The following is a 56,614-nucleotide window of genomic DNA, read 5'->3' as shown; positions in this document are numbered from 1 at the left end:
CGATGATCGCCATCGTGCCGCTGTACTGCCTGGCGCTGCCGTTGGCCTACATCGCCTGCTCGGTGACCGTGCAACTGATCGGCGGCACCGCGACCGGCACCTTCCAGCACTACTTCTATCAGTTCCTGATCCCGCACGATGTGCTGTGGTCGCTGCTGAAAGTGGTGGTGTTCGTGGCGGTCACGACATTCATCCAGTGCTACTACGGGTTCTTCGCCTCCGGCGGCCCGGAGGGAGTGGGTATGGCGGCGGGCCGGGCGATCAAGGTGTGCATCATCGCGGTCGTCTTCGCCGACCTGGCCCTGACCCTGGCGGTATGGGGTATCAATCCCGGCATCAGGATCTCGGGGTAGGGGGCGCGGACATGATCATCGATCCGAGTGGCCGCGGACCGACGATGCGGCAGTTGCTCATCGCCGGAACCTGTGGGCTGGTGGTGCTCGCACTCCTGCTGACCTTCCTCATGGCCCGCTACAAGGGCGTCATCCTGCATCCGAAGACGGATGTCACCGCGAATATGACCACCACCGGCGACGGCCTGCCCGAGAACGCGGATGTGAAGTTCCGCGGCGTGCTGGTCGGCACGGTCAAGGATGTAGCGGTGGCCGCCAAGGGTGAATTGCAGGAGGTGCATATCGAGATGAAGCCGGATTACGTCGGCGATATCCCGGCCAATGTCACCGCCCGCGTGGTGCCCAGCAACCTGTTCGCCGTCACCTCCGTCGAATTGGTCTACAACGGACCGGATTCGGCGGCCCTGCACGCGGGTTCGCGGATTCCCGAGGACCGCAGCGAGGGCACCATCGCGCTGCAGGACACGCTCACCTCGGTCCGCGGCATCCTGAACAAGATCGACCCGGTGCAGCTGGGCCGGGTACTGAGCACGCTGTCCTACGCGCTCGACGGCAGCGGGCGCGTCCCGGGGTCCACGGTGGAACGGCTGAACAACTGGCTGACCCAGGTGCGCGCCGCGGTGCCGAATGTGGATCAGACCCTGGACAACTTCTCGGCCTCCTTCCACGCGCTCAATGCCTCGGCGCCGGATCTGATGCAGGTGCTCGCCGATTCGGTGAAGACCGCGCAGACCATCTCCGATAAACGCGGCGAGCTGGTCGGGCTGCTCACCGGCACCTCCGACACCGTCGACAAGGTCAACGCGCTGTTCGCCCGCAATCCCGATGTGGGCAAGCAGCTCACCAGTGGGACCAGCGATATGTTCGGCGCGCTCTCGGATAATCCGGACTCGATCCCGCAGGCGATCGCCAGTCTGAATCGATCGCTGCGCGCGCTGAATACGACCTTCCACTGGGGTCCGCAGAAGCAGATGGTCTGGAACCTCGGCCTGACCCTCACGCCGTTCAAGCCCTACGACCGCTCGGATTGCCCGCGCTACGGCGATCTGGCCGCCCCGAGCTGCGCCACCGCGCCGCTGGTGGCGACGCTGCCGCCGCTGCCGGATTCGCTGAGGCCGCACGCGCTGGATTCGGCCCAGGGGCTGCCCCCGGCGATCCCGATGCCGGGCCTGCCGCCGATTCCGGGCTTCACCGCCCCGGACGCCCGCACCGCCGCACCGGTGGATCCGTCCAAGCCGGCCAATCCCTTTGCGGGAACTCCACTCGAGGGTCTGTTCCCGATGCTCGGACTGGCCGTCCCGGGCGCGCCCGCACCGGCCGCCCCGCCGCCCGCACCGGTCGACGGCACGCCGGGGCAGACCGCCGCCAAGCCGATCGCCTACTCCGGTGACGCCGCCATCACGGCGTTGCTCGGCCGCCAGCCCACCACTGCCGAATACCTGCTGTTGAGCTCGATCCTGAGGGGTGGAACCTTGCAAGTCTCCGAAGGCGGTGCAGGCCGATGAGTATTCGCAAACCGCTGATCGGATTCGGCATCTTCGCGCTGGTTTCGATCCTGGTGACCGTCGTGGTGTGGAATACCCTGGCGCGCACGGTCGCCGGCGCCACCAATACCTACAGCGCGGTCTTCACCGATGTGCTCGGCCTGCGCGCGGGCGACGATGTGCGCATGGCCGGTGTGCGGGTGGGCAAGGTCGAGAAGATCGAGAACCAGCGCGCCCCCGATACCAAGAAGAGCGTCGCCAAGGTCACCTTCGTGGTGCAGCGCAATCAGACCCTCTACGGCACCACCAAAGCCCTTGTCCGCTACCAGAATCTGATCGGTCAGCGCTATGTGGCGCTCGCGCCGGGCGGTAAGGGCGACAATATGCCGCTGCGCGACAACGGCTCGATCCCGCTGGATCGGACCGAACCCTCTTTCGATATCTCGGGTCTGCTCAACGGATTCCAGCCGCTGTTCCAGGTGTTGCAGCCCGAACAGGTCAACAACCTGTCCAATACCTTCATCCAGGCGCTGCAGGGCGACGGAGTCTCGTTGAGCGCCTTCATCACCCAGGCCGCGGCGGTGGCCGGGGACTTCCAGCGCCGCGACGCGATCCTGTCCGATGTGATCACCAACCTCTCGGCGGTGATGCAGGGGCTGGCGAAACGAGGTGACCAATTGGAGACGCTGGTGACCCAGACCCGGGCGCTGATCGGCGGCCTGTACGAACAGGGCAAGTCGCTGCAGTCCTCGACGGTCCAGATCGCCACCGCGACAACATCGCTGGTGGATATGATCAGCCAGGTGCGGCCCAAACTCCGGGCCGCACAGGATTCCACCCACGATGCGCTGACCCTGCTGATCGCCAACGGCGACAAACTCGACCGGGCCGCCATCGACCTGCCCAACATCATGTCCGATCTGGGCAAGTTCAATACCGACGGCGCCTACGCCAACGCCTATGTCTGCACGTTGGATGTCTCGCTGTACGGCATCCTGCTGCCGCGTGGTCTGGTCAATCAGATCGGCGGTAAATCCTTCTCGGCGGTGTGCCGGCCATGACGACATTCAAGGAGCGCTTCGGCGCGAATCGCTATTTCTGGTTGGGCATCATCGGTGTGGTGCTGATCGTGATCCTGCTGATCGCGTCGAGCACCTATAAGAAGCTCGGCGTCGGGACCGAGGACATCAAGGCCGAATTCGCGCAGACGGCCGGGATCCGGGTCGGTGACAAGGTCGATGTCGCGGGCGTGCCGGTGGGTACCGTATCGGGTGCGAAGCTCGAGGGTGATCACGTGCTGATCACCTTGCAGATCAACAACGATGTGAAGCTGGGCGCCGACGCGCGGGCGTCGATCAAGATGGCGACCCTGCTCGGTGCCCGTTATGTCGATCTGGATCCGGGCGACGGCTCGGGCCTGAAGGGTCAGCGGATCCCCAAGAGCAATACCGCGGTTCCCTACAACCTGGCCGATGTGGTGCAGATCGGCACGCCGAAGTTCGAGGCGCTCGATACCCGGAAGCTGACCGAATCGCTGAAGGTGCTCGGTGATCAGATCGACGGGTCGCCGCAGCTGACCGCCCAGGCCCTCGACAGCGTCGGCGCGCTGGCCAAGACGATCAACGATCGTAAGCAGCAGGTCGATTCGCTGCTGAAGGATCTGGATCGGGTCACCAAGATCCTCGGCGACAATCGCAACAGCGTATTGCTGGTGATCACCCAGGGCGAGGCCATCGCGAATCGGGTGATGGAGCGGCAGACCCTGTTGCGTCAGTTGCTCGATAACGTTGCCGCGCTGACCAAGCAGCTGCAGCAGATCGGCGCGGAGAACAACAATCAGTTCGGTCCGACCGTCGAGCAGCTCAACACCATTGCCGCGGGTCTGCAGAAGAACAAGGACAATCTGGATCGGTTGCTGTCGGTCATGCCGGTGTCGATGCGCTATCTGAACAGCTCCTTCGGTAACGGCCCCTACGGCGAGGTCTCCCTGCCCTGGCTGTTCCCGGACAACTGGTTGTGCTTCGCCCGAGTGAACGAGGGGTGCCAGGGATGAGACCGACCGTGCGCGAGATCAAGACCGCCGCAAAGGTGTTCGTGGTCGGCCTGGCCACGGTGGCGGCGGGCGGCTGTTCGGTGCTGCCGACCTCGGTACAGGACGCGGTGGGCGACACCACCCACATCACCGCCGACTTCCGCAATATCGCGGGCATGTTCGAGGGCAATCCGATCACCGTGCTCGGCCTCGAGGTCGGCAAGGTGGACAAGATCGTGCCCCAGGGGCAGTTCGCCGAGGTCCATATGACCGTCAAGGGCGATGTGAAGATCCCGAAAGACGTGGTGGCGGCGCTGATTTCGCCCTCGATCGTCACCGATCGGCATATCGAGCTCAGTCCGGCCTACACCGGCGGCCCGGCGCTGGCGGACAACGCGCATCTCACCGTCGAGCAGACCCGCACACCGGTCGAGCTGGACACGATGATCAAGACCATCGATCAGTTCGCCGCCGCGCTGAAGCCCGCGCCGGGTAACAACGTCGGACCGCTGTCGGGCACCCTGCTCTTCGATATGGTCAACGGCCAGGGCGAGAAGATCCGCGACACCCTCAACGCGCTGTCCGGCGCGCTGAAGGTCGGCGTCGACAACAAGGACGCGGTGGCGACGATCATCGTCAAGCTCAACGAGCTGACGACCATGCTGGCCGATAACGACCAGTCCGTGCGCGATTTCAGCAATCGCACCACCCAGCTGACCCAGCTGCTCGCCGACCAGGCCCCCGGCCTGCAGGCCACGCTGGATCAGATCAACGGCTTCCTGGCCAATACCAGCGGCGGGTTCAGCCAGTATCAGGATCAGTTGGCCTCCAGCCTGACCGGTCTGACCGCGGTGACCGATCAGCTGCGCCGCAATGCCGCCAACGTCACCGAGGTCGTGGACGTCGCCCCGCTGCTCCTGCAGAACCTGGACCGCTCGGTCAACCGGCAGAGTGGCTACATTCGGCTGCACGCGCTGCTGGGCGCCACCTTCTCCGGTGAGATCGTGAGCCTGTTCTGTGAACGGATTCAAATGAGATCGGATGGCTGCCGGACCGGCAAGGTCGAGGATTTCGGGCCCGACCTCGGGTTGACCGCAGCGCTGTTGGGACTGACCAAATGACGGGATTACTTGCCGGAGCGCGATTCTCGGCCCGTGCCCGCCGCACGGCCGTGGCGTTGGCGGCCTCGATCGGGGTGCTGGCGGCGTCGGGATGCGGGCTGACCGTGGAGAGCCTCCCGCTACCCAAACCGGGCGTGAGCGGTGATACCTATACCGTGCACGCGGTCTTCGCCAATGCGCTCAATCTGCCCGATCAGGCCAAGGTCAAGATCGGCGGCTCGGATGTCGGCGTGGTCAGCCATATCGAGACCAAGAACTTCCAGGCCGTCGTCGATCTGACCATCCGCAAGGATATCGAGCTGCCCACCGACGCGACCGCCGAACTGCGCCAGGCGACTCCGCTCGGCGATGTGTTCGTGGCGGTGTCCAAGCCCAAGTCCGAACCCGGTGCGCGCCTGCTGAAGACCGGTGACACCATCGGCATCGACAAGACCTCGGCCGGCGCGACGGTCGAGGAGCTGCTGTTGTCGATCTCGATGCTGTTCAACGGCGGCGGCGTCGCGGCGCTGGGCAAGCTCACCTCCGAACTCGATTCGGTGGTCGGCGGCCGGCCCGATCAGCTGGCCGATCTGATCAAGCAGATGACCAGCGTCACCGGGACGCTGCACGCCAACAGCGATCGAATCGACAGCACGCTCACCGGATTCAGCGCGCTCGCCGACACCATCGAGGCTCGGCACAAGGAGCTCGGCGAGGTCGCCGACACGCTGCCGGGCATGATCGGCGCCATCGCCGAGAACAATCAGCGGATCGGCGATCTGCTGACCAAGGTCTCCACCACCAGCGCCGCGCTCGGCGACTACTCCGACAGCACCGGATCGCAGCTGGTCGGCCTGCTCGACAACGTGCACAAGCTGATGGACGCGCTGTCGCGGACGCAGAACGATCTCGGCCCGCTGCTGGATGCGATGCACGATATCCGACCCGGTCTGGACGCCACGACGAAGGGCAATACGCTCGCCGTCGCGGTGACGCTGACCCAGCTCACCAGCGGCCTGATCAGCGATCCGGGCAACAGCAAGTTCTTCGATCTGCGCGATGTGCAGGACTTGAACGGCAGCCTGATCCAGGTGCTGCAGATCGTGTACAACCGAGTGACGGGAGGCCACCGGTGAGCTGGCTGACGCGGCACAAAATGCTGGTGTCGAACCTGGGCCTGGTGCTCGCGTTCGTCGTCGGCGCGACCTATCTCGCGGTGAGCGTGATGCGGGTCAATCCGCTGCGCGAGACCTATACCGTCACGGTGAATCTCGATCGTTCCGGCGGTCTGCAGCCGGGTAACGATGTGACGCTGCGGGGTTATCGCATCGGCAAGGTCAATTCGATCAAGCTGGTCGGTCGCGGCGCCTCGATCGCGGCCGAGGCCCAGATCGACAGTCGCTACCGGATTCCCGCGGCCACCGAGATCGCCGTGCAGGCGCTGTCCGGCGCGGGTGAGCAGTACATCGACTTCCGTCCCGACGTCGACGGCGGTCCGTATCTGGCCAACGGCGCGGTCGTCACCTTCGATCCGCAGAAGGTCCATACGCCGACCCCGGTGTGGTCGGTGCTGGACAATGCGAGCGCGTTCTTCACCCAGATCGATCCGGATCGGTTCAATATCATTCTCACCAATCTGGATACCGCGCTGAGCGGCGGCCCGGATCAGTTGCGCCACATGATCGACGCGCTGAGCCTGGTGACCGCGGGCCTGGACAATCTGCTGCCGCAGACCGCCAATCTGCTGGCCAATCTGCGCACCATCGCCGCGACCACCTCCAACGCGCAGCCGGATCTCGGCACGCTGACTCGCAATTCGGGACTGTTGCTGACGCAGTTCAACAATGCGAACGACGAATTGAACCAGGTGCTCGATCAGGCGCCGGGCCAGCTGCGGCAGCTGGGCGCCGTACTGGACAAGACCGCCGACCCGATCAGCAGCCTGGCCACCAACTTCGTGGCCATGACCAGGGCCGCGCAGTTGCGTATACCCGCACTGCGCGCGCTGTTCCCGGCGCTGGTGGTGGGCAGTTCGGCGGCGGGTGTGCCCGCGCACGACGGTGAGTTCTATACCATCACCGACATCTGGCCCCGGCCGTTCTGTGATTACGCCTCCAAACACAATCCGCCGTACGTGGTTCAGGACGGCACGCTGCCGCGGTGGAACTACTGCACGAATCCGCCGCCGGATCAACAGATCCGTGGCTCGGCCAATGCGCCGCGGCCCGATGTGCCCAATAACGGCGCCCAGATGCCGGCAGGGGTCGATCCGAACGAACGGACCCTGCCCCCGGTGCGGTGAGTTCGTGCATACTCGCCGAGTGAACCCGTCCGGCCCGGACCTTCCGGGTCGATCCGGCTACGCGGTGTGCCACGCGGCGCGCCGGGAAGGTGACAGATCGATTCATGTCCGATGACGACGCTGCCAAGGAACAACCGAATACCGGGACCGAGGCGACCGCGAAAGCCGATCGCCCGCAAGACAGCACCGCCGCGGACGTGACTGCCAAGGTCGATGCCACGCAGCCCGAGGCCACGCCGCCCGAAGCCACACCGCCCGCCGAGAAACGGCGGGGCTCATGGCTGCCCATCGCGGCGGCCTTCTCCGCGGGTGTGCTGCTGGTGGCCGCGGTCACCGCGATCTTCGTGTTCTGGACACAGTCCGACGATCGCGGTAAGGAGCTGGATGCCCGTGATTCGGCCACCCGGGCGGCCTGCGATTTCGGCAAGGCCGTGGGCAGTTACGACGCGAAGAATCTCGACACCTACTTCAAGCAGGTCAACGACCTGTCGACCGGCGAGTGGGCGCAGTTCTTCGGCGGTGCGACCGATGCCCTCAAACAGGCGATGGTCAGCGTGCAGGCCCGCTCCAAGATCGACGAGATCCACTGCGCCTGGGAGTCCGGCAACGACAGCGAGGCGAATGTGGTCGTGATGATCACCCAGGAACAGACCAATGCCGCTGTGCCGCAACCCGATAAGATCACCCTGCCGGGCGTCGCCCATATGCAGAAGAAGGGCGATAAGTGGCTGGTCGCCAAGTTCGACTCGCCGGTGACCAAGAGTATGGGCCCGGCCGGTCCGGCCACCCCGGGCGACGGTCAGCCCGCCCCCGCTCCCGGCGCCGGCGCCCAGGCCAATCAGGCACCGGCCCCGAGCGATACGCCCACACCCCAGCCGGGTCGCTGAGGACTATCGACCGAACGCCTCCGGCTGTGGGCGGGTGACACCACAGCCGGAGACTCTCGGTGCGGATCGGAAACGGCTCAGAACAGGGTGAGCGTCTCGGTGGCCTCGGCCACGGCCGGAACCGTTTCGGCAAGCGGCGCGACCTTCTTCGGCTGCGGTGCCGCGGCGACCACGTCCAGTGCGGGCGGTGCGGCGGCGTCGGTCGCGGGGAGTGCCGACAGATCCGCGATGCCCGTGGACAGTGCGTCCGGATTCGCCGCGGCCTCGCGGGCGGCCTCGCCCGCGAGCTTGTCGGCCTGTTCGTTGAAGTAGTTGCCGACATGACCGCGGACCCAGCGGAAGCGTACGGGGCCGGGGCGGGTGGCGATGGAATGGTCGATGTGCTGGACCAATTCGATATTCTTCACCGGGCCGCCGGTGGAGGTGCGCCAGCCCTTGAGCCGCCAGCCCGACAGCCATTCCGAGGCGCATTTGATCGCATAGAGCGAATCGCTCTCGATGAGCAGCGGTTCGGGCCCGGGATGCGCGACGACCGCCTCGAGCACCGCCCGTAGCTCGGCGACCTGATTGGTGCCCGCCGCGGCGCCGCCGTTCGCCGAGGCGCCTTCATGGTTGACCCACGCCCAGCCGATGGCGCCACCCGGATTCCGGAGGCAGGAACCGTCGGTGCTCACGATGATCATGGTGGCCTACCCTACGCAATCCGACCGACAAGATCGGTCCCGTGGAATTCCTCGATCTCTCTCCGCAATTGCGCCTCGCTCCGCCGTACCGCGGAGGTGATGGCCGCATCGATCATTCTGGTGCACAGTCGAGCCACCAGCCCGCGCGGTGGACGGTAATCGGCCTCGGAGGTGAGCACCGAACGTCCGTAGCCGAGCGGGTCGAACCGCAGTGTGAGCGTGCCGAGCGCCGCGACCTGCCGATCGGACCGCGCAGGCGCCACCTTCCCCGGCCGGCGCCTGCGCAGCGTGTATCCGATCACCGCGTTGCGGCGGTACTCGGAAATCTCACATTCGACCGTGGAACGCCACAGCCCGAGCCGAACGGACGCGGCATACACGGCACCCGGTCCGTGGCTGGCATCGCCGACCGGTTCGAATGCTGTGATGCCGAACATCCAGTCCGGCACGAACAGATGGTTGTCCGTGTACATGAACGCGACCTCCACCGGAGCTCCGACATCGCTCGCGTACCTGATGTGGCCCATAGGCTTACTCCCTGTTCCACGGCTGCGGACAAAAGTACTACAGAAATCCTCTTTATTGAACGGTTACCGGTGAATAACCCGAGGATTCCGGCGTGTCCGGCAGATAACGGGCGAACGGGGCAAATGAGTCAGTTGTCCAGTCGATCGACGATATGTTCGGCGATCGGCAGCGCGGAGGTGGCCGCCGGCGAGGGTGCGTTGAGTACGTGGACCGAGCGGTCGGTGCGCTGGATCAGGAAGTCGTGCACCAGCGTTCCGTCCCGCGCCACGGCCTGCGCACGGATTCCGGCCTCGCGTGGCAGCAGATCGGCGAGCGTCAATTCCGGGCAGTACCTTCGGCATTCGGCCAGATACCCACGCTTGAACAGCGAATTGCGCAGCTCCCGCAGTCCGGTGCGGACATTGGCCGCGGCGACCCGATGAAAACCGCGATAGCCCAGCACCTCCCGGGCATCTCGCAGATCGAGGCTGCCCTTGCGATAACCCTCCCGCGCCAGCCCGAGTACCGCATTGGGGCCGACGGTCAGCTCACCGTCGATGGTCGGGCTCAGATGGACGCCGAGGAATGGCAGCTCCGGATCCGGGATCGGATAGATGAGGGTGTTCACCAAACCTTTGCGGTCGGGCGGCAACTGGTAGTACTCACCGCGAAAGGGGACGATACGCAGCGAAATTCGCAGGCCCGCCAGCCGAGCCATCCGATCGGCCTGCAGTCCGGCGCAGGCCACCAGCCGCCGCGCCCGCCACGACCCCGCGGGCCCGGAGACGGTGATCGCATCGGAGGTCTCGGCGATGGTGGTGATCTCGGCGCCGAGCACGACAGTGCCCCCGGCCGCGCGGACCTCATCGGCCAGTGCGGCGGTGATCCTGGTGTAGTCGACGATGCCGGTGCTCGGCACGAACAGCGCGCCCACGCCGGTGATATGCGGCTCCCGGCGGACCAGTTCGGCCGCGTCGAGCAGCTCCACCTCGACGCCGTTGCTGACCGACCGCTCGTGCAGCGCCAGCATCCGGCGGTGCTCCTCGGCATCGGTGGCCACCAGCAGTTTTCCGCACACCTCGTACGGAATGCCCTGTGCTGCGGCGAATTCCTTGGTCCACTCCGCGCCGCGTCGGCACAGCCGCGCCTTGAGGCTGCCGGGCGCATAGTAGATCCCGGAGTGGATCACCCCGCTGTTGTGTCCGGTCTGATGGCCGGCCAGCCGATCCGCCTTCTCGAGCAGCAGCACGCTCGCCCCGGGCCGGGTCGTCAGGATCCGGTGGGCGGTGGCGACACCCACGATGCCGCCGCCGATCACGCAGTAGTCGTACACCCAGGCAGTGTCACACAGTGCGGCGCAGCAGCTGCACCGATTGCCGCCCGAACATCGGGTCGGAGAAGGCGAGTGTGACCTCGCCGCTGTGGATATCGACGTCGGTGCTGATCCGGGTGACGCCCGCGGGGTCGACGGCGTCCGGCCGATCGCCGAGCTGCCGCGCCAGCGCGGTGGTCACGGCCGCGACCAGATTGGTGTCGACGGTCATGGTCAGCGAATTCGGTTGCGGCCGAGCCACATCCGCGCCGACATAGGTGTCGCCGGGCAGCTGGACCCGCATCGGGGCCGGGACGGTCTCCGGCGTCCCCGTCGCCGACGCGACGGAGGGCGCGGGGTGACCGGCGGGCGCGGGTGGCTTCCGGTCGTAGGGGGTCCCCGGCAGTCGTTCGCTGTCGGCCATCAGATCGATCTCGGCGGAAACCCTTGGGGTGACCGAGGATTCGTATGTTCGGGGCTCGTGCACGGGTCCCTGATCGGTCAATCCCGTGCCGGGTAGCGCGATCTCGGTGCCCGGCATGCGCCCGGTCTCGGCGATCTGGTTCACGACGTAGGTTCCGGCGGCGACGGTCAACGCGATGCTGGCCATACCGGCGGTGACGATGGCGGTGTACTGGAAGATCTGGGCGGGTCGTCGCGACATCACGGTGCGTTCCTTTTCCCTCTCCCCTGGGGTCCCCCTGCCGGCGCCGACTCGCACCGTTGAAAGCCGAACGCATGTCCAGATTACTGTGTCACGAAGTACGGTACCGAAACGCTGCGATCAAGATCACAGGGCGGCCGAGGGTGCGCGCGCTATCGACAACGCAGCTGCGCAGACAATTGTCACAACCAGCCGTACACGAATTTCTTTGTGGTTCAGGTGTTTCCGGCATGGAACGGGTGGGTAAAAGTCTCTTAGCTGGCGAGCGTCGCTTCGACTGCCAGATCCAAACCTCCGGCCAACGGCGTCCGGTCGGCAACAGGCACGGCGCACCCAAAGCTGACGCTCGCCCGCTCTCGTTCTACGGCCGGACGCTGTGGCGAGGCCGTCCCGCGCATGCGTGGGGCGGCCGTCGGCGCTCAGGCGAATTGTCCCGCGCTGCGGCCCGTTCCGGCCGGTCCCGCGAATACCTGTGCGATGGTGAGCCATTCGATCGCATCGGGTCCGTCCGCGACGATCGCGAGGTCGTCGGGATGGCGGCGCTGGGTGACCAACAGGCAGAAGTCCAGCGCGGGTCCGTCGAGTCGTTGCACCGCGTCCTCGGGTCCCCAGGTCCACAGGTCGCCGTCGGGTGCGCGCAACGTGATCCGGAATTCCTCGGCGGGCGATGTGCGCCCGTGCACCTGATACGCGAAGTTCCTGGTCCGGATGCCCAGATGGGCGACGTTGCGCAGCCGCGCGGTCGGTGTCCGGGTCACGCCCAGCGCATCGGCGACGTCCTGACCGTGCGCCCAGTTCTCCATGATCCGTGCGCTGACCATCGAGGCCGGGCTCATCGGCGGTCCGAACCAGGGCAGCTTCGTACCGGTCGGCGCCGCGCGCAGGGCCGAATCCAATGCCGCGCGGCCGCGGCGCCACCGCGCCAGCAGTTCGGGCGCGGGGGTGGCCGCGGCCTGTTCGGCGGCCTCGTCGACGAAGGTCAGCGCCCGCGGCATGGCCTCGGCCATCATCGTCCCGAACGCCTCGGCATCGGTGGCCGATAGCGTCGCGATCTCATCGGTCCAGGCCAGATGGCCGATCTGATGGGCGATCGTCCAGCCCGCCGCGGGCGTGGGACGCGCCCACTCCTCCGGCGGCAGCCCCGCGATCAGCGCGTCCAGATCCGTGCATTCGGCATTGAAGTCGGCGAGCAACGCCTGCAGATCAACCACGCGTTCAGCATTACAGGCGCGGCAGAAAAAAGGCAAGCATGCGTGCTTGTTATTCACCAGCCGAACAGCAGCAGATGTACTCCGCCGACGAACAGGCCGAGCGCCGCGCCGTGCAGATAGAGCAGCCAGGCGTCCTGTTCGACCGAGGCGTAGAACATCTCCATGAACTCCCCCGGGGTGAGCTGGCGGAGCTTACGGGTCGCGAAAACGTCGATCTGCCCGGCCTGTTCGCGCGCGAACTGCTCGTCCTCGGCCAGGCTCGGCGCCAATCCGACGGCCGCCCCGGCCGCCCCGATCGTGAGATTGTCGAATTGGCGGCGGCCGAAGGCCATTCGCACCATCGAGGTGGTCGGTCCGAGCTGGCGATGGATCTCATCGGAGATCAGTCCTTCGATGAGTCGGCGGGTCTTATCGCCGTTGGGGCCCTCGAGCAGCTCGGTCGCGAGATTGGGCAGCGTCAGCACCTGATAGGCCAGGATGTGACCGAGGTCGGCGGCCGCCTGCGGCTGGCGCTTGGCCAGCAGGGCTTGGCGCCACAGATACTTGTAGCGCGGCTGCGGATCGCCCGGCTCGAACACCATCTTGATGGCGATCACGTTCACCATGACGCCGATCGCGGCCGCCGCGGTCAGCACGACCGCCCAGCTCGGAATCCAGCCGAGCACCGGAATGTCGTGGTGCACCTGCATATACAGCGCGAGCAGGAGTCCGAACGGCGCGCCCAGCAGGCCGATGCGGACCATGAAGCGCAGCTCCGGCGCGGCGATGGTGGTGGTCAGATCCTTGAGGATCTCGGGATTGGCACGCAGATACCGGATCACGAAACTCTTGATATCGATGAGCTGATCGACGTTGTCGCCGAGCCGATCGAAGGCCCGCGCGGTCAGCGCGGGCAGCTCGCGTTCGACCCGCTGATAGAGCATCGCGCGCGCCGGGCCCGGTACCGCCCGCCACACCTCCGGATTCTCCCGCATCATGATCTCGTCGACGATCGGCTGCACCCGCACGCGGGCGACCTCGGCGATGTAGTCCGCGACACCCTCGAGATCGAGCTCGTGGATGAAATCCTTCGGACTGCCGATCCGCATGATGGCCATATCGACGCAGATACTGGCCATCTTCTCGGCGCGGGCGGGGATGAAACCCTGGAAGCCGATCCGCCTACCATCCCCGGAGAAGGTCGGCAATACCTGAACCCGTCGGGGTAGGTAGGGGTACAGCACCCGCAGGCCCGGAATCGGGATGCCGCGGAAGTACACCGGCCAGAACAGCATCAGCACGCCGGTCCAGTTGGTCAGCCAACCGGCCAGGGCGCTGAAGAGTGGGAAGGTGATCAGATCGACGACGACTTTCGGCTGGCCGGTGAGGTGTTCCCAGTCGATGAACACCCCGCCGGCGAGTGCTGTCATCGTGGGATTCCCCCTTGCTCCGAACCAGGACCTGAGATGTCGGGTCCCCAACATTCTCACCGGTTCCGATCGAGTGTCAATCGATCGGGTAGTGCCGTTTTCACCGTCCGTTCGCCGGTGCGCAAACAGGATTCGGTGAGCGGCTCGCGTCTCCGAGAATACTGGTCAATCGACCAATCTGATTCGGTGAGAGGGAGCACGGGATGGACGACAGCAGGAATGTGGGCCGCCGGGGATTTCTGGCGGGCGCCGCGGCGGTCGCGGGCGTGGCGGCGGTCGGTGGCGTGGCGGCGGCCGAACCGGCGGGACCGGCGGGACCGGCCAAACTACCCCTCCCGACCGGCGAGAACCTGCGCGTGCTGCTGACCGGCGATGCCGGAACGGGCGCCCGTCCACAGTGGCTGGTCGCCGACGCCATGCGGAATATGCATCGGCGCGAACCGTTTTCGCTCGCGCTCGGCCTCGGCGACAATATCTACGAGAACGGCCCGTGGACCGATGACGACGCCCAGTTCGCCGATAAGTTCGAAAAGCCCAATCACGATCTGGATTTCCCGTGGCTGATGGTGCTCGGCAATCACGACAACACCGCGATCCTGCCCGGTGACGCGGGCTGGCTGCAGCGCGGCGATCACGAGGTGGCCTATCACCGGCGTTCGGCGCGGTGGTATATGCCCGCACGCTATTACTCGGTCCGGATTCCGCAGCAGCGGCCGGTCGTGGAGTTCTTCGTACTCGATCTGAATCCGGCCGCCTCCTATATACCGCAGGTGCTGGATCCGTATTGGGCGCCGGACGGGCCGTTCATGACCGAACAGGCGGCCTGGCTGGATCGTGCGCTCACCGAATCACCGGCGACCTGGAAGGTCGTATGCACGCACCATCCCTATCTCAACAACGGCCCGCACGGTGACGCCGGGAACTACGAGGGCGTGACCGTCGAACCGCTGGACGGGCGGCATGTGAAGGCGTTCCTCGATCGACATGTCCTGGGGCGCTGCCAAATCCTGCTGTCCGGGCACGACCATTCGCTGCAGGTGCTCGAGCCGACCGTGGCGACGAAGAGTACGCGGCAGATCGTCTGCGGCGCGGCAGCGAAATCCGTGCACGACGAGCCGTTCGGCGGCCCGAAGCCGGTGCATCCCAGCCTGTTCCAGAGTTTCACCGGGCTCGGGTTCATGGCCCTGGACCTGAGCCGGGATGCCGTGCGGCTGCGGGCGATCACGGTCGACCCGGGTTCGGGTGCGGCGACCGTCGCCTTCGATCGCCGCCTGTGACCGACCGCTACGGCTGCAGCACGATCCGAATCGGGTTGCCCTCCTTGGCCTCCAGCGCGTGCACGGCCTTGACCGCATCGGCCAGCGGCAGCACGGCGCTGACCGAGCGGGCGAAGTCGATCCGATGCAGTCGCTGCAGCTCCACGAGCCGAGCCACATCCCCGGGCCCCGAGCCGTAGTGTCCGCGCAGTTGCTGCTGGAAGTAGCTGAACATGGTGCCGTGGGTGAGGGTGATCGGCTTATCGGTCAGTCCGACCAATACCAGCCGCCCACCCTTGCCCAGGCATACCGCGGCCTGTTCGCGCACGGCGGCGACGCCCGCGAAGTCGAAGGCCGCCGCGAGTCCGTCGCCGTTCGTCGCCTCGAGGATCTTCTTGCGCAGATCGGTGTCGGCCGGGTCGAAGGCGAAATCGGCGCCGAAATCCAGCGCGCGTGCCCGTGCGGCGGGCAGCGGATCCACCGCGATGATCGGGGCGGCCCCGACCAGTCGCAGCAACTGCACGCCGTGCGCGCCCAGCCCGCCCACGCCCCAGACGCCCACCGGCTCGGCCGGTCGAACCTGTGCGGTCGTGGTGATCGCGGCCCACGGCGTCGACACCGCGTCCGGAATGAAGCAGGCCTGTTCGAACGGCAGATCGTCGGGCAGCGGCACCAGCGTGTCCGCCCGAGCCAGCGTGTACTCCGCCCAGCCGCCGTCGTAATCCACGCCCCGCGTGAACGTCACCCCATCGCGGGACTCTCCCGCCTGCAACACCACTCGATCTCCCACCCGCGCCCGCGTGACCCCGGGCCCCAGCGCATGGACGGTCCCCGCGACCTCATGCCCGAGCGTGACCACATCGCCCTTCAGATACAGCGGCGACAGGGTCCCATCGATCAGATGCACATCCGACAGGCACACCCCCGCCGCCGCCACCTTGATCAGCACATGATCGGGCCCAGGCTCGGGAACCGGCACCTCCTCCACGACCAGACGGCGTTCGGTTCCCAGGTGAAGGCGTGCGGCCAGCATGTTGCTCCTCGCGTAGATGACGAACTCCACCCGAGTATTCCGCACATCCGGTGGCGGACTACCCGATTGCATTCACCCATCACCAGTATCAGGCCCCACCTCGGTATTGATGCCGCCGATCACACCGTTACGGCGTCCGATGCCCTCGTTCGCTGCCGGTGAACATCCGTTCGGAACATCCGGGCGGGGTCGAGGGTTGAGTAGATAACGCTCAACCTTCGGCGAGAACGTTCGAAGGCATGGTTTGGAAGGGGCTGTGACCTGTGAGTACCCCACAACGACTACCGGTGTTGTTTCTGACCGAGCCGATCGTGTTGCCGGGCATGGTTGTCCCGATCGAGCTCGATGAGGCGGCGCAGGCCGCCATCGATGCGGCGCGGGCGGCGAATCTGGATGCCGTACTGCTCGCGCCCCGACTGACCGAGGGCTACGCCGCCTACGGCGTGGTCGCCACCATCGAACAGGTCGGACGGATGCGCGGCGGGGCCAAGGCGGCCGTGCTGCGGGCCGAGCGGCGCGCGAAGATCGGGCACGGGGTGACCGGGCCGGGCGCCGCGCTGTGGGTCGAGGCCGAGCCGGTCGAGACCCCCGAGCCGGACGGGCGCATCAAAGAGCTTGCGGCCGAATACAAGAAGCTGGTCGTCTCGGTGCTGCAGCGTCGCGAGGCGTGGCAGGTCATCGACATGGTCGACCAGATGGCGGATCCGTCGGCGCTGGCCGATACCGCGGGTTACGCGCCCTATCTCACCATCGAACAGAAGCGCGAACTGCTCGAGACCCCGGACGTCGCGGAGCGTCTGACCAAGCTGATCGCCTGGGTGCGCGACCACATCGCCGAGATGGAGGTCACCGAGAAGATCAGCGAGGACGTCCGCGAGGGGATGGAGAAGTCCCAGCGCGAATTCCTGCTGCGCCAGCAGCTCAACGCGATTCGCAAGGAGCTGGGCGAGAACGAGCCCGACGGCGCCGAGGACTACCGCACCCGCGTCGAGAACGCCGATCTGCCGCAGCACGTCCGCGAGGCCGCGCTGCGCGAGGTCGACCGGCTCGAGCGCGGCAGCGATCAGAGCCCGGAGGCGGGCTGGATCCGCACCTGGCTCGACACCGTGCTGGATCTGCCGTGGACGGTGAAAACCACGGATTCGGACGATGTTTCGGCCGCCCGCGCGGTGCTCGACGCCGATCACCACGGCCTGGACGAGGTCAAGGACCGCATGGTCGAATACCTGGCCGTGCGCGCCCGGCGCGCATCGCGCGGACTCGAGGTCGTCGGCGGCCGCGGCTCCGGCGCGGTGCTGGTGCTGGTCGGTCCGCCCGGCGTCGGTAAGACCTCGCTGGGTGAGAGCGTGGCACGGGCCCTGGGCCGCAAGTTCGTTCGCGTCGCCCTGGGCGGCGTGCGCGACGAGGCGGAGATCCGTGGCCACCGGCGCACCTACGTCGGCGCGCTGCCCGGCCGCATCGTGCGCGCGGTCAAGGAGGCGGGTTCGATGAATCCCGTTGTCCTGCTGGACGAGATCGACAAGGTGGGCTCGGACTACCGCGGCGATCCGGCGGCGGCGCTGCTCGAGGTCCTGGATCCGGCGCAGAATCACACGTTCCGCGACCACTACCTGGACCTGGATCTGGACCTGTCGGATGTGCTGTTCATCGCGACCGCGAACGTCATGGAGACGATCCCGGGCCCGCTGCTGGACCGCATGGAGCTGATCACGGTCGACGGTTACACCGAGGACGACAAGGTGGCCATCGCCCGCGACTTCCTGATCCCGCGGCAGCTCGAGCGCAACGCGCTGACCGCCGAGGAGGTGCGCATCACCGAGCCGGCCTTGCGCGAGATCGCGGCGAACTACACCCGCGAGGCGGGCGTGCGGCAGATGGAACGGCTCATCGCAAAGGCCCTGCGCAAGGCGGCGACTCGGCTGTCGGAGGGTCCGGATCCCGAGGCCATCACCGTCGACCTGACGAATCTGAAGGATTACCTGGGTCGACCGCGATTCACCCCGGATTCGGTGGAGCGCACCGCCGTCCCCGGCGTGGCGACCGGACTGGCGGTGACCGGTGCGGGTGGCGATGTCCTCTACATCGAGGCCAACGCCGCCGAGGGCGAGCGCTCGCTGACCCTGACCGGTCAGCTCGGCGACGTCATGAAGGAATCCGCGCAGATCGCGCTGACCTACGTCCGCTCGCATCTGGAGGAGATCGGCATCGAGCCGAAGGTGCTGGATCGCAACATCCACATCCACTTCCCCGCGGGCGCCGTGCCCAAGGACGGTCCGTCGGCGGGTGTCACCATGGTCACCGCCCTGGTGTCGCTGGCGCTGGACCGGCAGGTTCGCTCGGATGTCGGCATGACCGGTGAGGTCACGCTGAACGGCCGGGTGCTCCCGATCGGCGGGGTCAAGCAGAAGCTGCTGGCCGCCCAGCGCGCGGGCCTGAAGACGGTGTTCATCCCGGCCCGCAACGAGCCGGATCTGGACGACGTCCCGGCCGAGGTGCTCGAGGCACTGGATGTCCGCCCGGTCGGCGATGTGGCCGACATCCTGGCCTACGCCATCGAGCCGGTCGCCGAACCGGCCTTCGGCAGCCCGGCGCTGGCATCCTGATCGAGCGCGCATTCGTCATGCGGGAACGACGATTCCTCGTCGTTCCCGCATGACGACCCCTCGTCACAGTGGCTTACTACCGGTCGGATCACCTTCCGCCGGAATCCGATTCGCATTCGACAGCGGTGATCATCAGGCCGCGTCCGCGTCGTCGGTTCGGCGGGCGCGCAGCGCCTGCCAGGCGGCCTCGGCCAGCACCTGCGTGACATCGTCTGGGGCGGTGACCATCTCACCGCTGAGCCAATGCCGCGAATACTCCTGCGCGGGCCCCAACCACAGCGCGTACACCAGATCGAACGGCAGATCGCGCACCGCGCCGTATCCGGCATGCGTGCGCCACCAGCGCCAACCGTTACGCAGGAACTCCCGATTGCTCTCGCTCTCCCGAATTCCCGGCGGCCGGGCGGCGGTGAGCAGCGTGGCCCGGTATCGATTCTCGGCGACCCAGCGCAGATGTTCGACCACGGCGCCGGTGATCCCGGCCTGCGCGTCGACGCTGTCGCCGAGGACCTGCCAGAGATGGCGCTGATAGTCGGCCAGCGCATTCGCCCACACCTGCCGATACAGCTCGGCCTTGTCCGGGAAGTGGTGATACAGCGCGCCGACACTGGCACCGGCCGCGTCGCGGATCTGCCCGAGCGTCGTCTCCACCGTCCCGTGTTCGGCGAATTCGCGCTCGGCCGCGAGCAGCAACCGATCCCGAATCTTCACGAACAGAATATTATTCTGGTTCCGCTCGCATGTCACCGGTATGCGGTAAGACGAGAGTGTGCCCCGGTGGCTGTTGCACGTGGATCTCGACCAGTTCCAGGCGGCGGTGGAGTTCCGCCGCCATCCGGAGCTGCGGGACCGACCGGTCATCGTCGGCGGTAACGGCGATCCGGACGAGCCGCGCAAGGTGGTGACCTGCGCGTCCTATGCGGCGCGCGGCTTCGGTGTGCGGGCCGGGATGCCGCTGCGCACCGCGGCCCGCATATGTCCGCAGGGCGTCTTCCTGCCGCTGGATATGGCGGCCTACGAACAGGCGTCCGATCAGGTCATGGAGTTGTTGCGCGGTTTCCCGGTGCGAGTGGAGGTGCTCGGCTGGGACGAGGCGTTCCTCGCCGCCGACGTCGACGATCCCGAGCGCTTGGCTCGTGAGATCCGCGCGGCCATCGCCGCGGTGGAGCTGTCCTGCTCGATCGGCATCGGCGATAACAAGCTGCGCGCGAAGCTGGCCACCGGCTTCGCCAAATCCGTCGGTAAGGGCGAATCGGCCGCGCCGGGCGGCGACGGGATCTTCAGGCTCACCGCCGACAACTGGACCGAGCTGATGGCACACCGCCCGACCAGCGCCCTGTGGGGCGTCGGCGCGCGCATCGCGAAACGCCTGTCCGACCTGGGGATCGAGACGGTGGCGCAGCTCGCGGCGGCCGATCGTGAGGCGCTGGCCGCGGAATTCGGCCCCAACACCGGCCCGTATCTCTGGGTCCTCGGCCACGGCATCGCCGATACCGATGTGGTGACCGAACCACGAATTCCGGTGGGCCGCAGCAGATCCGAGACCTTCCCGCAGGATCTCACCGACCGCGCCGAGATCGAACGACAGGTCGCGCGCCTGGCCGCCGAGGTGGCCGAGGAGACGATCGCGGCGGGCCGCGTCATCGGGCGCGTCGGAGTCACCGTGCGCACCAAGACCTTCTACACCCGCACCAAACAGCGCAAACTCGCCGCGCCGACCACCGACGTCGACGAGATCGTGCGCGCCGCCGTGGCGATCCTCGACCGCTTCGAGCTCGACCGCCCGGTCCGATTGCTCGGCGTGCGGCTGGAACTGATCCCGCGATGATCGCCGGAATCGGGTTTGACATGCTGGGCGGGCAGACTCGACGGGAAGGCAACGGCATGACCGATTACGAGACGGTCCGGTTCGAGCGGACGGGCAGCATCGCCCGGCTCACCCTCGATCGGCCGACGGCCGCGAACGGGATCGACGCGACCATGGGCCGGGAGCTGGCGACGATCGCCGCGCTGTGCGCCGACGATCCCACGCTCAAGGTGGTCACGCTGACCGGCGCCGGGAAGTTCTTCAGCGCCGGGGGCGATCTGAAGGCGATGTCCGCGGCGCCGGGCGGGTCCGGGGACTATGTCAAACATCTGGCCGACGATCTGCATCAGGCGCTGTCGTCGTTCGCGCGGATGGACGCGCTGCTGCTGGTCGCGGTCAACGGCACGGCCGCCGGCGCCGGTTTCAGCATCGCGGTCGCGGCCGATCTGGTCGTCGCGGCCGAATCCGCCTCCTTCACCATGGCCTACACCCGCGCCGGGCTCAGCCCCGACGGCGGCGCGTCCTATTACCTGCCGCGCCTGATCGGCCTGCGTCGCACGCAGGAGCTCATGCTGACCAACCGCACCCTCTCGGCCGCCGACGCCCTCGACTGGGGGCTGCTGCATCGCGTGGTCCCCGATGCCGAACTGGCCACCACGGTCGACGGCCTGGCCGCCCGGTTCGCGGCCGGACCCCGGCATGCCAATGCGAATGTGAAGAAGCTGCTGCTGGTCTCCTCCGGCCATACCCTCGAGGAACAGCTCGCCCGCGAGGCCGCCTTCATCACCGCCTGCGCCGACTCCGACGACGGTCGCGAGGGGATCACCGCCTTCCTGACCAAGCGCGCGCCCAGCTTTCGCTGATCAGCCGCTCGCCGGATGGGTCGCGCGCGCCCGGTTCTCGTCGTCGCGGCCTGCCTGATCGCAGTCCAGCTCGGGATTCGCGGTTGGGTGGCCGCGCATGGCTACTTCTATTGGGACGATCTGATCCTGGTCGGCCGGGCGGGTAGATATCCGCTGCTGTCGGCGGATCTGCTGGCCCACAACCATGACGGGCACGTCATGCCGCTGGCCTACGTGACGGCCTGGGTGGCGATGGCCGTCGCGCCGCTGGCGTGGGCTGCTCCGATGGTCTCGATGCTGGTGCTGCAGGCGGCGGCGTCGGTGGCGGTGCTGCGAATGGTGGTGGTGCTCACTGGTTCCCGATCGCGATGGGCGGCACTCGGCGCGTTCACCTTCTATCTGTTCTGCCCGTTGACGATTCCCGCGTTCGCGTGGTGGGCCGCGGCGCTGAACGCGCTGCCGCTGCAGTGCGCGCTGGCCTGGACGATCGCCGACGCGGTGCTGCTGGTCCGCACGGGTCGGCGGCGCTACGCCTGGTCCGGCCTCGCGGCGGTGACGGTCGCGCTGCTGTTCTTCGAAAAGGCCGCGGTGACACCGTTCGTGGCCTTCGGCGCGGCCGCGCTCGCACTGTACGTCGACGGCCGGGCTCGGCCGATCCGCACGGTGGCCCGCCGGGGCGTGCTGCTGTGGTCCGGGTCGGCGTTGCTGCTGTCCGGTTGGCTCGCAGCGTATTTCGCGGTCGCCGAGGTGTCGCCGGTCCGCAGCAGCGCGGCCGGTATCCGCGGTCTGCTGCACAGCGCCACCTCGCTCGGCATCGTGCCGACCCTGCTCGGCGGCCCGTGGGCCTGGGCCCGCTGGCTGCCGTCGACACCCTGGGCCACACCACCCGCCTGGGCGGTGTGGCTGTCCTGGGTGGCGCTGGGAGTCGTTGCCGCACTGACGATTCGAGCCAACCACCGCACCCTCGCGATATGGCTGGCACTACTCGGCTACATCGCGATCGCCCAGCTCCCGGTCCTGATGATCCGCGGCGGCCCGAACACTGCGGCCGAACTCATGCAGTCCCTGCGCTACCTCGCAGACGTGGCGGTAATCCTGACTGCCGCGGGCGCATTACTGCTGCGCGCTCGCGCGCGAGACCACCCCCGCGAGATCGCCCGCATCCCGCACGGCGCGCCATACACCCTCTCGCTCACACTGGCCGTCGCATTCGTCGCGAGCAGCCTGTGGTCCACGAGCACCTTCGTCCGTTCCTGGTCGGTCAGCCCGACCCGGACCTATCTCACCAATGCCACCGCCGCCCTCCGCTCCGGCGATCCCGTGCTCGATCAGGAGGTCCCCTGGGATGTGCTCAGCCCGCTGACCCACCCCCAGAATCTCGTGAGCCATGTCCTGTCCGCGGTCGCGCCGCCGGGTGCCTTCGCCGATTCCACTCCTCGGCTGCGTATGTTCACCGATTCCGGAACCCTGGTCGATGCTCAGGTCTGGTGGAATCGCGCGATCCTGCCCGGTCCAACCCCGGACTGCGGCTACCACATCGCCACCGAACAACCCGTCGATCTGCCCCTCGACGGCCCACTCCTCGACAACGGCTGGACCGTCCAGCTCAACTACCTCGCCAGCCGAGACGGCCGGATCACGGTCTCCCTCGAATACGGTACGGCGGTCGTCGCCCCGGTCACCGCGGGTCTGCACACCGTCTACGTGCGAGTGATCGGCGGCGGCAGCGCCCTCCGAATCGGTTCCCACACTCCGGGATTGGACCTCTGCCTGGGCGTCGGCCCGGTCGGAATCGCCCACTACGACCGTTGACCACGACACCGGCCCGGACCCGACCTATGCTCGGACTCATGTTCTGGGCGATGGTGGCGCACGAGACGGACAATGGTGTGACGTTGGCGCGCGAGGAGGTCGGCGACGACTTCCTCGGGCCGGGCACGGTGACGATCAAGGTGCACTTCTCGAGTGCCAACTTCAAGGACGGGCTGGCTATCACCCGCGGCGGCGGCGTGGTGCGCGCGTATCCGATCATCCCCGGCATCGATATCGCCGGCGAGGTCACCGAATCCGCGGATCCGCAGTTCGTCCCCGGCGATCGGGTGATCGCACACGGTTACGACCTGGGCGTCTCGCATCACGGCGGCTTCGCCGAATACGCCCGCGTCCCCGCGGAATGGGTGGTGAAGCTCGACGGGCTGACCACCCGGGAGGCGGCCGCGATCGGCACGGCCGGCTACACCGCGGCCATGAGCGTGCAGGCCCTGCTGGATCGCGGCCTGACCCCCGATTCGGGTCCGGTGCTGGTGACCGCCGCGACCGGCGGCGTGGGCAGCGTGGCCGTGGACATCCTGGCCGGTCTCGGATTCGAGGTGGTCGCCTCGACCGGCAAGACCGATGCGAGCGAACTGCTGTCCACCCTCGGCGCGAAATCCGTGATCGGCCGCCTGCCCGAGGATCCGGACGCCAAGCTGCGCCCCCTCGGCAAGGCCCAGTGGGCGGGCGCGGTCGACAGCGTGGGCGGCACATCCCTGGCGTACATCCTCAGCGCGATCAAGTACGGCGGCGCGGCGGCGATCAGCGGACTCACCGGCGGGGCCGAACTGCCCACCACCGTCATGCCGTTCATCCTGCGCGGCGTCGCCCTGCTGGGCATCGATTCGTCCCAGTTCCCGATCGACCGGCGTCGCGCCCTGTGGACCCGCCTGGGCCACGACCTCAAACCCCGGCACCTCGCGGCCGTCGAGAACTACGCGCCCATCACGCGGGTCGAGGAGGTCCTCGGCGCCATCCGTGCCGGGCATCACTCCGGCCGCACGGTTCTCGGTGTGGCGGGCGAGTTCTGACGGTTTTGGACTGATTGATGCAAAACATGCTAGGGTCGGGCCATGGCGCGACCCAAGCAGTTCGAGGAGGACCGGGCGATCGACGCCGCGATGCGCGCGTTCTGGTCGTCCGGCTACGAGGGCACCTCGACGCAGGAACTCTGTGCCGCAACCGGTTTGGGCCGCAGCAGCATCTACAACACCTTCAGCAGTAAGCGCGATCTGTTCCTGCGGTCGCTGCGGCGGTACATGGATGCCAGGAACGAGGCGACCTTCGCGACGCTCGATGGCCCCGGTTCGGTCAAGGATCGGCTGCGGCGGCTGCTGTGGAATGTCATCGACGCGCCGGAGGATGATCCGCTGGGCTGCCTGGTGGTGAACTCGATGGTCGAATTGGGCCCGCGCGACGAGGAGATCTCCGATCTGCTGCGCGCCGATATGGATCGGCGACTGACCGCGCTGACCGCGACGATCGCCGCCGGGCAGGGGGCCGGTGAGATCCGAAGGGCCAGGCCCGCGGCCGAACTCGCGAACTTCGTGACCGCCACCGTCACCGGGATGCGCGTGGCCGCCCGCGGCGGGGCCGACCGTGCGATGCTCGAGTCCATCGCCACCGTCGCGCTGGACAGTCTGTGATGTACCGCCCGAACTGATATCGCTTCGCGCCGAAGGTTTTCGCGCACTCCAGTTTTGAACCAAACGATACAAAACGACAAGGATCTCCGATGCCGTTAGCCGTCTACATCCTGGGCCTCTCGATATTCGCCCAGGGCACCTCGGAACTGGTCACCGCGGGCCTGCTCCCGGAACTGTCCAGCGACCTCGGCGTCTCGATTCCGCAAGCGGGACTGTTGATCTCGGCCTTCGCGCTGGGCATGTTGTTCGGCGCGCCGATCCTCGCCGTCGTCACCATGCGCTGGTCCCGGCGCACCGCGCTGATCGCCTTCCTCGCGGCCTTCCTCCTCGCCCATGTGGCCGCGGTCCTCACCTCGGACTACTGGGTGCTGTTCGCCACCCGCGTGATCGCCGCCTTCGTCTACGCCGGATTCTGGTCGGTGGGCGCCGCGGCCGCCGTCGCGATGGTTCCGGAGAATGCTCGCGGCCGGGCGATGAGCATTGTCGCGGGCGGACTCACCGTGGCCACCATCGTCGGGCTGCCCGCCGGCACCTTCATCGGCCAGCATCTCGGCTGGCGGGCCGCGTTCTGGGCGGTGACGATCCTGTCGGCGATCGCGATGGCCGGGGTCCTCTCGCGGGTGCCCGACAGTCGCCCCGACAGCACGCCGGATCTCCGAAAAGAGCTGCGCGCCATGGCCACCGGACAGGTCGCGCTGCTCTACGGCATCAGCACCCTGGCCCTCGCCGGGCTCATGGCCACCTTCGGCTACCTCGGTGCGCTGCTGATCGAGACGACCCGGGTGGCTCCGGCCTGGGTGCCCGTCCTGCTCGCCGTCTACGGCATCGGCGCCTTCCTCGGCATCGGCATCGGCGGCCGCACCGCCGACGCCCATCCGACGCGCACCCTCGTCGTCGGCATCGTCGGGCTGACGATCACCTCGGCCCTGCTGGCCCTCACAGCCCACCACATCGCCGCGGTGGTGGTCCTGGTATTCCTGTTGGGCGCGTTCGGATTCGGCACCAATCCGGTCTCCAGCAGCCGCGTCTACACCCTGGCCCCCGCCGCGATCACCCTCGGCCCCGCGGGCAACGTCGTCTCGTTCAACATCGGTATCACCCTGGGCCCCTGGCTCGGCGGCCTGGCCCTCGGCGCGGGTATGGACTACCCGTCGGTCGCCTGGATCTGCAGCGGCCTGAGCCTCGGAGCGCTCGGCTTGGTCGTCTGGTCGCAGCTATTGCATCGTCGTACCGAAACCAGCAGCGCGGCACCGCGATTGATCGAGGCGGTCGGCTGAGATACCTCGGCGGCCGATGCGGGACCGGTGTCGCGCAACCGGTCCCGCTCAGCCCTGCGGAGCGATGACCTCTCCCGAATCGGCCGCGCGGATCAGGATCGCCTCCACCGGACAGTATTCGGCGGCGTCGGCGACGGTGTCGTCCGGGGCGATGACCTCGGAGGTCGGGGTGGAGTGGCCGTCGACGAGGGTGAAGTGGTTCGACGCGGTGCCGACACACATGCCGGATCCGATGCAGATGTCCCGGTCGACCGTGACGCGCCATTTCTGTTCGGACATCAGGCTTTCCTCACCAGCTCACCGAGAGCTGCCGTGGGCCGCGCACCAGCAGCCCGACCTTCCACGGCACCTCGTCGGCGGGGACCGCCAGCCGCAGTGCCGGGAACCGCCGCAGCAGCGAGCCGAGGGCGACCTGCAGTTCCACCCGGGCCAGCTGTGCGCCCAGGCAGTGATGCACGCCGTGCCCGAAGGCCATGTGCGGGTTGTGTTCCCGGATGAGGTTCAGGATCTCGGGATCGGTGAAGACCGACTCGTCGCGGTTGGCCGCCTGGGTGTTGACGAACACCGCCTCCCCGGCGCGCACGGTGACACCGGCCAGCTCGAGATCCTCGGTCGCCACCCGCGCCGAACCGCCGCCGGAACCCAGCTGCACATAGCGCAGCAGCTCCTCGACCGCGCTGGGTACCGATTCGGGGTTGTCGCACAGGAACTTCCACTGTTCGGGCATCGTCAGCAGCAGATAGGTGAAGTTGGCTATCTGATTGGCCGTGGTCTCGTGGCCCGCGACCAGGATGCCGATTCCCATCTGGACCAGCTCGTCCTCGGTGAGCCGTTCCTTCTCGTCGCGGGCGGCGACCAGCGCGCCGAGTAGATCGTCGGTCGGGCGCTCGCGGCGCTCGGCGACCAGTTCGGCCAGATAACGCTCCAATTCGACTCGGGCGGCGTCGATCTCCTCGCGGGTGTAGGCGGTGGTCGACAGCACGGTATCGGAGAAGTCGCGGAATCGGTGCTGGTCTTTCGTTGGCACACCGAGCATTTCGCAGATCACGGTGACCGGCAGCGGCAGCGCGAAGCGCTGCACCAGATCGGCCGGGCGGCCGGAGCCCTCGAGCTCGTCGAGCAGCCCGTCCACGATCTCCCGCACATGCGGCCGCAGCTGTTCGACGCGGCGGCCGGTGAACGCCTTCGCGACCAGCCTGCGCAGCCTGCTGTGCTCGGGCGGATCCATGCTCAGCAGCGAATTCGGGCGCGGCGGAACGGGTGCCACGCGGGGGATGTCCTCGCGGTCCACCGTGACCGCGCGGCTGAAGCGTGGATCGGCGAGGACCTGTTTGACGTCCTCATAGCGGGTGACCAGCCAGCCCTCCCCGCCGTAGGGCAGCTTCACCCGCGAAATCGGTTCCTCGCGACGCAGTTTCGCATAGAGCGGGTGTATATCGAGGCGGACTGGTGCGCCGAAAGGGTATTGGCGCGCTTCGGTATTCACGGTCATGGGGGCTCCCTTACCCGACGCCGACACAGCATGTAAGCGAATGCTTACAACTCAATGTAAGCGCCGCCACGCCACCCCGTCAACGACTGAATCCCGTTATGCCGGTGGGAAATTCGTATCCAGATCGGGCAGCAGCACCCGCGCGGCGCGCAGCACATGCCGGGCAACGTCGGCCGGATCGGCCCCGGCCAGCGGTTCGCGCTGATGCACCGAACGGATCAGCGCGATGCCCAGCAACCAGGCCAACACCAGATCGGCGCGCAGCTCCCCATCCGGTCCATCGGCGAGCGTGGCCAGTTCGCGGACGTATTCGTCGCCCAGTTCCTGGCGAATGGCCGCCGCACCCTCGTCATGTCCGCTGGAGCGCAGCGCCGCCTGCAGCCAATGCCCCGGCATCGCCGCATCGGTGGGCTCCAGCATCCGGGCCAGCAGCCGCGCCAGCAACCCGCCCGCCTCGCCCTCCTGGAGCACCTGCCGCCCCCGATCCGCGATCGCGGACCGGAACAGCTCGTCCTTACTCCCGAAGTACCGGAACAGCAGCGCCTGATTCACCCCCGCGCGCCCCGCGATATCCCGCACGGTCGCCCGCTCGAACCCCCGCTCCGCGAACAACTCCTGTGCCGCTCCCAAAATCGCCGCCCGCGTGGCCCCCGCATCACGTTTACGCTGATCCCCGGCCATCTACCCTCCGCTGACGAATTCCTGCCCCCGCAGCGTAGGGGTAAGGACGCCCGCATGCGCGGGCGACAGCGGAAGTCGGTGCCATCGGACCGGATTCTTGTGCACTATGGCCTCTTTCGAGCCGCATGTACCCGCTCGATCCCGGGTGATACCGGCACGCACTGTTCACATGAACGACGAGACCTCGGTGGACGACTCATGAACGAGCGGCCGCCCCTCAGGCATGTCGAGCCTGTCTGCCGGGCGCATCCTCCCCGGGTCGATCGGACGGCGCCGCGCGCCGTCGCTTACCGCGGGCTATCTCGGTGGCGAGTGCGTCCAGCGGTTGCGCGAATTGCGCCAGCGGATCGGTCAATTCGGTCAGCCATGAGCGGGCCGCGTCCAGACCCGACCGATCGAGGGCGTAGAACCGGCGGGCGCCCTCGGCGCGGACGCTCACCAGTCCCGCATCGCGAAGTACCTTGAGGTGCTGGGAAACTCCGGGCTGGGAGATCGGGGTATGCCGTTGGACGGCGGCCACGACCGCACCGGCGGGCTGCTCATCCGCCGCCAGCAGGACGAGGATGGAGCGGCGGACCGGATCGCCGAGCGCGTCGAAGACATTGACGCCCATCAGGATTCGGAACTCTCCTCGGGCTCGATCGTATAGAAGGCGATGGTTCGCTCCGCGGCCGCGCGCGCATCGGCCGGATCGTCGCCGTCGGCGGCGGCAGCCTCCGCCCAGTCCAGCGCCGCGGTCCGGACGAATGCGATCCCCTCGGGGGTGGTCGGAAAGGCCAGTCCCTCCATGGGATCGACGGGCGCCGCGGTCGACAGATGGACGCCCAGACCCATCAGCGACAGATCCCAGCCGACCCCGACCGCGCCCGGCCCGAACCGCGTCCAGAACTCGGGGTCGACCGGCGCCTCATGCGCCAGCTCCAGCATCGTGCCGTCGGCGACCGGCGTGAGGGTGATCTCCAGCCACGAGATCTGCGAGCGCATCTCCCAGGTGACGCCGATCCGATGCGGCTGCTCACAGCGCTCGACGACACCGCCCGCATTGCCCTCGAACTGATAGCGCCCGCCGACCTTCAGATCGCCGCTCACCGGCAGGAACCAGCGCGGGATCCGCTCGGCATCGGTCAGCGCATCCCAGAGATCGCCCTGGTCGGTGGCATAGCCGCGCCGGGTGACCACGATCCTGGTCGGCATATCGTCGCGGGAACCGGAACGGACCTCGCGCACGACGAGTCCGGCGAGGGCTACGGGATCGGTGACCAGGGCCATGACCTTCTCCTCTCATAAGTTTTTACTTATATTACCGTACTCGCTCCTTCCTCGGCAGGGTGTCGGCGAGCCGGATGACCTCGTCGAGGTCGTCCGTGGCGGGGACGAAGATGATCTCGTCGACGCCGAGGTCGGAGTAGTCCGCGATGGACTGCTCGATCATTGCCGGGGTGGTGCAGAGCACCACGTTGGCGGCGATGCCTTCGGGGGCCAGCCGGTAGAAGTCCTGGATGTTCGCCCGGCCGGTCTCGGTGTCACCCAGTGCGAAGTAGGCGAGTACGACGAGTTTCGGAGCGCCTCGGCGGCCTGCCCGCTGCCAGGCTCGTTTCGCCGCCTCGAAGCTGGGCGCTGTCATGGCCGGCGGCAGCGAACCACCGATGTACCCCTCGCCCCAGCGCACCATGCGGTTCAGGGTGGGAGCGGAGTACCCGCCGAACAGCATGGGGACTTGCCGGGTTCCCGATGGCACGGCCGGGTTCGGTCCGTTGCCGACCGGATTGCCGCTCCATACATCGCGGTAGGTCGCCAGGTCGGATTCCAAGCGCGCGCCGCGACTATCGAGTCCGTGCCCGGGCACGACGAATTCGTCCTCGCGCGACCCGACCCCGACGCCGAGGGTGAGGCGTCCGCCGGAGATACCGTCGATGCCCGCGATTTCCTTGGCCAGCAAGGCACTCGGCCACGTCGGGGCCAGCAGGACCGCGCTGAGCAGGCCGATCGTTGTGGTCGCTCCCGCCGCGGCCGCCAGCGCGACGGTGTCGCTCACGCCCGGGTAGGCGTAGCGCCCGGTCGTGGCGAGTGTGGAAAACCCCGCGTCCTCGGCCCGCGCTGCCCAGCGCGGGATGATCGACGGGCTGAGGTCGCGCACCTGATTCGGAAGTCCGATGCCGATCCGCACGGGCGATTCCTTTCTGCGGCTGGGCCATTCGTGAGTCACAGCGTGTCCGGAAGGGAACGGAAGAACTCGCGGATATCGGAGGTGAGCTCCTCCGGCGCTTGCAATGCGGGGAAGTGCCCGCCGCGGTCGTACTCCCGCCAGCGCGTGACCACATTGGACAGCCCTGCCAGAACCTGAATGACGTTGTCCCCGGGGAAGTTCGCCACCGCCGTGGGAACCCCCGACGGAGAAGGTCTACCCGCCCGCAGCTCGGCCCCGGGCAATTCATCGGGCCATCGGATGCGGTCCAGGCGCTCGGCCAGGTCCGCGAGGTCTGCTTCGGGAATGGTGATCCGGAAGGGGCGAGGTGCGGATGACATCGTTTCAGGCGCCCATCTCGACCAGCGTCTTGAGCCGCGGCAGAGTCTTCTCGATGCCTTCGGCGTTCCAGCGCGGCCACGGTGTGCGCACCAGCAGTCCGCGTATCGGCGAGGTGGACAGGTCGCAGGTCTCGGTCACCCGCGTACCGCCGTCGACCTCCTCGAGTTCGTAGCGCCAACGGTGCTTGCCGGGATGGCACCACGCGATGCGCCGATCCACCTCGAACTCGACGACCGTATTGAGGATCCGGTAGCGCACACCGAACAGTTTCATGTCGGCCCTGAACGTGGCGTCCATACTCAGCCGATCCGGTCCCGAGATCATGTTCCGCACGGTGCCGGACCCGTCGAAATCGGTGTGGCGGTGGGGATTTGCGAGCACCGAGAACACCGCCGATGGCGGTGCGGCGATGACGATGTCGCGTGAGATCCGGAGTGGACGGGGTACGGAGGGCATTCGGCTCTCCAGGTTCACCTGTCGGTTGCCTGTGCTCATCAGAGTCCTTCGGCAGAGCGTCATTTCATGGGCAGGCCGAACATTACGAGTCTAGATAGTTTTAGTCAAGATGATTTGGTATCAACTGATACGACTTGGACCTAACTCGCCGGACCGGCTACCATGCCCGCTATGGAGACTTCACGACCGCCCGATGTCGCAGAGAACGGTCAGGTCTCCCGCCCGAACGATCTCGCCTTCCTGCTGCATGCGGCGAACGCGCACATGGCAAACCATCTCGACCGCGCCGCGGTCGAGATCGGATTGAAGGACATGCGCGACTGGCTCGTACTCGCCGCACTCGAGGACGGAGAGCACGCGAACCAACTCGAACTGAGTCGTATTGTGTGCGTCGACAAGTCGACCCTGATCAGCGTGCTCGACCGCCTCGAACAGCAGAAACTCGTCACACGCACCGTCGCTCCGACCGACCGGCGCGTGCGGATCCCCCGTATCACGGACGCGGGTAAGCGTATTTACGCCAAGTTCGCCGTGGCCCGCGACGCCGCCGAGGCCCGCGCGTTCGACGGAGTCCCCAGTGCGCAACGAAAGCTTGTGCTGAGCATGCTGGCACGGGTAGCCGAGCGCGACCTCGCCGCGACCTAGTTCGCCAGCGGGCTCAGCCGCCACCTTGACCCTGACCTTGGTTGAGGTTCAACAATTCGATGCATGCATGATGACGCCGACGTGATCCGAAAACTACTCGATCGCTATACCGAACTCTGGATTCAGCATGAGATGCAGGAGTGGGGACAGCTGTTCACCGAGGACTGCGACTTCATCACGCACCGTGGCGTGTGGTGGCGATCGCGGGAGGACAATGTGCGCGGCCACGAGGATGTACCCGAATCCGTTCTGGCGCAGAAGAAGAACTACAGCCAGACGATCGTCGACATCCAGCCTCTCGCCCCCGGAGTGGTCTTGATACATACGGAGTGGATATGGCCCGATCACGTCCTACCCGGCGCTACCGCTGGTGAGGACCGCCGTGGTCTCATCACCGCGGTGCTCGTCCAACGATCGGGGCGCTGGTTGATCCGGGCGGCACACAATACGCGACTCAACGGACTCGACGATTTCGCGATTCAGTAGCTGTTCGCAAGGCTGGCCTTGGAATTATGGGACGTCAGTCGAGGAGTGAGCGCTCCGCGCATTACTCTGTTATGCCGCAACACCTTCGGTGTCATCCGCGAACTGGGTGCGGTACAGCTCCGCGTATCGTCCGCCGGCGGTGAGTAGTTCGGTATGAGAGCCCTGCTCGATCACGCGGCCATCTTCGATGACCAGGATCTTGTCGGCGCTCCGGACGGTCGACAGGCGGTGTGCGATGACCAATGCGGTGCGGCCCTCGAGGGCTTCGGTGAGGGCTTCCTGTACCGCCGCCTCGGAGGTGGAGTCCAGTGATGCTGTCGCCTCGTCGAGGATCACCACGCGGGGCTGCTTGAGGAGCAGGCGGGCGATGGTCAGGCGTTGGCGTTCGCCGCCCGAGAGGCGGTAACCGCGTTCTCCCACAACGGTATCCAGGCCGTCCGGCAGGGAGGCCACCAGAGTGCGCAGCCTCGCCCGCTCCAGGGCGTCCCACAGATCCGATTCGCTCGCCTCGGGGCGGGCCAGCAGGAGATTGTCCCGAATGCTGGAGTGGAACAGGTGGCCGTCCTGGGTGACCAGGCCGACCGCGTCCTGGATGGAACGTCCGGTCAGTTCGCGCACGTCGACGCCGCCCAGCCGGACCGCACCGGAATCCACGTCGTACAGGCGGGAAACCAGTTGGGCGATGGTGGACTTCCCGGCGCCGGACGATCCGACCAATGCGATCATCTGCCCGGGCTCGGCGTGCAGGGAAATCCCGTGCAGCACTTCGATTCCGCCGCGCGTGTCCAGGGTGGCGACATCCTCCAGCGAGGCGAGCGACACCTTGTCGGCGGACGGATAGCCGAAGCGCACATCGTCGAACTCGACCGAAACGGGCCCGGCGGGAACGGATTTCGCATCGGGAGCGTCCTCGATCAGCGGCTTCAGATCCAGGATCTCGAAGACCCGCTCGAAGCTCACCAGCGCCGACATGATGTCGACCCGTGCGCTCGCCAGTGCGGTCAGCGGGCTGTAGAGGCGGGTCAGCAGCAGTGAAAGCGCCACCACCGCACCGGCATCCAGCTCACCGCGCAGCGCGTACCAGCCGCCCAGTCCGTATACCAGTGCCACCGCGAGCGCCGACACCAGTGTCAACGCGGTCACGAAGACGGTCTGCAGCATGGCCGTGCGCACGCCGATATCGCGCACCCGCCCGGCCCGCAGCGCGAAATCCGCCGACTCCTGACGCGGCCGCCCGAACAGCTTGACCAGCGTCGCGCCGGGTGCGGAGAAGCGCTCGGTCATCTGAGTGCTCATCGAGGCGTTGAGCTGCGCCGCCTCGCGCTGGATTCCGGCGATCCGCTCGCCCATCCGCCGTGCCGGCAGCATGAACAGCGGCAGCAGCACCAGGGCCAACAGGGTGATCTGCCACGACAGCCGGACCATGACCCCGAGCGTGAGCACCAGCGTCACGATATTGGTGACCACACCCGACAGCGTGGTGCTGAACGCCCGCTGCGCGCCCATCACATCGTTGTTGAGCCGGCTCACCAGCGCTCCGGTGCGGGTGCGGGTGAAGAAGGCGATCGGCATCCGCTGCACGTGATCGAATACGGCCGTGCGTAGGTCCAGGATCAATCCCTCGCCGATCCGCGCGGACAGCCACCGGATGACGATGCCCAGCGCGGCGTCGAGCACCGCGACCACGCCGATGATCGCGGCCACTCCCACCACCGACCGCGGCTCGGCATGGCCGACGATATCGTCGACCACCCGCCCGGCCAGCACCGGATTGGCCACCGCCAGTACCGCGGACAGCACGCTGAACAGCAGGAATCCGATGAGCGGTCGCCGATGCGGGCGGGCGAAGCGCAGGATGCGCGCGGCCGTGGCGCGGCTGAGCTTGCGCTGCTCCTGCGGCGCATGCATCTGCCGATACAGCTGACTCCACGCCACCGATTCGATGCTCATCCACCGCTCCTTCCGCTCCCGGATCATTCAACCCCGGCCCACCGACACTAAGACCTCAACAAAGGTTGAGAGCAAGACTTCCCGGCACGATCCGCTGTTCGCGGACAGCGAAAGGTTCCAGCCGTAGAGTCGGTGGGCGTGAAGGCCATTCAATTCGAGCGTTTCGGCGGACCCGAGGTTTTGGCACTGGTCGACCTGCCCGTGCCCGAGCCCACCGGGGCCCAGGTCCGGGTGGCGGTGCGCGTGGCGGGGGTCAATCCCGCGGACTGGAAGCGCCGCGAGGGTTCGTTCGGTCCGCAGCAGTTCCCGGCGGGTACCGGATTCGAGATCGCCGGTGTGGTGGATGCGGCCGGTCCGGACGCCTCCTGGCGGGTGGGCGACGAGGTGATCGGCTGGGCGGCCGACAACCGCGGTTATGCCGAATACGCGCTGTCCACGCAGCTGGCGCCCAAACCCGCGACGCTGTCGTTCCCGGATGCGGTGGCGGTGCCCGTCGCGGCCAATACGGCCTCCGGCGGACTCGAGGTGCTGGGCGTGAAGTCCGGCGAGACCCTGGTGATCAACGGTGCGTCCGGTGCGGTCGGGGCGATGGCCGTGCAGCTCGCGCGGGCGACCGGGGCGCGGGTCATCGGCACGGCGTCGCAGCGCAATCAGCAGGTGGTGCGCGATCTGGGCGCCGAGCCCGTCACCTACGGCGACGGTGTCGCCGAGCGGATCCGGGCGCTGGCGCCCGACGGTGTCGATGCGATCTTCGACTGCGCGGGCCACGGATTCCTCGATGCCGCAATCGAATTGCGCGGCGGCGTCGACCGCATCGTCACCATCGCCGATGGCGCCGCGGCCGAGAAGGGCGTGCCGTTCTACTCCCGTCAGGGCGGTGCGGCCCTCGATATCGTCGAGCGGGTGGCGCGCCTGGTGGCCGACGGCGAGTTCCGGCTGCCCGGCGCGGCGCGGAGCTATCCGCTCGCCGAGGCCGCCGCGGCGCAGCGCGAGAGCCAGACGGGCCACGGGCTGGGCAAGATCGTCATCACCGTCGGCTGACCTGGGCGGCACAGCGGTGCGGCGGCCTCGATCCGGAGCCGCGCCGCCGTCATGCCCGGCCGGTCGCATGCGGTCGCGGATTACTGTGGCCTTATGACCGATTCGTGGGTGCGGGCGCTGCGCGCCGGGATCGACGGTGAGGTGGACACCGATGAGCGGCGGCGCGCGGAGTACTCCTCCGACGCCTCCAACTATCGGGTCCGCCCGGCCGCGGTGGTCTTCCCGCGCGGTGAGGCCGATATCGCGGCGGCGCTCGAGCTGGCGCGGGCCGAGGGTCTGGCGGTCACCGCGCGCGGCGCGGGAACCTCGGTGGCGGGTAATGCGATCGGGCCCGGGCTGGTGCTCGACTTCAGCCGCCATCTGCATGCCGTCCTGGAGGTCGACCCCGAAAGGCGCTGGGCCCGCGTACAACCCGGCCTCGTGCTGGCCCGCCTGCAGCAGGCGGCCGCACCGCACGGACTGCGCTTCGGCCCCGATCCCTCGACCCAGAACCGCTGCACCCTGGGCGGCATGATCGGCAACAATGCCTGCGGACCTCGGGCGGTGGCCTGGGGCCGAACCTCCGATACCGTGCGTGAATTGAGGATTCTAGACGGGACCGGCAGCGAGCGGATCCTCGGCGAGGGTCTGTCGTCGGTCCCGGGTCTGACCGAATTCACCCACCGTCATCTGGGCCTGATCCGCACCGAGCTGGGCCGCTTCGATCGCCAGGCCTCGGGCTATGGCCTGGAACACCTACTGCCGGAACGAGATTCGTCGGCGGCCAGGGCGTTCGTCGGCGCGGAGGGCACCTGCGGGCTGCTGCTGGAGGCGACCGTGAACCTGGTCCCGCTGCCGGTGGCCACGATGCTGGTGGTGCTCGGCTATCCCGATATGCCCACGGCGGCAGACGATATCGCCTCGGTCATGGCCTGCGCACCGATCGCGGTGGAGGGTATCGACGCCCGCCTGGTGGATGTGGTGCGCGCCCATCGCGGGACGGTTCCTCCGCTGCCCCGGGGCGGTGCCTGGCTGTTCGTGGAGCTCGCGGCCGACAGCGCCGAACTCGCGCACGAGCAGGCGATACTGCTGTGCCGCAGCGCGAATGCGCTCGACAGCCGAATCGTCGACGACACTGCCGAGGCCGCACGGCTGTGGCGGATTCGCGCCGATGGGGCCGGGCTGGCCGGACGCACGCCCGACGGCCATCCGGCATGGCCCGGCTGGGAGGACGCCGCGGTGCCGCCCGAGAAGCTGGGCCCCTACCTGCGCGAATTCGATGAGCTCATGCATGCGCACGGCGTGGACGGGCTGCTGTACGGACATATCGGCGACGGCTGTATCCACGTCCGGCTGGATCTGCCGATCGCCGACGCGCCGAAGCGTTTCCGGGCTTTCCTCGAGGATGCGACGGATCTGGTTGTCCGCCACGGTGGTTCGCTGTCGGGCGAGCACGGCGACGGACGGGCCCGCTCGGAGTTGCTGGCGCGCATGTATTCGCCGCAGGCGCTGGCGGCCTTCGGCGAATTCAAGGGTCTGTTCGATCCCGACGACATCCTCAATCCCGGAGTGCTGGTGCGGCCGCGCCCGATCGACGCGGACCTGCGGCTGGCGGGCCTGCGGGCGATACCGCCCGCCGCGGGATTCGCCTTCCCGGTCGACGGCGATATCGGCGCGGCCGTGCATCGCTGCGTCGGAATCGGCAAGTGCCGGGCCGATACCCGCGCCACCGGCGGTTTCATGTGCCCGTCCTATCTGGCCACCGCCGACGAGAAGGACAGCACCCGCGGCCGCGCCCGCGTCCTGCAGGAGGTGACCCGCGGCGCCCTCGACTGGCGCTCCCCCGCCGTCGCCGAATCCCTGGACCTCTGCCTGTCCTGCAAGGCCTGCGCCTCCGACTGCCCCGCCGGCGTCGATATGGCCACCTACAAGTCCGAAACCCTGCACCGCCGCTACCACCACCGCCCCCGCCCCCTGGACCACTACGCCCTGGGCCAACTCCAGCGCTGGCTCACAGCCGCCACCCGAATCCCCCGAACGATCAACGCCCTCTCGGCCCTGGCCCCCCTACGCCGCTTGGCGCTGCGCGCCGCCCGCATGGACCCCCGCCGCGAGGTCCCCGCCCTGGCGCACAAGAGTTTCCGCACCCAATGGCATAACCTCCGAACCACCGCACCGGGCTCTGGCCTTTCCCAGACGCTCGGCGGGGAGGACACTCACATCCCGGATCCCAGTCGGGAGGTCACCCACATTCCGGGCCCCAGTGGGGAGGTCACCCACATTCCGGACCCCAGTCGGGAGGTCACCCACATTCCGGACCCTGGTGGGGAGGTCACCCACATTCCGGGCCCCGGTGGGGAGGACGCCCACGCCCCTGGCCCCGTCAGGAAGGTCACCCACATCTCTGGTCCGGGTGGGGAGGTCACCCACATCCCTGGTCCGGGTGGGGAGGTTACCCACATCCCTGGTCCCGGCGAGCTTTTGGCCGGGACGCAAGCTCCCCACTCGATGTCCGGAGAATCGGAAGGGCCGGTGCGGGCTGCGGTCATGCTCTGGGTGGACACGTTCACCGATGCGTTCGATCCCGAAATCGCCTGGGCCGCAGTGGAACTCATCGAATCGCTGGGATACGAGGTGAGTATCCCCGAGCGCCGGGTGTGCTGCGGGCTCACCTGGATCAGCACTGGTCAACTCGCCGGTGCGCGAAAGCGGTTGCGGGCCACGTTATCCGCGCTCGAGAAGCATGTGGCCGCCGGTGGGGTGGTGGTCGGGTTGGAACCGTCGTGCACGGCGGTGCTGCGCTCGGAGTTGACGCAGCTGTTACCGGAGGATCCGCGGGCCGCCCGGACGGCGCGGTCGGTGCGCACGCTCGCGGAGTTCTTGGAGTCCGATCCGGCGTGGCGGCCGCCCGATCTCACCGGACAGTCGGTGCTCGTCCAACCGCATTGCCATCAACACGCGGTGCTCGGTTTCGACGCGGACCGTCGAATTCTGCGGCGAGCGGGTGCGGAAGTGACCGAAATCACTGGATGCTGTGGACTTGCTGGGAATTTCGGTATGCAGTCCGGACATTACGACATTTCGGTTGCGGTCGCGGAAAACGGACTGCTGCCCGCATTGCGCGCGGCTCCGGCCGACGCCCGATTCCTGGCGGACGGTTTCTCCTGCCGCACCCAGGCCGCCCAACTGGGCGGCCGAGCGGGCCGGCATCTGGCCCAGCTCCTGCTGGGGCGGTGAGGGATTCGAGTGGAGGCTCAGCTACCGAACGGCAGAGTGCCCGGCGGGATCTGATAGCCCGAGCTACCAGCGGAAACGCCGCCCCAAGCATTCAACAGCCAGTTCACTAGATTGGTAAGCATCGAAAACCTCCGTCGCGGCGGAATGCCCGTCAATTGCCGACAGGCCGATCTGAATGCAGTAGATCTGAAAGCACATCGCCGCATGTGATCGTTTCGTTTCAACGTACTGGTCGCCACCGATCGGGGCTATTCATAGTTGCCATTCTCACGACGGGAGGCACAATGTCCCGGTGACGATCGATGGCGCGGCGCGCATGGTGACGGCGGACCGCCCGATTGATCTCGCGCACACCGTCGCACCGCTGCGGCGCGGCGCAGGCGATCCGTGCCACCGTGTGAGCGCCGACGGCGCGCACTGGCGAGCATCGCGGCTGCCGAGCGGCCCGGTCACCTATCGCCTGGCCCAGTCCGGTCCGCGGGAGGTATCCGCCCGGGCCTGGGGTCCGGGCGCCGAGGAATTCCTGGACCGACTGCCCCAGATGCTGTGCCTGGACGAGGACGTCACCGACTTCATCCCGGACCATCCTAGAATCGCCGAGGCGCACCGGCGCTTCCCGGGTCTGCGCATGCTGCGCACCGGCCTGGTCTTCGAAACCCTGGTCCCCGCGGTCCTGGAACAGCGCGTGCACACCATCTCCGCCCGCGCGTCCTGGCGAAAGCTGGTGTGGCAGTTCGGCGAACCGGCCCCGGGCCCGACGCCCGAGCCGATGCGGATACCGCCCGCCGCCGAGACCTGGCGCCACATCCCGTCCTGGACCTACCACCGCGCCAACGTCGATCCCCAACGCGCCCGCACGATCGTGCTGGCCGCGCGGATGGCCGACAAACTGGAGCAGGCCGCCACCATGACCCACCCCGAGGCCACCCGCCGCCTGTGCACGGTCCCCGGCATCGGCATCTGGACCGCGGCCGAGATCGCCCAGCGCGCCTTCGGCGATCCGGACGCGTTGTCGGTCGGCGATTTCAACCTCGCGGCCATCGTCGGATGGACGCTGCTCGGCCACCCCCTCGACGACGACGCCATGGTCGAATACCTCGAACCCCTACGCCCGCACCGTTATCGCGCGGTCCGCCTCCTGGAGATCTCCGGCCAGGCCCGCAAGCCCAAGTTCGGCCCACGCACTCCGCTGGTGGATATCGCCGGAATCTGAGCCGTCACTGCCGCCCGGCGGCCTGTTGCGCCGCGTCGCGGGCACGAGACAGCGCCTCGGGCACCGGAATTCGGCCGAGGAACATCTCGCCGAGAATCGGATCGATGGCCTTCAGCGCGGCGGCGAAACCGGGTCCGCCGCCGGAGCCGATCCGCGGTCCGTCGAGCACATCGAAGAACGGGCTCACGTCGATTCCCTTGCGGGCCCAATACTCTCGATAGACGCCCTGATCGGCCACGACCGCCGGAATGGTCGCTCCGTTCTCGCCCAGATACCGATTGCCCTCGGCGCTGCCCAGCCACGCGAGCACCCGGCGCACGGCATCGGGATGGCGCGTGGTGGCATTGCCCGCGACACCGATGGCGTTATCGGTGCTGACCCGCCCCGCCGGGCCCCGTGGCATCAGCGCCACGCCCCACCCGAAGTGTGCCTGCTGCGCGATCTGGGCCAGGTTGTAGGTCCCGGACTGGAACAAGGCCATGCGCCCCTGCAGGAACGCCGTTTTCGTGAAATCGCGGCTGGTATTGGTATCGGCCGCCGAGGGTGCGAGCCCCTCGGCGACGAGCCGGGTCAGATACGTGTAGGCGGTGACGCCCTGCGGATCGTCGAAGACGTACCGCTCACCGTCCTGGAATCGCCCACCGGCCGAGCCCAGATAGGGCAGGTCGATGGATTGAAAGTCGTGGGCGGCGTTGTACGCCCACGGCGCGACGGCCGCGAGCCGCCGCAGCAGTGGCCGCAGCGTATCGTCGGCGCCCGGACTCCACCGCAGCGTCGCCAGCTCGCCCGGATCCACCCGCGCGGCCGCGAGCAGCTCGCGGTTGTAATACACCGCCGTACCACCATCCACGAATTGCGGTACGGCCCATAGCCTTCCGCCACGGGTGTACTGAGCGACCGCCGACGGATCCCACGCCCGGACGGCGCCGGCCCCGAGCAGCGCGCCGATATCGAGCAGTCGCCCGGCGTCCGCATAGTCCTCGTACAGATTCGTCCAGAACAGATCCTCGGCCGCGCCCCCGGCCACATCCAACCGCAGCTTCTCCGGATACGAGGCCCACGGCACGACCGTGATCCGCACGCGCACATCGGGATTCGCCCGCTCGAACGCGTCCAGCGAGGCGCGATAGGCCGGTACGAAACTCTCGTCCCAGATCCGCAGTCGCAGCACCGTATGCCCGGAATCCTGGTCGGTGCGACCCAGCCACAGCGCCGTCGCGATGAGAACGACCGCGGCCAGCGCGATTCCGAGCACGGCCCGCGTCGAGGACTTCATTTCAGCCCTGTCCACGAGATGGACCGCAGCACCTGGCGCTGGAACACCACGAACAGCACCACCAGCGGCGCGATCGCCAGGGTGGTCGCGGCCGTCACCAGCGTCCACCGCGCGTTGTATTCGGTCTGCAGATTCGCCGTCGCCACCGTCAGCACCTGCCAGGTCCGCCCGCTGCTCGCCACCAGCGGCCACATGAAGTTGTTCCACTGCGCGACGATCGTGATCACCGTCAGCGTGGCCAGCACCGGCCGACTCATCGGAACTACCACGTGCACAATGACATCCAGCGTCGACGCACCATCCAGCCTCGCAGCGCCGAGCAATTCCTCGGGTATGCCGCGAAAGTACTGCCGTAACAGGAAGATCGCATACGGCGAGCCGAAGACGAACGGCAGCACCAGCGCCCAGAAGGTGTTGAGCCACCCCAGCTTCGCGAACAGCAGATACAGCGGGATGAGCGTGACCATGGACGGCACCATCATCGTGGCCAGATACACCCAGAACAGCCAGTCCCGTCCCGGAAACTCGGTGCGCGCGAACGCATAGGCCGCCAGGATCGAAAAGACCAACTGCCCGAGCGTGATACACGCCGTCATCAGCGCCGTCACCGCCAGCGCCCGCCCGAGCCCCTGATCCAGGACGGTGCGGAAGTTCTCGCCCGTCACCGGATTCGGCCATGCCAGCGTCGCGCCCGCGCCGAACTGTTCCGGCGTTTTCACCGCCGTGATCGCGCTCAGCACCAGCGGTGCGACCGCCAGCGCAGCCCCGGCCAGCAGCATCAGATAGGCCGCGCCGCCGCGCAGCAGATCAGTCCGCATCGGCGGTCCGATCCCGCAGATACCGATGCTGCGCCACCGTGATCGCGAACAGCACCGCGAAGACCACCAGCGCCATCACCGCCGCCCGCCCCGGCCGCGCCGCGTCGAACGCCTCGGAGAACATGCGCATCGCCACCACATCCGTGCGCCCGCCCGGCCCGCCCTTGGTGAGCGCGTAGACGGTATCGAAGGTCTGGAAGGCCGCCAACATCCCGGTGACGAGCACGAAGAACAGCGTGGGGCGCAGCAGTGGCAGGGTGAGCCAGCGAATCCGCTGCCAGCCGGTGGCGCCGTCGAGCTCCCCGGCGTCGAAGATCTCCCGCGGTATCGCCCGGATGCCCGCGACGAAGAACAACGCCACATAGCCCACATTCGACCAGATGCTCACCGTGGCCACCGACGGCAGCGCCAGCACCGGATCAGACAGCCATTCGATGCGCCGCCCGAGGATCGCATCGATCGCGCCCCCGGTGGGTGCGAACAACCACTGCCACACCACGCCGACCGCGACCGGCGCGCACATCCACGGCAGCGCGTACAACACCCGGAATACCGAGCCGCCCCGGCGGCGCGCCACCAGCAGCGCGACCACGAAGCCCAGAATCGTCTGCGCGGGCACCACCAATGCCGTCAATGCGAGCGTGACCAGCAGCGCATGCCCGAACTCCCCATCGCTGAGCACCGAACGCCAATTCTGCAGCCCCACGAACCGCATGGGCCCCAACAGATTCCAGCTCTGCAGGCTCAGCCAGGCGACCACCGCGATCGGAATCAGCAGAAAGCCGCCGACGCCGATCAGGCTCGGCAACAGCAGCAGATAGCTCGTCACCGCGCGACGAGCCCGTCGATTCATGATCAGCGACGCTACCGCCGATCGACCCGATCGGCGCGTCGCGGCACGGTTACAGCTTCTCGGCCGTCTCGACGAGCATGGTTCGCGACCGCTCCGGCGTCTCGGCCTGGACGACGAGCCGCTCCATCACCACGCGATACAGCTCGAGGTCGGCGCGGCGATCCAGATACAGCGCACTGGTCAGCTGCTCCAGATAGACGACGTCGGGCACCTCGGGATCGCTGAAGCGGAGCATCGTGAACGAACTGCCCGCCGCCGCATGGCCTCCGGCCAGATACGGCAGCACCTGGATGGTGACGTTCGGGCGGTTGGACATCTCCACCAGATGCGTGAGCTGTGTCCGCAACACGTCCCGCCCGCCGATCGGCCGGCGCAGCACCGCCTCGTCCAGCACGGCCCACAGCGCCGGACCGCCGGGAATGTCGAGGATCTCCTGACGCTTGCGGCGCAGCTCCACGCGCCGTCGCGCCGCGGTGTTGTCCTGATTGAGCGCGACCACCGCGCGGGCGTATTCCTCGGTCTGCAGCAGGCCCGGAACCAGCTGACCCTCAAAGGTTCTGATCGACTTCGCCGCACCCTCGAGGCCGAGGTAGGTCTCGAACCAGGCCGGCAGCAGATCGCTGTACTGATGCCACCAGCCGGGCTCGTTGGCCTTGCGGACCAGATCCAGGAACATCGTGCGCTGATCGGTGTCCGCGACGCCGTAGAGGGTCAGCAGATCTTCGATATCGCGCTTCTTGAAACCGGTGCGCCCGAGCTCGAGGCGGCTGATTTTCACATGTGAGCCGCGGATATGGTCGCCCGCGGCCTCCCGCGTGATGCCGAGCTCCTGACGCAGCTTGCGCAGTTGACCGCCGATCGCGATGCGCAGGGCTGTGGGGCCGAGATCGGCTACGCGCGATTCGACCAGTGGTGCGGTACGGACCGGTTCTGGGATCATGACGCCCTACTCCGATGCTCGGCGATCAGCTCGGCGCCTGTGCGCGCTCGTCTGCAAACACACCGCGTCGACTTCCCATAGTATCCCGTGAACGCCCGGGATCATTACGTTCCTCCGTTCCGACTCTTGTGATCCGGATGTATCCGGCCCACGGCGTATTCGAAGCCGCAGGGGTCTGAAGATCGGACACGGTTTCGAACCACCCGGTCGGTCCTTCCGGAATCCGGAAAGTCGGGTCTCGGCGCACCGGACGGTATTTCCATCCGAAAGGGGTTTCGGAGACGAATAGGGATCGCCGCTGTCAATCGGCGAATACTGAACCGAAGTCGGGTGGGTATGAATTGTCGCCTGCGCTCACGTCCTCAGACTTTGCGCCCGACCCCGCCCACGATGCAGTGCCGAACCTCCGAAAGCGGTGCCAGCCGTGGCCCGTCGGGCCACCACTCGTCGCACAGCACCAGCCCCGGCTCGACCATCTCCAGATCACCGAACATGGCCTGGATCTCCGCCCGGGTCCGGAAACGCCCGCCGCCCATCGGACTGTGCACGAACTTGTCCTCCATCTTCCGGGCCAGCTCGCTGTACCGGTCGATCTCCGGATCGAAGAAATGCGCTATGACCACATACGATCCGGACGCCAGCGCATCGATATAGGTCCGCATCAGCTCCGCGGCATCGTCGTCCAGATAGTGATGCAGCGTGCCGACCTGGAACAGCGCCAGCGGGCGGCTGAAATCCAGCTCCTCCCGCACGGCCTGGTTGCCGAGCACGTCGAAGGGCCGGAAGATATCGGCCTCGACGATGCTGGTATCGGTGTTCTCCTCCAGCAACACCCGAGCGTGCGCGAGCACCAGCGGATCGTTGTCCACATAGACCACCCGGGAGTTCGGCACGATCCGCTGGACCACCTGATTGGTGTTCTCCGCGGTCGGCAGCCCCGAGCCGAGATCGAGATACTGGTTGATCCCCGCCTGACTCGCGAGGAACCGGCAGGCCCGGATCAGGAAATCCCGATTGGCCCAGGCCAATTCGGCCACACCCGGCGCCACCGTGGCGACCTGCGCCAACACTTCACGGTCGACTTCGAAGTTGTCCTTACCGTTGAGCGCCGCGTCGTAAACACGCGCGATGCTGGCACGACTCGTATCCACCCCCACCGGCACGGCACTCGGGTAGGACTGCGGCTGCGACATCGGGGCTCCCCTGCATTGTTCCGCTGGTTATGACAGCAAGTCTGCCCCAATCAGCCTTGTACCAAGGCGAATACGGCCGGATCGCCCTGTTCGTCCTTTATCGGTCCCGATCGTGGCCTTGGTACCGATACAATCGGCTGGAAACAAACCGTTCGGTCAATTGCGGTGACGAAAGGACGACTCGTGATCGTTTTCCTTCTTCCGGACGCCGACTACGACCCGACCGAATCCGCAGTACCGTGGGCGGCGCTGCACGATGCCGGCATCGATGTCCGTTTCGCCACCCCGACGGGTGCTCCGGCCTTCGCCGACCCGCGCCTGACCGAACAAGGATTCTCCCTGCTCTCGCCGGTACTCATGACTCGGCGGGATGGACTGGCCGCATACGACCGGATGTGCCGAGACCCGCGGTTCCGCACGCCGATGGCGTACGCCGACGTCCTCGCGGACAAGCCCACCGGTGTATTCGTGCCCGGCGGTCACGCGCCCGGCATGAAATCCATGCTGGAATCGACTGCCGCCCAGGAGATTCTCGCCCGAGCGATGGTTTCCGAGCTTCCGGTCGGGGCCGTCTGTCACGGCGTGCTGCTCGCCGCCCGCGCCCGGCACCCCCAGACCGGACACTCGATCCTCTACGACCGCAACACCACGGCCGTCACCGCTGTCCTCGAGCTCTCGGCGTGGAACCTGACTCGGCTGTGGCTGGGCGGCTACTATCGCACCTATCCGACGACGGTACAAGCCGAAGTCACTGCCGCACTGCGAAATCCGAAGCAATTCGAACGGGGCCCGCTGATCCCGCGCCGCGATACATGGACCGAACCCGGGCGCGGTTTCACCGTCCGCGATCGCAACTACATCTCCGGCCGCTGGCCCGGCGACTGCCACCGCCTGGCCATCGAATTCCGAGACATGGTCATCGGGCACCGATGACAGCTACGGAGTCGGTTGGGCGACATGGTTTCCAACCGACGCGTCACGACCATCCGGTAACAACATGCCGAGCCGGGGGCTACTGTCGCCGCCTACCGCGCTGATGACGGCCGGGCACCGGAGCGTCCGGGCGGGGGTGGCCCGGACGCTCGGCTGGGGGATCAGTCCTTCGGGCCGCCTGCCACGTAGATGACCTGGCCGGAGACGAAGCCCGCTCCTTCGCTGATCAGGAAGGACGCGGTGTGGGCGATGTCCTCGGGGAAGCCGACGCGCTGGACGGGGATCTGGGTGGCGGCGGCCTTCTGGAATTCCTCGAATTCGAGGCCGACGCGTTCGGCGGTGGCGGCGGTCATATCGGTGACGATGAAGCCGGGGGCGATGGCGTTGGCGGTGACGCCGAACTTGCCCAGTTCCAGGGCTAGGGTCTTGGTGAAGCCCTGCATACCCGCCTTGGCGGCGGAGTAGTTGACCTGACCGCGGTTACCCAGCGCAGACGTGCTGGACATGTTGACGATGCGGCCCCATTTGGCCTCGACCATGTACTTCTGGGCGGCCCGAGTGAGCAGGAACGCGCCGCGCAGATGTACGTTCAGCACCGCGTCCCAGTCGTCGACGCTCATCTTGAACAGCAGGTTGTCGCGCAGGATTCCGGCGTTGTTGACCACGACGGTCGGGCCGCCGAGCTCGTTCGCGAGCTGCTCGACGGCCGCGGCGACGGAATCCTCCTTCGACACGTCCGCGCCGAGCGCGACCGCCCGGCCACCGGCCTTGGTGATCGCCTCGACGGTATCGGCGCAGTGCGCGGCGTCCAGGTCGAGCACGCCGACCGAAAGACCATCGGCGGCAAGGCGTTTGGCGACCGCCGCCCCGATACCGCGCGCGGCTCCGGACACTACGGCAACTCGATCAGCCATTGATCACACGTCCTCTCTCCGATGGCCGCGGCGCGGCCGACTGTGGTGCTCTCGAGTTTGAGCGTAGCTATTGGGGGTGGGGGAACTTGCTGGACTGGATGGTGGTGGTGAAGGTGTCCCACTCGGTAGGGGTGAACACGAGGGCGGGGCCTTCGGGGTTCTTTGAATCACGGATACCGACGTAACCGCTTGCAAGCCAGGCGATTTCGACGCAGTCATTGCCGCCCTCGCCACTGTATGACGACTTGAACCACTCTGTGCCGGAAAGGTTGGTGATCACCGCTCGTGTCTCCTTGCTGTCTTCCTGATCAAATCCCTGGATGGTTCCTCTTCCAGCGCCGATTTCCGAAGGATGTCGTGGGCGGCACGAAACTGCTTCACGACATCTTCGTCCTCAAATACCGAGGTCATGAGAGCTTCGGTGTAGACAATGGGTGGTTCATTGTCCGGGAACTCGAGAATGATGTGTGGCGTCAACAGGACACCGGCCGGGATCCCTGCCGCGAACGGCACGATCCGGATCGATATGTTGTCGCGTGTACTCATATCGGCCACATGCTGTAACTGAGCTGCCATGATCCGGCCGGATCCGACCAAGCTGTACAGCACGTTCTCCTGCAACAGGAATTCCGCACGCAATGCCAGGTGCGGTCGGGTGAGTATTCGCCCTCGCTGCATTCGGCTGTCCACATGTGCATCGATCTCGTCCATAGGGCGGTCCGGATCGGCAAGTCGGGTCAACGTCCGCGCATAGTCCGCCGTCTGTAGCAGTCCGGGAACGGCGATCGACTGGTGGAACCAACCGTTGGACGCATACGACTCCAGCGAGGTGTACGTCTTGAATACCGGATACGGCCGATGCTGACCGTTCTTGCACCATATCTTCGGACTGAGTTGGTCCACCAGGGATTTCAGGAATTGGATCCGGGCCTCCGGCAACCCGTAGTACCGGCCGAGAAAGTCGGCTTCCATCTCCCGGACCTTCGTGTACTGCCCCAACTCGATCCGACTCAGCGTGGGGCGGCTGATTCCGGTGGCCGCAGCGACCTGATCGAGCGTCAGGCCGCGGGCTTGGCGGGCGTCCCGCAGTACCTTGCCCAGTTGTCGACGCGGGAGTGTCGTACCGCTGAGATCCGCCTTGCTCGGCATCACCGTTCCCCCTGCTCTCTCAGCCGACGTGCCGTTTTCTCTCGGCTCGAGAATCGCGGTGGCAACATCGGAGAATCATTCTGGGCGTTTGGGTCTCTTAGCTGAACCGTGAGCGAGGGCCTTCTCGCTCGATGTGACTCACGCCACCATATCCGCATGCCCCGACAACCAGGAAGCCTCTCACCAGCCGAAGCCCGAATCCTGCAGGCGCTCAACCACGGCGGAATGCTGACCGAACGTCAAATCAAGATCTCCGCCAGCCTCACCGCCTGGACCACCCACCAAGCGATATCGAACCTCGCGAGCCGCAGCCTGATCGTCACGGGAGCACGCCCGGGCCGCTACGAGATCACCCGACTGGGCCGAAACACGTTGGCGGCGAGAGCCCCCGGCTATGCGCGGTGAACAGGGCTCCCCACTCCCCACCGAACCGGATGTGCACCTGTCGGTATTCCTCCAAGGCCTGCGCCTCGACTTCGCCGCATGTCACAGCGCCGCAACAGTATTCATGCGGGAATGGCAGGCCAGGCACTGGGTCGACGCCGTGACCATCGTCCCCGACGATCCGAGCGGCCTACCGCGCCTGCCCAACGAACGCCTCTATCTAGAGCCATAACGCCCTGGAGCTATCAGCCCCAACGCATTCCGTCAACAATGGTCACTGACCGAGTTCGAGCAACAGCTACAACAACTCGTATAGCTGATGGACCCGCTATCGGGGCCCACGATCGTCCCCCGCACTCATCCGCTGTCGCCGAGCCCGCTCGCTCGCTCGCGCACAGTGTTCTCCCGCCCGGGCGTATCCATTCCGGCCACTCGGATGCCATGGCGCGCACAAGCTCTCTTACTCCACCCAGAGCGTCCAGATGTTCCGCTCGCACACCAGCGCGTGATCATCGGCGGTGCGCCCCGTCTTATCGGTAGCCGGATTGCATTTGGTGCCACCGGTGTACACCGCCGTGGACACCGTGTACGGCCCGTTCCAGCGGTAGCCGCTGGTTCCGCTCAGGCACAGCAGGGTGCTGCCGTCGGCGGTGGTGCCGATGAGGGCGGCCTGGGCCTCGGTGCACACCTCGCCCTTGGTGACCGTGGTGGGCTGGACCGATGCGCTGGTGGTCGGGGCGGGGGCGGCGTAGGTCGGCGCGGTCGCGGTGGGGGGCGGGCTCGCGACGGTCACGATGGTGGTACCGACCGAGGCCGGGTCGCTGCGTAATGCGGGGCGTGGCAGGGTGACGCCGGAGAGTACGACGACGCCCGCGAGGGCGACGACCTCGGCGACGCCGATCATCAAGGCGAACAGGGCCATTACGCGGCCGCGGGGATGGCTGAAGGAGATGAAGCCGAAGACGATCGCCACCGGGAACAGGCCCAGGAGCGCCGCGACCAGTGCGACGATCGAGTACGGATTGACGATGGGCGGCACCTCGACTCGCAGTCGGCCGGTGCGGCGGCGACTCGGTGTCTCCCAACGTTCCTCGTCCGGTTCGACTGGTGGGCGTCGAGTATGCGCGACATCCCAACGCTCCTCGTCGGATTCGGCCATGCGGCGGCGATTCTGCGCCGCCTCCCAGCGATCCTCATCAGGTTCGGCCACCGGCCACCGTTCTTCATCGGAAACCTCAGGCCAGCGTTCGACCTCGGGATGTTGCTTCCTGGCCATACGGTTCCTCCACATCACCCTCGTGCAGGAACCTGGAACACACGGACCCGCCCCGATATCGATGAAGGATAGGGGGCGCAGCCGTGCCCGCAACCCCCTTCGGGCGGAGCAACAGGAATGATCTTGTCGATCGAGGGGCCGAATCAGTCCCAGTAGACCGGGTTTTCACCGATCAGGGCGATCCGCAGGCGCAGCAACCATCCGGCGCCCCAGAGGATAAAGCGGTCGTATCGGTCCAGCGCGGTATGCGATCGACGCACGCGCACCGGCGGCGCGACGGTATGCCGCGTCGAATCCGGGCGAACCAGATACAGCGGACGAACCGACCCGGCCCGCGCTCGCGCATGCCGTCCGGCATGCCGATGCATGACCGCGTGCCGGGCGCCGCGCGGGCGAGCTCCGAACAGCTGCACCACCTTCCGGCCGCCGCCGGCCTCGACCAGCGCGGTCACGGGAGTGCTCGTTCGTCGAGCACGCAGCGACCCTCCTCGACCAGCACCGCGCGGGCGCGCCGGCGCACCTTGCAGGTGTCGACCGCGCACTCCAGGTGCACTTGCATTGCGGCATGGGCATGTTCGACCGTCATCACACCCGGATCGACACCGCAGCCCAGCAGACCGGCCACGGGGAGGTGCAGGTTGGTCAGCTGCATGCCGCCACCTCCGAATCCCGTTCGAACACCGGTGACGCATAGCGCAGTACAGCCATGACTCCTCGTTCCTGCGAGCGGATCCTGAACGCGCCCGGAGGGTTCAGGAGTGCGAAGGGACCGAGCGTCTTACTGCTCCGGGCACACTCCTAGCATCCCTCAGCCGACCCGGCGGCGGGTGGATTTCCGCGAGATCCGAGCGGATTTCCGGCAAATGTTCAGCAGCGCTGCGCCCCATCGAGATCACGAATCGAATGCTGTTGCGTATCGAATGGATGTTTGCCCGGGCTAAGGGCGGGTACATACAACTCGTGGACCGTGGGCTGAGGAATACCTCCCACAGAGACCGCAAGCTGCTGCCCGGTGATTGGGTCGAACGACTGATCGTGGGATTGCTGTTCGCGGTCTCCGCGGCAGGCATATACATACTGACCGGAGCGGTGCTGTCGGCATTGCTGTTCGGAATGCTGGTCGCGGTGGTCGCGATCGGCGTGGTGTCGATGCTCTAGTCATACAGCTGTGGGGGGCGGTGTCGGGCCGCCCCCCACATTTCCCTGTGGCTCAATGACTTCCGGCTATCGCCGGAACAGTTTGTTCCCCAGCCAGACGATCGGATCGTACTTGCGATCGACCACGCGCTCCTTCAACGGAATCAGCGCGTTATCGGTGATCTTGATATGTTCCGGGCAGACCTCGGTGCAGCATTTGGTGATGTTGCAGTAGCCGAGACCGAAGTCCTCCTGGGCCATTTCGCGACGATCGGCGACATCCAGCGGATGCATCTCGAGCTCAGCGACGCGCATGAGGTAGCGCGGCCCCGAGAAGGCATGCTTATTGTCCTCGTGGTCGCGCACGACGTGACAGGTGTTCTGGCACAGGAAGCATTCGATGCACTTGCGGAACTCCTGCGAGCGCTCGACATCCTGCTGCTTCATCCGGTACTCGCCCGGCTTCAGATCCATGGGAGGTGTGAAAGACGGTATCTCCCGGGCCTTTTCGTAGTTGAACGAGACATCGGTCACCAGATCGCGCACGACCGGGAAGGTGCGCATCGGCGTCACCGTGACGACCTCGTCCTCTTGGAAGGTCGACATCCGGGTCATGCACAGCAGCCGCGGCCGACCGTTGACCTCAGCCGAACAGGATCCACACTTACCGGCCTTGCAGTTCCAGCGCACCGCCAGATCGGAGGCCTGGGTGGCCTGCAGCCGATGGATGATGTCGAGAACGACCTCGCCCTCGTTCACCTCGACGGTGTAGTCCACCAGGGCGCCGCCGTCGGCGTCGCCGCGCCAGACTCGGAATCGAGCGTCGTAACCCATTGCTACGCATCCCCTTTCGCTGCAGTCGCCGGATGTACGGCGATCTCTGCGGAGGTGTAGTACTTCTCGAGCTCGCCCAGGTCGAACAGGGCGAGCAGCTCGGCGCGCATGGGCGTCTGATCCTCGGGGGTGACGGTCACCGCGGGCACGGTCTGCCCTACCCCGTCCGGATCCACCCGGCAGACCAGCAGTTTGTTGCGCCACTGCGGATCCATCTGCGGATGGTCGTCGCGGGTATGCCCGCCGCGGCTCTCGGTGCGCAGCAGCGCGGCCTGCGCGACGCACTCACTGACCAGCAGCATGTTGCGCAGATCCACCGCGAGATGCCAGCCCGGATTGAACTGCCGATGCCCCTCGACGGTCACCGTGTCGAACCGCTCGCGCAATTCGGCCAGGTGCTCGATGGCCTGTTTCAGCTCATGTTCCTTGCGGATGATCCCGACCAGATCGTTCATCGTCTGCTGCAGATCGGTGTGCAGGGTGTAGGGGTTCTCGCCGGGGCCCTCGGCGGGCGGATCGAACGGCGCCAGTGCGGTTTTCGCGGCCGCGGCGATATCGGCGTCGGTGATCGCGGGGCGCTTGCCGCCCAGCTCCTCGACGTAACCGGAGGCGCCCAGCCCGGCCCGGCGGCCGAAGACCAGCAGATCCGACAGCGAATTGCCGCCGAGCCGGTTGGAACCGTGCATACCGCCGGAGCATTCACCGGCGGCGAACAGTCCGGGCACGGTCGCGGCGCCGGTATCGGGATCGACCTCGATACCGCCCATCACGTAGTGACAGGTCGGGCCGACCTCCATCGGCTCCTTCGTAATATCCACGTCCGCAAGCTCTTTGAACTGATGATGCATCGACGGCAGCCGCCGCATGATCTCGGCCGCGGGCATGCGCGAGGAGATGTCGAGATAGACGCCGCCGTGCGGGGTGCCGCGGCCCGCCTTCACCTCTTCGTTGATGGCGCGGGCCACCTCGTCGCGCGGGAGCAGATCCGGGGTGCGGCGCGCGGAATCGTTATCGCGCAACCACTGATCGGCCTCCTCCTCGGTCTCGGCGTACTGACCCTTGAAGACCGACGGGATATAGTCGAACATGAAGCGCTTACCGTCGGTGTTCTTCAGCACCCCGCCGTCGCCGCGCACGCCCTCGGTGACGAGGATGCCCTTGACGCTCGGCGGCCAGACCATGCCGGTCGGATGGAACTGCAGGAACTCCATGTTGATCAGCGAGGCCCCCGCCCGCAGCGCGAGCGCGTGACCGTCGCCGGTGTACTCCCAGGAGTTCGAGGTGACCTTGTAGGACTTGCCGATTCCACCGGTCGCCAGGACCACCGCGGGCGTCTCGAACAGGATGAATCGCCCGGATTCGCGCCAGTAGCCGAAGGCCCCGGCGATGCGGCCGTCATCGGTGAGCAGATCGGTGATCGTGCATTCGGCGAAGACCTTGATGCGCGATTCGTAGTCGCCGGTCTCGGCGTGATCCTCCTGCTGCAGCGAGACGATCTTCTGCTGCATGGTCCGGATGATCTCGAGTCCGGTCCGGTCGCCGACGTGCGCGAGCCGAGGGTAGGTGTGACCGCCGAAGTTGCGCTGGCTGATCCGGCCGTCCGCTGTTCGATCGAACAGCGCCCCATAGGTTTCCAGCTCCCACACCCGGTCGGGGGCCTCCTGCGCGTGCAGTTCGGCCATCCGCCAGTTGTTGAGGAACTTGCCGCCGCGCATCGTGTCCTTGAAATGGGTCTGCCAACTGTCCTTCTCGTTGGCGTTGCCCATGGACGCCGCGCAGCCGCCCTCGGCCATCACGGTGTGCGCCTTGCCGAACAGCGATTTGCACACCACCGCGACCGACAGGCCGTGCTCGCGGGCCTCGATTACCGCTCGCAGGCCGGCGCCACCGGCGCCGATCACGACGACGTCGTACTTGTGCCGCTCGACTTCAGGCATGGAACCGAATACTCCTGGGAGACTGTGTCATTGGATTAGTTCACGAACCGCGGGTCGGCGATGGTGCCGCTGGCGACGAGCATCACGTAGAAATCGGTGAGCATCAGCGTGCCGAGCGTGGTCCAGGCCAGCAGCATGTGCCGGGTGTTGAGCTTGGAGATCTGGGTCCAGAACCAGTAGCGGACCGGATGGGCGGAGAAGTGCTTCAACCGGCCGCCCGCGATATGCCGGCAGGAATGGCACGACAGCGTATATGCCCACAGCAGAACGACATTGACCAGCAGCACGAGATTGCCGAGCCCGAATCCGAAGCCGCCCGATTTGCCGTGGAAGGCCATGATCGCGTCGTAGGTGTTGACCAGTGAGACGATCACCGCCGCATAGAAGAAGTACCGGTGGACGTTCTGGATGATCAGCGGAAGCCGGGTCTCCCCGGTGTATTTCGCATGCGGCTCGGCGACCGCGCAGGCCGGCGGCGAGAACCACACCGCGCGATAGTAGGCCTTGCGGTAGTAGTAGCAGGTCAGCCGGAACAGCAGCAGGAACGGCAGCACCAGGAAGCCGAGCGGAATCCACATCGGCAGCGCGCCCACCCAGTGGCCGAGGTGGCTGGAGCCCTCGACACACGAGGTGCTCACGCACGGTGAGTAGAACGGCGTCAGATAGTGATAGTCGGGAACCCAATACGCCGTGCGCACAAAGGCTCTCACGGTGGCGTAGACGATGAACGTGCCCAGGCCGAGCACCGTGACCAAGGGCGGCACCCACCATCGGTCGGTGCGCAGGGTTCGCGCCGCGATCGCCGCCCGACCGGCGCTGGACACTCCCGTGCCCGATTCGGGCACCCGTGCCGGTGCGCTCACGACACCACCTCATCGGCGCTCGGTGCCATCGGACGCAGGGCGGGCTGTGCTGTCTGTTCGCTCGCAGGCTGGCTCACTGCTGGATGCCTCGCTGATCTACCCCGTGGAACGTCATCGTTACCTCCGGCATCGGATGTGATGCTGAGCACCATACGACACCCGAGCTATGACCCGTACGGGGTCCCGGGAATATCGACGGGGCTGGATTCATATGATTTGCGCCACATTGTCTGATCTTCGTCTGTGGCCCTCGCGGCAGTGAACCGTAAGCAAACGTCACGAACTCTCGTGAATCCCAGTGCGATTCGGGCAGTGGCGGCAATACGGTCAATTCCGGTCGGGTGGTCGTCGCGCTTGTCGTCACATACCAGCAACAAGTCTGTGACGGGCTGTCCGGGGTGGGCGCCTGCCTGGTGGCCGGGGGCGCCTGGCCGATTCGGGCCTGGAACCTATTGCCTACCTGACGGATTGGGCCGCTACCTCCTGCGGGATCCCCATGGTGCAAAAGGTGCTGTCCCGCAGCGGATTCGATGGACCTGCTCGGGATCGACGAGAAGGCCGCAGCAGACGTCCTGGTCCGAGGCTATCGCTCCAACAAGCCGGCCGCTTTCTGTGTTTGTTGGCCTTCGCTTCGCTGCGGCGGGCTCGCGGCCCTGAGTCTCGGCGGGGGGCCGGCGGGCGCCGCCGCCGGGGCGCTCCGCGGGGGGGCGCGGCCCCCGGCGGCGCGGCCCGGGGGTCCGGCGCGGCCCCCGCCGCCCCGGCCGCGCGCCGTCGCTCGCCCTGGGGCTCGCTCCCTTGTGGGTGCGATACGACAGACCGTGTTGTTCCGGAGCGGCATTCTGGGGCTGCTCGAGGTGCTTGTGGGTCAACTCGGGGTGCTCATGGGTCGACTGGTGCTGCGGTTCGGCCCGGCCGGTCCCTTGTTCGCGTGGTTCGGCCCGGCCGGTCCCCTGTTCGCGTGGTTCGGCCGGCCGGTCCCCTGTTCCCGCAATTCCGGCCCCTAGGGCCGGAATTGCGGGACCTCGGAACGTCCGTCGGCAACGTAACCCCGATGACACGAAAAGGCGCCGGGGCGGCTGATGGCTGCTCCGGCGTGTTTTCGTAGGGGCTATTCGGTGCGGGGGCGGGAGTGGAAGCCGAGGCCCTCGTCCTGGGCGCCCATCCAGGCGGCCTCGTCGGACTTGGCGTCGGGGACGTAGATGACCTCTTGTTCGCGGCGGTCGGAGACCTCCGGGGGTGGGGACTGCTCGAATTCCTCGGCATCGATGGCGAGCCGTTCGAGATCGTTCTCCAGGCGGCGGACCGTGTTGGCGTCCCCGTAGTGGGTACGCAGTGCGCCGATGCACTGCCGGAGCTGGCCGACTGCGAAGCGCAGTTCGGCAATCTCGCTGCGTGTCATCGAAACCTCCTCGAGCCATGTGATCGACCACACATCGTGATCTACAACACAGTACGTGAAGATCGGCGATTCGTCCGTAGGAAATGCGTGCGGGACGAATTCAGCTCGCGGCCGCGAGTGCGGTGTCCTGTCCGCCCATGGTGGTCATGGCCCGATCTACCAGGGCCGCGATGGCCTCGGCCACCTCCTCGGTGCGCTCCAGGATCACGCTGTGCCCGGCGCCGTCGAGTCGCACCAATTCGGCCCCGGACAGCTGTGAGGCGAGCACGACCGAATGCGCGAACGGGATCATGATGTCGGCCGAACCGGCCAGCACCAGGGCGGGCAGATCGGCCAGCAGGCGCAGGGTCGCGGTCTCGTCGAAGCGGATCAGCGAATCCAGGAAGCACGCCATGGTCAGCAGCGGCGTGTCGTTGAGCATGGCGGTGGCCACGGCCACCATCCGCGGGCTCACCCTGCGGGTGCCGAAGGTCGCCTCGCGCATGATCGGTTCGAGGACGCGCCGGCTCAGTCGCTGGGAGGCCTGCATCATCCGCGGCGCCCGCCGCACGGCCAGCCGCAGCGAGCCGACCGTATGCCGATTCAGGAAGCGCGCGAGCCCGACCGTGGTGATCCCGCCCGCGGCCCCGGCGAGCAGGCCGATGCCGATGACGCGCGCGCCGATCGCCTCGGGGAACAGCCGGGCGAAGGCCAGCACGACCATCGCGCCCATCGAATGTCCAACCAGCACAAGGGGTCCCGCGGGTGCGATGGTGCGCAGCACCGCGTCGAGATCGCGGCC

General features: G+C 67.1%; 58 protein-coding genes (2 of these 58 cut by a window edge). 25 read left to right on the top strand and 33 right to left on the bottom strand.

The window, feature by feature from the left end; translation table 11 throughout:
• From ACIA76_RS14690 to ACIA76_RS14655, 8 genes are all read left to right on the top strand, one after another.
• Positions 1-353 carry the 3' end of an MlaE family ABC transporter permease gene (locus ACIA76_RS14690; protein WP_397152291.1) on the top strand. Its footprint begins 511 nt before the window's first position, so the window shows 353 of its 864 coding nt (coding positions 512-864); the start codon falls outside the window, past its left edge; its stop codon occupies positions 351-353.
• Positions 317-1,858: an MlaD family protein gene (locus ACIA76_RS14685; protein ID WP_397152290.1), complete on the top strand. Its 1,542-nt coding sequence runs from the start codon at positions 317-319 to the stop codon at positions 1,856-1,858. The genes ACIA76_RS14690 and ACIA76_RS14685 overlap by 37 nt, the downstream gene beginning before the upstream one ends.
• Positions 1,855-2,898 (top strand): MCE family protein, encoded by a 1,044-nt coding sequence (locus ACIA76_RS14680; protein ID WP_397152289.1) that lies wholly within the window; start codon positions 1,855-1,857, stop codon positions 2,896-2,898. The genes ACIA76_RS14685 and ACIA76_RS14680 overlap by 4 nt, the downstream gene beginning before the upstream one ends.
• Positions 2,895-3,890 carry an MCE family protein gene (locus tag ACIA76_RS14675; protein ID WP_397152288.1) on the top strand — a complete coding sequence of 332 codons (996 nt, stop codon included), beginning with the start codon at positions 2,895-2,897 and terminating at the stop codon, positions 3,888-3,890. The genes ACIA76_RS14680 and ACIA76_RS14675 overlap by 4 nt, the downstream gene beginning before the upstream one ends.
• Positions 3,887-4,990: an MCE family protein gene (locus tag ACIA76_RS14670; protein ID WP_397152287.1), complete on the top strand. Its 1,104-nt coding sequence runs from the start codon at positions 3,887-3,889 to the stop codon at positions 4,988-4,990. Before ACIA76_RS14675 ends, ACIA76_RS14670 begins: the two co-directional genes overlap by 4 nt.
• Positions 4,987-6,105, top strand: coding sequence for an MCE family protein (locus ACIA76_RS14665; RefSeq protein ID WP_397152286.1), 1,119 nt, complete (start codon positions 4,987-4,989; stop codon positions 6,103-6,105). Before ACIA76_RS14670 ends, ACIA76_RS14665 begins: the two co-directional genes overlap by 4 nt.
• A complete protein-coding gene (locus ACIA76_RS14660) occupies positions 6,102-7,271 on the top strand; it encodes an MlaD family protein (RefSeq protein ID WP_397152285.1) in 1,170 nt (389 codons plus the stop codon). Before ACIA76_RS14665 ends, ACIA76_RS14660 begins: the two co-directional genes overlap by 4 nt.
• A gap of 104 nt (positions 7,272-7,375) precedes the next feature.
• Positions 7,376-8,158 (top strand): hypothetical protein, encoded by a 783-nt coding sequence (locus ACIA76_RS14655; RefSeq protein WP_397152284.1) that lies wholly within the window; start codon positions 7,376-7,378, stop codon positions 8,156-8,158.
• 77 nt (positions 8,159-8,235) lie between these two features.
• On the opposite strand, the gene ACIA76_RS14650 is transcribed toward ACIA76_RS14655, so the two are convergent.
• The 6 genes from ACIA76_RS14650 to ACIA76_RS14625 all read right to left on the bottom strand — a co-directional run bounded on the left by ACIA76_RS14650 (position 8,236) and on the right by ACIA76_RS14625 (position 13,944).
• Positions 8,236-8,841 carry a ribonuclease H gene (locus tag ACIA76_RS14650; RefSeq protein ID WP_397152283.1) on the bottom strand — a complete coding sequence of 202 codons (606 nt, stop codon included), beginning with the start codon at positions 8,839-8,841 and terminating at the stop codon, positions 8,236-8,238.
• Positions 8,842-8,852: 11 nt separating this feature from the next.
• On the bottom strand, positions 8,853-9,368 hold the full coding sequence (locus ACIA76_RS14645) for an SRPBCC family protein (RefSeq protein WP_397152282.1): 516 nt from the start codon (positions 9,366-9,368) through the stop codon (positions 8,853-8,855).
• A 128-nt stretch (positions 9,369-9,496) separates the two neighbouring features.
• On the bottom strand, positions 9,497-10,681 hold the full coding sequence (gene lhgO, locus ACIA76_RS14640; protein WP_397152281.1) for an L-2-hydroxyglutarate oxidase: 1,185 nt from the start codon (positions 10,679-10,681) through the stop codon (positions 9,497-9,499).
• Positions 10,682-10,691: 10 nt separating this feature from the next.
• Entirely contained in the window at positions 10,692-11,327 is a 636-nt protein-coding gene (locus ACIA76_RS14635) for a hypothetical protein (protein ID WP_397152280.1), read from the bottom strand.
• Positions 11,328-11,743: 416 nt separating this feature from the next.
• Positions 11,744-12,535 (bottom strand): TIGR03084 family metal-binding protein, encoded by a 792-nt coding sequence (locus ACIA76_RS14630; RefSeq protein WP_397152279.1) that lies wholly within the window; start codon positions 12,533-12,535, stop codon positions 11,744-11,746.
• A gap of 53 nt (positions 12,536-12,588) precedes the next feature.
• Positions 12,589-13,944: a hypothetical protein gene (locus ACIA76_RS14625; protein WP_397152278.1), complete on the bottom strand. Its 1,356-nt coding sequence runs from the start codon at positions 13,942-13,944 to the stop codon at positions 12,589-12,591.
• A 203-nt stretch (positions 13,945-14,147) separates the two neighbouring features.
• Here ACIA76_RS14625 and ACIA76_RS14620 point away from each other — a divergent pair, with 203 nt between their 5' ends.
• On the top strand, positions 14,148-15,221 hold the full coding sequence (locus ACIA76_RS14620; RefSeq protein ID WP_397152277.1) for a metallophosphoesterase: 1,074 nt from the start codon (positions 14,148-14,150) through the stop codon (positions 15,219-15,221).
• A 7-nt stretch (positions 15,222-15,228) separates the two neighbouring features.
• On the opposite strand, the gene ACIA76_RS14615 is transcribed toward ACIA76_RS14620, so the two are convergent.
• Positions 15,229-16,233 carry a zinc-binding dehydrogenase gene (locus ACIA76_RS14615; RefSeq protein ID WP_397152276.1) on the bottom strand — a complete coding sequence of 335 codons (1,005 nt, stop codon included), beginning with the start codon at positions 16,231-16,233 and terminating at the stop codon, positions 15,229-15,231.
• Between the two features lie 323 nt (positions 16,234-16,556).
• On the opposite strand from ACIA76_RS14615, the gene lon reads away from it, so the two are divergent.
• Positions 16,557-18,836, top strand: a complete 2,280-nt coding sequence (gene lon, locus ACIA76_RS14610; RefSeq protein WP_397152576.1) for an endopeptidase La — start codon at positions 16,557-16,559, stop codon at positions 18,834-18,836.
• Positions 18,837-18,968: 132 nt separating this feature from the next.
• On the opposite strand, the gene ACIA76_RS14605 is transcribed toward lon, so the two are convergent.
• Positions 18,969-19,547 (bottom strand): TetR/AcrR family transcriptional regulator, encoded by a 579-nt coding sequence (locus ACIA76_RS14605; RefSeq protein ID WP_397152275.1) that lies wholly within the window; start codon positions 19,545-19,547, stop codon positions 18,969-18,971.
• Between the two features lie 58 nt (positions 19,548-19,605).
• Between ACIA76_RS14605 and ACIA76_RS14600 the strand changes: the two genes are divergently transcribed.
• The 6 genes from ACIA76_RS14600 to ACIA76_RS14575 all read left to right on the top strand — a co-directional run bounded on the left by ACIA76_RS14600 (position 19,606) and on the right by ACIA76_RS14575 (position 26,220).
• On the top strand, positions 19,606-20,664 hold the full coding sequence (locus tag ACIA76_RS14600) for a DNA polymerase IV (RefSeq protein WP_397152274.1): 1,059 nt from the start codon (positions 19,606-19,608) through the stop codon (positions 20,662-20,664).
• A 56-nt stretch (positions 20,665-20,720) separates the two neighbouring features.
• Positions 20,721-21,506: an enoyl-CoA hydratase/isomerase family protein gene (locus ACIA76_RS14595; protein WP_397152273.1), complete on the top strand. Its 786-nt coding sequence runs from the start codon at positions 20,721-20,723 to the stop codon at positions 21,504-21,506.
• A gap of 15 nt (positions 21,507-21,521) precedes the next feature.
• Complete coding sequence (locus tag ACIA76_RS14590; RefSeq protein WP_397152272.1) at positions 21,522-23,297, top strand: hypothetical protein; 1,776 nt, start codon at positions 21,522-21,524, stop codon at positions 23,295-23,297.
• A gap of 38 nt (positions 23,298-23,335) precedes the next feature.
• Positions 23,336-24,328, top strand: a complete 993-nt coding sequence (locus ACIA76_RS14585; protein WP_397152271.1) for an oxidoreductase — start codon at positions 23,336-23,338, stop codon at positions 24,326-24,328.
• Between the two features lie 42 nt (positions 24,329-24,370).
• Positions 24,371-24,943 (top strand): TetR/AcrR family transcriptional regulator, encoded by a 573-nt coding sequence (locus ACIA76_RS14580; RefSeq protein ID WP_397152270.1) that lies wholly within the window; start codon positions 24,371-24,373, stop codon positions 24,941-24,943.
• Positions 24,944-25,032: 89 nt separating this feature from the next.
• Entirely contained in the window at positions 25,033-26,220 is a 1,188-nt protein-coding gene (locus ACIA76_RS14575) for a Cmx/CmrA family chloramphenicol efflux MFS transporter (RefSeq protein ID WP_397152269.1), read from the top strand.
• A 48-nt stretch (positions 26,221-26,268) separates the two neighbouring features.
• On the opposite strand, the gene ACIA76_RS14570 is transcribed toward ACIA76_RS14575, so the two are convergent.
• The 8 genes from ACIA76_RS14570 to ACIA76_RS14535 form a co-directional block, all read right to left on the bottom strand.
• Positions 26,269-26,499, bottom strand: coding sequence for a ferredoxin (locus ACIA76_RS14570; RefSeq protein WP_397152268.1), 231 nt, complete (start codon positions 26,497-26,499; stop codon positions 26,269-26,271).
• Between the two features lie 10 nt (positions 26,500-26,509).
• On the bottom strand, positions 26,510-27,712 hold the full coding sequence (locus ACIA76_RS14565; protein WP_397152267.1) for a cytochrome P450: 1,203 nt from the start codon (positions 27,710-27,712) through the stop codon (positions 26,510-26,512).
• 96 nt (positions 27,713-27,808) lie between these two features.
• On the bottom strand, positions 27,809-28,393 hold the full coding sequence (locus ACIA76_RS14560) for a TetR family transcriptional regulator (protein ID WP_397152266.1): 585 nt from the start codon (positions 28,391-28,393) through the stop codon (positions 27,809-27,811).
• A gap of 217 nt (positions 28,394-28,610) precedes the next feature.
• A complete protein-coding gene (locus tag ACIA76_RS14555) occupies positions 28,611-29,006 on the bottom strand; it encodes an ArsR/SmtB family transcription factor (RefSeq protein WP_397152265.1) in 396 nt (131 codons plus the stop codon).
• The gene (locus ACIA76_RS14550) at positions 29,006-29,662 is read right to left on the bottom strand and encodes an SRPBCC family protein (RefSeq protein WP_397152264.1); all 657 of its coding nucleotides are present in this window, start codon (positions 29,660-29,662) and stop codon (positions 29,006-29,008) included. The genes ACIA76_RS14555 and ACIA76_RS14550 overlap by 1 nt, the downstream gene beginning before the upstream one ends.
• 31 nt (positions 29,663-29,693) lie before the next feature.
• Entirely contained in the window at positions 29,694-30,560 is an 867-nt protein-coding gene (locus ACIA76_RS14545) for an LLM class flavin-dependent oxidoreductase (protein WP_397152263.1), read from the bottom strand.
• Between the two features lie 35 nt (positions 30,561-30,595).
• Complete coding sequence (locus ACIA76_RS14540; RefSeq protein WP_397152262.1) at positions 30,596-30,919, bottom strand: hypothetical protein; 324 nt, start codon at positions 30,917-30,919, stop codon at positions 30,596-30,598.
• Positions 30,920-30,923: 4 nt separating this feature from the next.
• On the bottom strand, positions 30,924-31,415 hold the full coding sequence (locus ACIA76_RS14535; RefSeq protein ID WP_397152261.1) for an SRPBCC family protein: 492 nt from the start codon (positions 31,413-31,415) through the stop codon (positions 30,924-30,926).
• Between the two features lie 132 nt (positions 31,416-31,547).
• On the opposite strand from ACIA76_RS14535, the gene ACIA76_RS14530 reads away from it, so the two are divergent.
• Together ACIA76_RS14530 and ACIA76_RS14525 are read left to right on the top strand one after the other, a co-directional pair.
• A complete protein-coding gene (locus tag ACIA76_RS14530) occupies positions 31,548-32,021 on the top strand; it encodes a MarR family winged helix-turn-helix transcriptional regulator (RefSeq protein ID WP_397152260.1) in 474 nt (157 codons plus the stop codon).
• 63 nt (positions 32,022-32,084) lie between these two features.
• Entirely contained in the window at positions 32,085-32,507 is a 423-nt protein-coding gene (locus tag ACIA76_RS14525; RefSeq protein ID WP_397152259.1) for an SgcJ/EcaC family oxidoreductase, read from the top strand.
• Between the two features lie 69 nt (positions 32,508-32,576).
• Here the strand turns inward: ACIA76_RS14525 and ACIA76_RS14520 are convergent, their stop codons facing one another.
• Entirely contained in the window at positions 32,577-34,457 is a 1,881-nt protein-coding gene (locus tag ACIA76_RS14520; RefSeq protein ID WP_397152258.1) for an ABC transporter ATP-binding protein, read from the bottom strand.
• A 138-nt stretch (positions 34,458-34,595) separates the two neighbouring features.
• Between ACIA76_RS14520 and ACIA76_RS14515 the strand changes: the two genes are divergently transcribed.
• From ACIA76_RS14515 to ACIA76_RS14505, 3 genes are all read left to right on the top strand, one after another.
• Positions 34,596-35,498 (top strand): NADP-dependent oxidoreductase, encoded by a 903-nt coding sequence (locus ACIA76_RS14515; protein WP_397152257.1) that lies wholly within the window; start codon positions 34,596-34,598, stop codon positions 35,496-35,498.
• Positions 35,499-35,591: 93 nt separating this feature from the next.
• Positions 35,592-38,714 (top strand): FAD-binding and (Fe-S)-binding domain-containing protein, encoded by a 3,123-nt coding sequence (locus ACIA76_RS14510; protein ID WP_397152256.1) that lies wholly within the window; start codon positions 35,592-35,594, stop codon positions 38,712-38,714.
• 316 nt (positions 38,715-39,030) lie between these two features.
• Entirely contained in the window at positions 39,031-39,927 is an 897-nt protein-coding gene (locus ACIA76_RS14505) for a DNA-3-methyladenine glycosylase family protein (protein WP_397152575.1), read from the top strand.
• A gap of 4 nt (positions 39,928-39,931) precedes the next feature.
• Here ACIA76_RS14505 and ACIA76_RS14500 read toward each other — a convergent pair whose 3' ends face one another.
• The 5 genes from ACIA76_RS14500 to ACIA76_RS14480 form a co-directional block, all read right to left on the bottom strand.
• Positions 39,932-41,203, bottom strand: a complete 1,272-nt coding sequence (locus ACIA76_RS14500; RefSeq protein ID WP_397152574.1) for an ABC transporter substrate-binding protein — start codon at positions 41,201-41,203, stop codon at positions 39,932-39,934.
• Positions 41,200-42,021, bottom strand: coding sequence for a carbohydrate ABC transporter permease (locus ACIA76_RS14495; protein WP_397152255.1), 822 nt, complete (start codon positions 42,019-42,021; stop codon positions 41,200-41,202). The genes ACIA76_RS14500 and ACIA76_RS14495 overlap by 4 nt, the downstream gene beginning before the upstream one ends.
• A complete protein-coding gene (locus ACIA76_RS14490) occupies positions 42,011-42,874 on the bottom strand; it encodes a carbohydrate ABC transporter permease (protein ID WP_397152254.1) in 864 nt (287 codons plus the stop codon). Before ACIA76_RS14490 ends, ACIA76_RS14495 begins: the two co-directional genes overlap by 11 nt.
• A 49-nt stretch (positions 42,875-42,923) precedes the next feature.
• Complete coding sequence (locus ACIA76_RS14485) at positions 42,924-43,814, bottom strand: helix-turn-helix domain-containing protein (RefSeq protein WP_397152253.1); 891 nt, start codon at positions 43,812-43,814, stop codon at positions 42,924-42,926.
• Between the two features lie 362 nt (positions 43,815-44,176).
• Positions 44,177-45,007, bottom strand: coding sequence for an SAM-dependent methyltransferase (locus ACIA76_RS14480; protein WP_397152252.1), 831 nt, complete (start codon positions 45,005-45,007; stop codon positions 44,177-44,179).
• 183 nt (positions 45,008-45,190) lie between these two features.
• On the opposite strand from ACIA76_RS14480, the gene ACIA76_RS14475 reads away from it, so the two are divergent.
• A complete protein-coding gene (locus tag ACIA76_RS14475) occupies positions 45,191-45,940 on the top strand; it encodes a type 1 glutamine amidotransferase domain-containing protein (RefSeq protein WP_397152251.1) in 750 nt (249 codons plus the stop codon).
• 161 nt (positions 45,941-46,101) lie between these two features.
• Here ACIA76_RS14475 and fabG read toward each other — a convergent pair whose 3' ends face one another.
• From fabG to ACIA76_RS14460, 3 genes are all read right to left on the bottom strand, one after another.
• Positions 46,102-46,854 (bottom strand): 3-oxoacyl-ACP reductase FabG, encoded by a 753-nt coding sequence (gene fabG, locus ACIA76_RS14470; protein WP_397152250.1) that lies wholly within the window; start codon positions 46,852-46,854, stop codon positions 46,102-46,104.
• Between the two features lie 67 nt (positions 46,855-46,921).
• The gene (locus ACIA76_RS14465; RefSeq protein ID WP_397152249.1) at positions 46,922-47,134 is read right to left on the bottom strand and encodes a DUF397 domain-containing protein; all 213 of its coding nucleotides are present in this window, start codon (positions 47,132-47,134) and stop codon (positions 46,922-46,924) included.
• Positions 47,131-48,003 carry a helix-turn-helix domain-containing protein gene (locus tag ACIA76_RS14460; protein ID WP_397152248.1) on the bottom strand — a complete coding sequence of 291 codons (873 nt, stop codon included), beginning with the start codon at positions 48,001-48,003 and terminating at the stop codon, positions 47,131-47,133. Before ACIA76_RS14460 ends, ACIA76_RS14465 begins: the two co-directional genes overlap by 4 nt.
• A 156-nt stretch (positions 48,004-48,159) precedes the next feature.
• On the opposite strand from ACIA76_RS14460, the gene ACIA76_RS14455 reads away from it, so the two are divergent.
• Complete coding sequence (locus tag ACIA76_RS14455; RefSeq protein ID WP_397152247.1) at positions 48,160-48,408, top strand: hypothetical protein; 249 nt, start codon at positions 48,160-48,162, stop codon at positions 48,406-48,408.
• Positions 48,398-48,619 carry a hypothetical protein gene (locus ACIA76_RS14450; protein ID WP_397152246.1) on the top strand — a complete coding sequence of 74 codons (222 nt, stop codon included), beginning with the start codon at positions 48,398-48,400 and terminating at the stop codon, positions 48,617-48,619. Before ACIA76_RS14455 ends, ACIA76_RS14450 begins: the two co-directional genes overlap by 11 nt.
• A 228-nt stretch (positions 48,620-48,847) precedes the next feature.
• On the opposite strand, the gene ACIA76_RS14445 is transcribed toward ACIA76_RS14450, so the two are convergent.
• The 3 genes from ACIA76_RS14445 to ACIA76_RS14435 all read right to left on the bottom strand — a co-directional run bounded on the left by ACIA76_RS14445 (position 48,848) and on the right by ACIA76_RS14435 (position 50,315).
• Positions 48,848-49,663, bottom strand: a complete 816-nt coding sequence (locus ACIA76_RS14445) for a DUF4190 domain-containing protein (RefSeq protein WP_397152245.1) — start codon at positions 49,661-49,663, stop codon at positions 48,848-48,850.
• A 143-nt stretch (positions 49,664-49,806) separates the two neighbouring features.
• Positions 49,807-50,115, bottom strand: a complete 309-nt coding sequence (locus ACIA76_RS14440) for a hypothetical protein (RefSeq protein WP_397152244.1) — start codon at positions 50,113-50,115, stop codon at positions 49,807-49,809.
• On the bottom strand, positions 50,112-50,315 hold the full coding sequence (locus ACIA76_RS14435; protein WP_397152243.1) for a hypothetical protein: 204 nt from the start codon (positions 50,313-50,315) through the stop codon (positions 50,112-50,114). Before ACIA76_RS14435 ends, ACIA76_RS14440 begins: the two co-directional genes overlap by 4 nt.
• 308 nt (positions 50,316-50,623) lie before the next feature.
• Here ACIA76_RS14435 and ACIA76_RS14430 point away from each other — a divergent pair, with 308 nt between their 5' ends.
• Positions 50,624-50,821 (top strand): hypothetical protein, encoded by a 198-nt coding sequence (locus ACIA76_RS14430; protein WP_397152242.1) that lies wholly within the window; start codon positions 50,624-50,626, stop codon positions 50,819-50,821.
• 66 nt (positions 50,822-50,887) lie between these two features.
• Here the strand turns inward: ACIA76_RS14430 and ACIA76_RS14425 are convergent, their stop codons facing one another.
• From ACIA76_RS14425 to ACIA76_RS14405, 5 genes are all read right to left on the bottom strand, one after another.
• Positions 50,888-51,634, bottom strand: a complete 747-nt coding sequence (locus tag ACIA76_RS14425; RefSeq protein ID WP_397152241.1) for a succinate dehydrogenase/fumarate reductase iron-sulfur subunit — start codon at positions 51,632-51,634, stop codon at positions 50,888-50,890.
• Positions 51,635-51,636: 2 nt separating this feature from the next.
• A complete protein-coding gene (locus tag ACIA76_RS14420; RefSeq protein WP_397152240.1) occupies positions 51,637-53,571 on the bottom strand; it encodes a fumarate reductase/succinate dehydrogenase flavoprotein subunit in 1,935 nt (644 codons plus the stop codon).
• 35 nt (positions 53,572-53,606) lie between these two features.
• Entirely contained in the window at positions 53,607-54,434 is an 828-nt protein-coding gene (locus tag ACIA76_RS14415) for a hypothetical protein (RefSeq protein ID WP_397152239.1), read from the bottom strand.
• Positions 54,435-55,542: 1,108 nt separating this feature from the next.
• Entirely contained in the window at positions 55,543-55,833 is a 291-nt protein-coding gene (locus ACIA76_RS14410; protein ID WP_397152238.1) for a hypothetical protein, read from the bottom strand.
• Positions 55,834-55,933: 100 nt separating this feature from the next.
• A protein-coding gene (locus tag ACIA76_RS14405) for an alpha/beta fold hydrolase (RefSeq protein ID WP_397152237.1) crosses the window boundary here: on the bottom strand, positions 55,934-56,614 show its 3' portion. The gene runs 282 nt beyond the window's last position; the window shows 681 of its 963 coding nt (coding positions 283-963); the start codon falls outside the window, past its right edge; the stop codon is at positions 55,934-55,936.

This window comes from Nocardia sp. NPDC051570 (assembly GCF_044454005.1).
Lineage (GTDB): Bacteria > Actinomycetota > Actinomycetes > Mycobacteriales > Mycobacteriaceae > Nocardia.
This window is presented reverse-complemented; position numbering and strand designations above follow the sequence as displayed.

Coding starts and splice junctions, on each gene's coding strand:
- ACIA76_RS14685 (WP_397152290.1), top strand. CDS start 317: ATGGGGTATCAATCCCGGCATCAGGATCTCGGGGTAGGGGGCGCGGAC.
- ACIA76_RS14680 (WP_397152289.1), top strand. CDS start 1,855: ATGAGTATTCGCAAACCGCTGATCGGATTCGGCATCTTCGCGCTGGTT.
- ACIA76_RS14675 (WP_397152288.1), top strand. CDS start 2,895: ATGACGACATTCAAGGAGCGCTTCGGCGCGAATCGCTATTTCTGGTTG.
- ACIA76_RS14670 (WP_397152287.1), top strand. CDS start 3,887: ATGAGACCGACCGTGCGCGAGATCAAGACCGCCGCAAAGGTGTTCGTG.
- ACIA76_RS14665 (WP_397152286.1), top strand. CDS start 4,987: ATGACGGGATTACTTGCCGGAGCGCGATTCTCGGCCCGTGCCCGCCGC.
- ACIA76_RS14655 (WP_397152284.1), top strand. CDS start 7,376: ATGTCCGATGACGACGCTGCCAAGGAACAACCGAATACCGGGACCGAG.
- ACIA76_RS14650 (WP_397152283.1), bottom strand. CDS start 8,841: ATGATCATCGTGAGCACCGACGGTTCCTGCCTCCGGAATCCGGGTGGC.
- ACIA76_RS14645 (WP_397152282.1), bottom strand. CDS start 9,368: ATGGGCCACATCAGGTACGCGAGCGATGTCGGAGCTCCGGTGGAGGTC.
- ACIA76_RS14625 (WP_397152278.1), bottom strand. CDS start 13,944: ATGACAGCACTCGCCGGCGGGGTGTTCATCGACTGGGAACACCTCACC.
- ACIA76_RS14620 (WP_397152277.1), top strand. CDS start 14,148: ATGGACGACAGCAGGAATGTGGGCCGCCGGGGATTTCTGGCGGGCGCC.
- ACIA76_RS14615 (WP_397152276.1), bottom strand. CDS start 16,233: ATGCTGGCCGCACGCCTTCACCTGGGAACCGAACGCCGTCTGGTCGTG.
- lon (WP_397152576.1), top strand. CDS start 16,557: ATGGTTGTCCCGATCGAGCTCGATGAGGCGGCGCAGGCCGCCATCGAT.
- ACIA76_RS14595 (WP_397152273.1), top strand. CDS start 20,721: ATGACCGATTACGAGACGGTCCGGTTCGAGCGGACGGGCAGCATCGCC.
- ACIA76_RS14590 (WP_397152272.1), top strand. CDS start 21,522: ATGGGTCGCGCGCGCCCGGTTCTCGTCGTCGCGGCCTGCCTGATCGCA.
- ACIA76_RS14585 (WP_397152271.1), top strand. CDS start 23,336: ATGTTCTGGGCGATGGTGGCGCACGAGACGGACAATGGTGTGACGTTG.
- ACIA76_RS14580 (WP_397152270.1), top strand. CDS start 24,371: ATGGCGCGACCCAAGCAGTTCGAGGAGGACCGGGCGATCGACGCCGCG.
- ACIA76_RS14575 (WP_397152269.1), top strand. CDS start 25,033: ATGCCGTTAGCCGTCTACATCCTGGGCCTCTCGATATTCGCCCAGGGC.
- ACIA76_RS14570 (WP_397152268.1), bottom strand. CDS start 26,499: ATGTCCGAACAGAAATGGCGCGTCACGGTCGACCGGGACATCTGCATC.
- ACIA76_RS14565 (WP_397152267.1), bottom strand. CDS start 27,712: ATGACCGTGAATACCGAAGCGCGCCAATACCCTTTCGGCGCACCAGTC.
- ACIA76_RS14560 (WP_397152266.1), bottom strand. CDS start 28,393: ATGGCCGGGGATCAGCGTAAACGTGATGCGGGGGCCACGCGGGCGGCG.
- ACIA76_RS14555 (WP_397152265.1), bottom strand. CDS start 29,006: ATGGGCGTCAATGTCTTCGACGCGCTCGGCGATCCGGTCCGCCGCTCC.
- ACIA76_RS14550 (WP_397152264.1), bottom strand. CDS start 29,662: ATGGCCCTGGTCACCGATCCCGTAGCCCTCGCCGGACTCGTCGTGCGC.
- ACIA76_RS14540 (WP_397152262.1), bottom strand. CDS start 30,919: ATGTCATCCGCACCTCGCCCCTTCCGGATCACCATTCCCGAAGCAGAC.
- ACIA76_RS14535 (WP_397152261.1), bottom strand. CDS start 31,415: ATGAGCACAGGCAACCGACAGGTGAACCTGGAGAGCCGAATGCCCTCC.
- ACIA76_RS14530 (WP_397152260.1), top strand. CDS start 31,548: ATGGAGACTTCACGACCGCCCGATGTCGCAGAGAACGGTCAGGTCTCC.
- ACIA76_RS14525 (WP_397152259.1), top strand. CDS start 32,085: ATGCATGATGACGCCGACGTGATCCGAAAACTACTCGATCGCTATACC.
- ACIA76_RS14520 (WP_397152258.1), bottom strand. CDS start 34,457: ATGAGCATCGAATCGGTGGCGTGGAGTCAGCTGTATCGGCAGATGCAT.
- ACIA76_RS14510 (WP_397152256.1), top strand. CDS start 35,592: ATGACCGATTCGTGGGTGCGGGCGCTGCGCGCCGGGATCGACGGTGAG.
- ACIA76_RS14505 (WP_397152575.1), top strand. CDS start 39,031: ATGGTGACGGCGGACCGCCCGATTGATCTCGCGCACACCGTCGCACCG.
- ACIA76_RS14500 (WP_397152574.1), bottom strand. CDS start 41,203: ATGAAGTCCTCGACGCGGGCCGTGCTCGGAATCGCGCTGGCCGCGGTC.
- ACIA76_RS14495 (WP_397152255.1), bottom strand. CDS start 42,021: ATGCGGACTGATCTGCTGCGCGGCGGCGCGGCCTATCTGATGCTGCTG.
- ACIA76_RS14490 (WP_397152254.1), bottom strand. CDS start 42,874: ATGAATCGACGGGCTCGTCGCGCGGTGACGAGCTATCTGCTGCTGTTG.
- ACIA76_RS14485 (WP_397152253.1), bottom strand. CDS start 43,814: ATGATCCCAGAACCGGTCCGTACCGCACCACTGGTCGAATCGCGCGTA.
- ACIA76_RS14480 (WP_397152252.1), bottom strand. CDS start 45,007: ATGTCGCAGCCGCAGTCCTACCCGAGTGCCGTGCCGGTGGGGGTGGAT.
- fabG (WP_397152250.1), bottom strand. CDS start 46,854: ATGGCTGATCGAGTTGCCGTAGTGTCCGGAGCCGCGCGCGGTATCGGG.
- ACIA76_RS14460 (WP_397152248.1), bottom strand. CDS start 48,003: ATGCCGAGCAAGGCGGATCTCAGCGGTACGACACTCCCGCGTCGACAA.
- ACIA76_RS14455 (WP_397152247.1), top strand. CDS start 48,160: ATGCCCCGACAACCAGGAAGCCTCTCACCAGCCGAAGCCCGAATCCTG.
- ACIA76_RS14450 (WP_397152246.1), top strand. CDS start 48,398: ATGCGCGGTGAACAGGGCTCCCCACTCCCCACCGAACCGGATGTGCAC.
- ACIA76_RS14445 (WP_397152245.1), bottom strand. CDS start 49,663: ATGGCCAGGAAGCAACATCCCGAGGTCGAACGCTGGCCTGAGGTTTCC.
- ACIA76_RS14435 (WP_397152243.1), bottom strand. CDS start 50,315: ATGCAGCTGACCAACCTGCACCTCCCCGTGGCCGGTCTGCTGGGCTGC.
- ACIA76_RS14425 (WP_397152241.1), bottom strand. CDS start 51,634: ATGGGTTACGACGCTCGATTCCGAGTCTGGCGCGGCGACGCCGACGGC.
- ACIA76_RS14420 (WP_397152240.1), bottom strand. CDS start 53,571: ATGCCTGAAGTCGAGCGGCACAAGTACGACGTCGTCGTGATCGGCGCC.
- ACIA76_RS14410 (WP_397152238.1), bottom strand. CDS start 55,833: ATGACACGCAGCGAGATTGCCGAACTGCGCTTCGCAGTCGGCCAGCTC.